Source organism: Streptomyces sp. NPDC020958, from assembly GCF_055562175.1.
The window spans coordinates 861,976-918,637 of record NZ_JBVHFU010000001.1; the positions used below are offsets into that span (position 1 = coordinate 861,976).

The 56,662-nt window shown below is 72.9% G+C and carries 48 protein-coding genes (2 of these 48 running past the window's edge); 22 read left to right on the plus strand and 26 right to left on the minus strand.

What is annotated here, in order from left to right; translation table 11 throughout:
• Positions 1-68: the end of an MBL fold metallo-hydrolase gene (locus tag ACZ3KP_RS03950; RefSeq protein ID WP_366894806.1), read on the plus strand. The gene continues 562 nt to the left of window position 1, outside the view; only the last 68 of its 630 coding nucleotides appear in the window; its start codon lies off the left edge, out of view; it ends in the stop codon at positions 66-68.
• Positions 69-108: 40 nt separating this feature from the next.
• Here ACZ3KP_RS03950 and ACZ3KP_RS03955 read toward each other — a convergent pair whose 3' ends face one another.
• Entirely contained in the window at positions 109-642 is a 534-nt protein-coding gene (locus ACZ3KP_RS03955) for a hypothetical protein (RefSeq protein ID WP_467496082.1), read from the minus strand.
• A 50-nt stretch (positions 643-692) separates the two neighbouring features.
• Between ACZ3KP_RS03955 and ACZ3KP_RS03960 the strand changes: the two genes are divergently transcribed.
• Entirely contained in the window at positions 693-1,523 is an 831-nt protein-coding gene (locus ACZ3KP_RS03960; RefSeq protein WP_467496084.1) for an SDR family NAD(P)-dependent oxidoreductase, read from the plus strand.
• Positions 1,524-1,663: 140 nt separating this feature from the next.
• On the plus strand, positions 1,664-2,359 hold the full coding sequence (locus tag ACZ3KP_RS03965; RefSeq protein ID WP_467496086.1) for a L,D-transpeptidase: 696 nt from the start codon (positions 1,664-1,666) through the stop codon (positions 2,357-2,359).
• Between the two features lie 25 nt (positions 2,360-2,384).
• On the opposite strand, the gene ACZ3KP_RS03970 is transcribed toward ACZ3KP_RS03965, so the two are convergent.
• The gene (locus ACZ3KP_RS03970) at positions 2,385-3,584 is read right to left on the minus strand and encodes a Gfo/Idh/MocA family protein (protein ID WP_467496088.1); all 1,200 of its coding nucleotides are present in this window, start codon (positions 3,582-3,584) and stop codon (positions 2,385-2,387) included.
• A 141-nt stretch (positions 3,585-3,725) separates the two neighbouring features.
• Here ACZ3KP_RS03970 and ACZ3KP_RS03975 point away from each other — a divergent pair, with 141 nt between their 5' ends.
• Together ACZ3KP_RS03975 and ACZ3KP_RS03980 are read left to right on the plus strand one after the other, a co-directional pair.
• On the plus strand, positions 3,726-4,871 hold the full coding sequence (locus tag ACZ3KP_RS03975) for an ROK family protein (RefSeq protein WP_467496090.1): 1,146 nt from the start codon (positions 3,726-3,728) through the stop codon (positions 4,869-4,871).
• 99 nt (positions 4,872-4,970) lie between these two features.
• Complete coding sequence (locus ACZ3KP_RS03980; protein WP_358979229.1) at positions 4,971-5,159, plus strand: hypothetical protein; 189 nt, start codon at positions 4,971-4,973, stop codon at positions 5,157-5,159.
• Between the two features lie 61 nt (positions 5,160-5,220).
• On the opposite strand, the gene ACZ3KP_RS03985 is transcribed toward ACZ3KP_RS03980, so the two are convergent.
• The gene (locus ACZ3KP_RS03985; protein ID WP_467496092.1) at positions 5,221-6,597 is read right to left on the minus strand and encodes a S1 family peptidase; all 1,377 of its coding nucleotides are present in this window, start codon (positions 6,595-6,597) and stop codon (positions 5,221-5,223) included.
• Positions 6,598-6,785: 188 nt separating this feature from the next.
• Between ACZ3KP_RS03985 and ACZ3KP_RS03990 the strand changes: the two genes are divergently transcribed.
• Both ACZ3KP_RS03990 and ACZ3KP_RS03995 read left to right on the plus strand, forming a co-directional pair.
• Positions 6,786-7,982: a MalY/PatB family protein gene (locus ACZ3KP_RS03990; RefSeq protein ID WP_467496094.1), complete on the plus strand. Its 1,197-nt coding sequence runs from the start codon at positions 6,786-6,788 to the stop codon at positions 7,980-7,982.
• A gap of 62 nt (positions 7,983-8,044) precedes the next feature.
• Positions 8,045-8,440, plus strand: a complete 396-nt coding sequence (locus ACZ3KP_RS03995) for a PPOX class F420-dependent oxidoreductase (RefSeq protein WP_467496096.1) — start codon at positions 8,045-8,047, stop codon at positions 8,438-8,440.
• 34 nt (positions 8,441-8,474) lie between these two features.
• On the opposite strand, the gene ACZ3KP_RS04000 is transcribed toward ACZ3KP_RS03995, so the two are convergent.
• Both ACZ3KP_RS04000 and ACZ3KP_RS04005 read right to left on the minus strand, forming a co-directional pair.
• Positions 8,475-8,897 carry a Zn-ribbon domain-containing OB-fold protein gene (locus ACZ3KP_RS04000; RefSeq protein ID WP_358979221.1) on the minus strand — a complete coding sequence of 141 codons (423 nt, stop codon included), beginning with the start codon at positions 8,895-8,897 and terminating at the stop codon, positions 8,475-8,477.
• 184 nt (positions 8,898-9,081) lie between these two features.
• Positions 9,082-9,825, minus strand: a complete 744-nt coding sequence (locus ACZ3KP_RS04005) for a TetR family transcriptional regulator (RefSeq protein WP_467496098.1) — start codon at positions 9,823-9,825, stop codon at positions 9,082-9,084.
• A 163-nt stretch (positions 9,826-9,988) separates the two neighbouring features.
• On the opposite strand from ACZ3KP_RS04005, the gene ACZ3KP_RS04010 reads away from it, so the two are divergent.
• The gene (locus ACZ3KP_RS04010; protein ID WP_467496100.1) at positions 9,989-10,717 is read left to right on the plus strand and encodes a peptidoglycan-binding domain-containing protein; all 729 of its coding nucleotides are present in this window, start codon (positions 9,989-9,991) and stop codon (positions 10,715-10,717) included.
• Between the two features lie 47 nt (positions 10,718-10,764).
• On the opposite strand, the gene ACZ3KP_RS04015 is transcribed toward ACZ3KP_RS04010, so the two are convergent.
• The 6 genes from ACZ3KP_RS04015 to ACZ3KP_RS04040 form a co-directional block, all read right to left on the minus strand.
• Positions 10,765-13,128 (minus strand): SpoIIE family protein phosphatase, encoded by a 2,364-nt coding sequence (locus tag ACZ3KP_RS04015; protein WP_467496102.1) that lies wholly within the window; start codon positions 13,126-13,128, stop codon positions 10,765-10,767.
• Positions 13,129-13,212: 84 nt separating this feature from the next.
• The gene (locus ACZ3KP_RS04020; RefSeq protein ID WP_132893405.1) at positions 13,213-13,596 is read right to left on the minus strand and encodes a hypothetical protein; all 384 of its coding nucleotides are present in this window, start codon (positions 13,594-13,596) and stop codon (positions 13,213-13,215) included.
• Between the two features lie 410 nt (positions 13,597-14,006).
• Positions 14,007-14,930 carry a MurR/RpiR family transcriptional regulator gene (locus ACZ3KP_RS04025; RefSeq protein WP_132893403.1) on the minus strand — a complete coding sequence of 308 codons (924 nt, stop codon included), beginning with the start codon at positions 14,928-14,930 and terminating at the stop codon, positions 14,007-14,009.
• Between the two features lie 132 nt (positions 14,931-15,062).
• Positions 15,063-16,805: a phospholipid carrier-dependent glycosyltransferase gene (locus ACZ3KP_RS04030; protein WP_467496105.1), complete on the minus strand. Its 1,743-nt coding sequence runs from the start codon at positions 16,803-16,805 to the stop codon at positions 15,063-15,065.
• Between the two features lie 36 nt (positions 16,806-16,841).
• On the minus strand, positions 16,842-18,773 hold the full coding sequence (locus tag ACZ3KP_RS04035; protein WP_467496107.1) for a phosphatase PAP2 family protein: 1,932 nt from the start codon (positions 18,771-18,773) through the stop codon (positions 16,842-16,844).
• 274 nt (positions 18,774-19,047) lie between these two features.
• Positions 19,048-19,995, minus strand: a complete 948-nt coding sequence (locus ACZ3KP_RS04040; protein WP_467496109.1) for a BadF/BadG/BcrA/BcrD ATPase family protein — start codon at positions 19,993-19,995, stop codon at positions 19,048-19,050.
• Between the two features lie 327 nt (positions 19,996-20,322).
• Between ACZ3KP_RS04040 and ACZ3KP_RS04045 the strand changes: the two genes are divergently transcribed.
• The 6 genes from ACZ3KP_RS04045 (at position 20,323) to ACZ3KP_RS04070 (ending at position 28,529) form a co-directional block, all read left to right on the plus strand.
• A complete protein-coding gene (locus tag ACZ3KP_RS04045; protein WP_467496111.1) occupies positions 20,323-21,456 on the plus strand; it encodes an ROK family transcriptional regulator in 1,134 nt (377 codons plus the stop codon).
• A 274-nt stretch (positions 21,457-21,730) separates the two neighbouring features.
• The gene (locus ACZ3KP_RS04050) at positions 21,731-23,053 is read left to right on the plus strand and encodes an extracellular solute-binding protein (RefSeq protein WP_467496113.1); all 1,323 of its coding nucleotides are present in this window, start codon (positions 21,731-21,733) and stop codon (positions 23,051-23,053) included.
• A gap of 124 nt (positions 23,054-23,177) precedes the next feature.
• Positions 23,178-24,092, plus strand: a complete 915-nt coding sequence (locus tag ACZ3KP_RS04055; RefSeq protein WP_358979204.1) for a carbohydrate ABC transporter permease — start codon at positions 23,178-23,180, stop codon at positions 24,090-24,092.
• On the plus strand, positions 24,089-24,991 hold the full coding sequence (locus ACZ3KP_RS04060; protein WP_366890664.1) for a carbohydrate ABC transporter permease: 903 nt from the start codon (positions 24,089-24,091) through the stop codon (positions 24,989-24,991). Before ACZ3KP_RS04055 ends, ACZ3KP_RS04060 begins: the two co-directional genes overlap by 4 nt.
• A 2-nt stretch (positions 24,992-24,993) precedes the next feature.
• Positions 24,994-26,706: a hypothetical protein gene (locus tag ACZ3KP_RS04065; protein ID WP_467496116.1), complete on the plus strand. Its 1,713-nt coding sequence runs from the start codon at positions 24,994-24,996 to the stop codon at positions 26,704-26,706.
• A gap of 5 nt (positions 26,707-26,711) precedes the next feature.
• Positions 26,712-28,529, plus strand: a complete 1,818-nt coding sequence (locus ACZ3KP_RS04070; protein WP_467496118.1) for a hypothetical protein — start codon at positions 26,712-26,714, stop codon at positions 28,527-28,529.
• A gap of 13 nt (positions 28,530-28,542) precedes the next feature.
• Here the strand turns inward: ACZ3KP_RS04070 and ACZ3KP_RS04075 are convergent, their stop codons facing one another.
• Together ACZ3KP_RS04075 and ACZ3KP_RS04080 are read right to left on the minus strand one after the other, a co-directional pair.
• Positions 28,543-28,896 carry an antibiotic biosynthesis monooxygenase family protein gene (locus tag ACZ3KP_RS04075; RefSeq protein ID WP_467496120.1) on the minus strand — a complete coding sequence of 118 codons (354 nt, stop codon included), beginning with the start codon at positions 28,894-28,896 and terminating at the stop codon, positions 28,543-28,545.
• A gap of 73 nt (positions 28,897-28,969) precedes the next feature.
• Positions 28,970-29,620 (minus strand): nucleoside/nucleotide kinase family protein, encoded by a 651-nt coding sequence (locus tag ACZ3KP_RS04080; RefSeq protein WP_467496122.1) that lies wholly within the window; start codon positions 29,618-29,620, stop codon positions 28,970-28,972.
• Positions 29,621-29,696: 76 nt separating this feature from the next.
• Here ACZ3KP_RS04080 and ACZ3KP_RS04085 point away from each other — a divergent pair, with 76 nt between their 5' ends.
• Complete coding sequence (locus ACZ3KP_RS04085) at positions 29,697-30,431, plus strand: beta-phosphoglucomutase family hydrolase (protein ID WP_358979192.1); 735 nt, start codon at positions 29,697-29,699, stop codon at positions 30,429-30,431.
• Entirely contained in the window at positions 30,428-32,773 is a 2,346-nt protein-coding gene (locus tag ACZ3KP_RS04090) for a glycoside hydrolase family 65 protein (RefSeq protein ID WP_467496124.1), read from the plus strand. The genes ACZ3KP_RS04085 and ACZ3KP_RS04090 overlap by 4 nt, the downstream gene beginning before the upstream one ends.
• 26 nt (positions 32,774-32,799) lie before the next feature.
• Here the strand turns inward: ACZ3KP_RS04090 and ACZ3KP_RS04095 are convergent, their stop codons facing one another.
• On the minus strand, positions 32,800-33,693 hold the full coding sequence (locus ACZ3KP_RS04095; RefSeq protein WP_467496126.1) for a M48 family metalloprotease: 894 nt from the start codon (positions 33,691-33,693) through the stop codon (positions 32,800-32,802).
• Positions 33,690-34,073, minus strand: a complete 384-nt coding sequence (locus tag ACZ3KP_RS04100) for a BlaI/MecI/CopY family transcriptional regulator (protein ID WP_358979187.1) — start codon at positions 34,071-34,073, stop codon at positions 33,690-33,692. The genes ACZ3KP_RS04095 and ACZ3KP_RS04100 overlap by 4 nt, the downstream gene beginning before the upstream one ends.
• A 283-nt stretch (positions 34,074-34,356) precedes the next feature.
• Between ACZ3KP_RS04100 and ACZ3KP_RS04105 the strand changes: the two genes are divergently transcribed.
• Complete coding sequence (locus ACZ3KP_RS04105) at positions 34,357-35,310, plus strand: lysylphosphatidylglycerol synthase transmembrane domain-containing protein (protein ID WP_467496128.1); 954 nt, start codon at positions 34,357-34,359, stop codon at positions 35,308-35,310.
• A gap of 46 nt (positions 35,311-35,356) precedes the next feature.
• Here the strand turns inward: ACZ3KP_RS04105 and ACZ3KP_RS04110 are convergent, their stop codons facing one another.
• Together ACZ3KP_RS04110 and ACZ3KP_RS04115 are read right to left on the minus strand one after the other, a co-directional pair.
• On the minus strand, positions 35,357-36,058 hold the full coding sequence (locus tag ACZ3KP_RS04110; protein ID WP_467496130.1) for a phosphatase PAP2 family protein: 702 nt from the start codon (positions 36,056-36,058) through the stop codon (positions 35,357-35,359).
• A complete protein-coding gene (locus tag ACZ3KP_RS04115) occupies positions 36,055-36,714 on the minus strand; it encodes a DedA family protein (RefSeq protein ID WP_467496132.1) in 660 nt (219 codons plus the stop codon). The genes ACZ3KP_RS04110 and ACZ3KP_RS04115 overlap by 4 nt, the downstream gene beginning before the upstream one ends.
• 266 nt (positions 36,715-36,980) lie before the next feature.
• Between ACZ3KP_RS04115 and efeU the strand changes: the two genes are divergently transcribed.
• From efeU to nicT, 3 genes are all read left to right on the plus strand, one after another.
• The gene (gene efeU / locus ACZ3KP_RS04120) at positions 36,981-39,149 is read left to right on the plus strand and encodes an iron uptake transporter permease EfeU (RefSeq protein WP_467496134.1); all 2,169 of its coding nucleotides are present in this window, start codon (positions 36,981-36,983) and stop codon (positions 39,147-39,149) included.
• Between the two features lie 47 nt (positions 39,150-39,196).
• A complete protein-coding gene (efeB, locus tag ACZ3KP_RS04125; protein WP_467496136.1) occupies positions 39,197-40,468 on the plus strand; it encodes an iron uptake transporter deferrochelatase/peroxidase subunit in 1,272 nt (423 codons plus the stop codon).
• Between the two features lie 139 nt (positions 40,469-40,607).
• Entirely contained in the window at positions 40,608-41,768 is a 1,161-nt protein-coding gene (gene nicT, locus ACZ3KP_RS04130) for a Nickel transporter NicT (protein ID WP_467496138.1), read from the plus strand.
• A 77-nt stretch (positions 41,769-41,845) separates the two neighbouring features.
• On the opposite strand, the gene sthA is transcribed toward nicT, so the two are convergent.
• The gene (gene sthA / locus ACZ3KP_RS04135) at positions 41,846-43,249 is read right to left on the minus strand and encodes a Si-specific NAD(P)(+) transhydrogenase (RefSeq protein ID WP_467496140.1); all 1,404 of its coding nucleotides are present in this window, start codon (positions 43,247-43,249) and stop codon (positions 41,846-41,848) included.
• 93 nt (positions 43,250-43,342) lie between these two features.
• Complete coding sequence (locus ACZ3KP_RS04140; protein WP_467496142.1) at positions 43,343-43,549, minus strand: hypothetical protein; 207 nt, start codon at positions 43,547-43,549, stop codon at positions 43,343-43,345.
• A gap of 169 nt (positions 43,550-43,718) precedes the next feature.
• Between ACZ3KP_RS04140 and ACZ3KP_RS04145 the strand changes: the two genes are divergently transcribed.
• Complete coding sequence (locus ACZ3KP_RS04145; RefSeq protein WP_467496144.1) at positions 43,719-45,563, plus strand: glycoside hydrolase family 15 protein; 1,845 nt, start codon at positions 43,719-43,721, stop codon at positions 45,561-45,563.
• 2 nt (positions 45,564-45,565) lie between these two features.
• Here the strand turns inward: ACZ3KP_RS04145 and ACZ3KP_RS04150 are convergent, their stop codons facing one another.
• Together ACZ3KP_RS04150 and ACZ3KP_RS04155 are read right to left on the minus strand one after the other, a co-directional pair.
• Complete coding sequence (locus ACZ3KP_RS04150; protein WP_467496146.1) at positions 45,566-48,289, minus strand: SpoIIE family protein phosphatase; 2,724 nt, start codon at positions 48,287-48,289, stop codon at positions 45,566-45,568.
• Between the two features lie 102 nt (positions 48,290-48,391).
• Complete coding sequence (locus tag ACZ3KP_RS04155; RefSeq protein ID WP_467496148.1) at positions 48,392-50,950, minus strand: SpoIIE family protein phosphatase; 2,559 nt, start codon at positions 50,948-50,950, stop codon at positions 48,392-48,394.
• Between the two features lie 229 nt (positions 50,951-51,179).
• On the opposite strand from ACZ3KP_RS04155, the gene ACZ3KP_RS04160 reads away from it, so the two are divergent.
• Complete coding sequence (locus ACZ3KP_RS04160; RefSeq protein ID WP_467496150.1) at positions 51,180-52,655, plus strand: hypothetical protein; 1,476 nt, start codon at positions 51,180-51,182, stop codon at positions 52,653-52,655.
• On the opposite strand, the gene ACZ3KP_RS04165 is transcribed toward ACZ3KP_RS04160, so the two are convergent.
• The 5 genes from ACZ3KP_RS04165 to ACZ3KP_RS04185 all read right to left on the minus strand — a co-directional run.
• The gene (locus ACZ3KP_RS04165) at positions 52,622-53,308 is read right to left on the minus strand and encodes a 2-phosphosulfolactate phosphatase (protein WP_467496152.1); all 687 of its coding nucleotides are present in this window, start codon (positions 53,306-53,308) and stop codon (positions 52,622-52,624) included. The two genes, ACZ3KP_RS04160 and ACZ3KP_RS04165, sit on opposite strands and share 34 nt — an antisense overlap.
• A 22-nt stretch (positions 53,309-53,330) precedes the next feature.
• Positions 53,331-53,612, minus strand: a complete 282-nt coding sequence (locus ACZ3KP_RS04170; protein ID WP_358979163.1) for a YkvA family protein — start codon at positions 53,610-53,612, stop codon at positions 53,331-53,333.
• Between the two features lie 61 nt (positions 53,613-53,673).
• A complete protein-coding gene (locus ACZ3KP_RS04175; protein ID WP_467496154.1) occupies positions 53,674-54,834 on the minus strand; it encodes a hypothetical protein in 1,161 nt (386 codons plus the stop codon).
• A gap of 244 nt (positions 54,835-55,078) precedes the next feature.
• Complete coding sequence (locus ACZ3KP_RS04180; protein ID WP_467496156.1) at positions 55,079-55,465, minus strand: VOC family protein; 387 nt, start codon at positions 55,463-55,465, stop codon at positions 55,079-55,081.
• A gap of 167 nt (positions 55,466-55,632) precedes the next feature.
• Positions 55,633-56,662 carry the 3' portion of an FAD-dependent oxidoreductase gene (locus tag ACZ3KP_RS04185; RefSeq protein WP_366890640.1) on the minus strand. It continues 335 nt past the right edge of the window, so only the last 1,030 of its 1,365 coding nucleotides appear in the window; its start codon lies off the right edge, out of view; its stop codon occupies positions 55,633-55,635.

Here is a 56,662-nt window from a genome sequence, read left to right on the forward strand (position 1 = left end):
ACGGCGACCCCACCACCATCGGTGCCGAGGCGCCCCACCTGGAGGAGTGGATCGCCCGGGGGCACTGAGCGGGACGCGGCGCGGACGGAAGGCGCGCGGGCGGCCCGGTCAGGTGGTCGTCGTCCGGGTCGGCCAGCGCGCCGGGTGCCCGGGCGGCAGCGCGAGGTCCTTCCGTACCGCGCTGTAGTACCCCTCGCGGCCGGCCCGCTGACGCTCCAGCAGGTGCTGCCAGGCGTCCGGGTCGACCGTCCCCGACCGCATGAACCTCTCCATCTCCATCACCGTGGTCACCCACTCCCGGGCCCGCTCCACCACGGCCGGGCTGCCCAGCATGATCAGCGCCTCACCGGCCGGGTCGCGCCCGTCGGTCGCCTCCGCCAGCAGCGGCTCGGCCTCGGCCGGGGACATCGGGTGCGGATGGGGGTCGTTGCCGAGGTGGGAGGCGACGCGGTACGTGAGATTCACCGACCTCTTGAGCGCCCGCGCGTATTCGCTGTACACGGTCAGCCGGCGCTCGTCCCAACGCGCCGCCTGCTCCCGTCGAAACCGTGCCCGGTCACCCCGGACCACGGCGAGATACGAACCGAGCGCGCCGATCACGACGCCTATGAGAGCCGGGAGTTGCTGCAAGAAGGCGGACATGTGCGCACGCTATCTGTCCTGTTGATCCTCGCGCCCGTACCGTCGTTGCCATGACCGGACTCCCTCGCTTCGCCGGACACCGGATCCTCGTCACGGGCGCGGCCCGCGGCGTCGGCGCCGCCGCCGCCCGGCGACTGGCCGAGGAGGGCGGCCGGGTGCTGCTGACCGACCGGGACCTGCCCGAGGCGGAGCGGACGGCGGCCGGGCTGCGGGACCGGGGGCTCGCGGCGTCGGCGTGCGCCTGCGACGTGGCCGACCGGGACTCGGTGGAAGCGGCCGTCGAGCGGGCCGTCACCTCCTTCGGCGGACTCGACGTCCTGGTGAACGGCGCCGCGCACTGCACCCCCGACGTCCCGCTCTTCGAGGACCAGCCGGACGACGCGTGGGACCTCGACCTCGACATCACCCTCACCGGCGTCCACCGCTGCTGCCGCGCCGCCCTCCCGCACCTCGCCGTCTCCGGCCGGGGCGCGATCGTGAGCATCGGCTCCGTCAACGCCGAGGCCGACTTCGGCAACCACGCCTACAGCGCCGCCAAGGCGGCCCTCGTCTCACTGACCCGCACCCTCGCCGGTCACGCGGCCGCCCGCGGGGTCCGGGTCAACCTGGTGGAGCCGGGCACGGTCCGCACCTCCGCCTGGGCGGGACGGGACGACGAACTCGACGCCGTCACAGCGCTCTACCCGTTGGGCCGGGTCGGCGAACCGGCGGACATCGCCGCAGCCGTCGCCTTCCTGGCCTCCCGGGACGCCGCCTGGATCACCGGCACGACCCTGCGCGTCGACGGCGGTCTCACCGCGGTGCACACGGGCTTCCACGCGGCCCTGCGACCGCACCGCACCGGGGGATCCGCCGTGCCCCGTCGCGGTGGAGCGCAGTAGCGTGGCCCGGCCGAGCCGGCGGGACCCCGGTACCGAAGTTCACCGTTTCGTCACAGACAGGCCTGGGCTACAACCAATGCCGTGGATCGGACGGTCTAGGGCGACGAGGCAGCAGGACACAGGAAGGAGACGTACTTCATATGGGGGACATACGCAGAAGGAGCGCCGTCGCGGTCGGGCTCACCGGGCTCGTCGCGCCGCTCGCGCTCGCCTTCTCCGCCGCACCGGCGCAGGCCGCGAGCTGCACCACGCAGGCGGGGCCTTACCAGAAGCAGGTGGAGAAGTTCCTCGGCCGGCCGGTCGACGGCAGGCAGTCCACCGCCGACTGCAAGGCGATCCAGGCATTCCAGAACAAACACGGCATCACGCCTGCCGTGGGCTACGCGGGTTCCGTCACCTGGGGAGTGATGGACCTGATGAACAAGCAGAAGGCCGTGGGGAACAACCCCAACAGGGACGGCAAGTGCCCGACGAACAAGGGCCGCATCGCCTGTGTCAATCTCAGCCTCCAGCTGAGCTGGATCCAGGACGGCGGCAAGCTGGTCTACGGTCCCGTCCCGGTCCGCACCGGCCGCAAGGGCTTCGTGACCCGCACCGGCCTGAAGAAGATCTACTGGCGTGACATCGACCACGTCTCGTCCGTCTACAACGTGCCGATGCCTTACAGCCAGTTCTTCGACGGCGGCCAGGCCTTCCACTCGGTGAACCTCAGCATGTGGAACCCGCCGGGCTCGCACGGCTGCGTCAACATGACCCCCACCGTCGCCAAGAAGTACTGGTCGCTGCTGAAGACCGGCGACGACGTCTTCGTCTACGGCCGCAAGCCGGGCACCTGACGGCACCCGGCCCGTCCCGGGGGGCTCAGCTCTCCGGGGCGTCCCCGAAGTCCGGGATGTCCAGCCTGGCCCCGCCCTGCCGCGCGGACTCGTGCGCGATGATGCCCGGCAGGGTGTAGCGGGCGGCCACCCACGCGTTGACCGACGGCAGTGTGCGCGAGTTCACAGCCGTCACGAAGTCGTCGACCAGGAAGTGGTGGCTGCCCTCGTGCCCGTTGTGCAGCGCGTCGAACTCGCGCGGCAGCCGCGACCGGTCGTGCACCGGAGCCGACCCCGAGGTGAAGGCCGCCCGCAGCTCCGGCGCGATGTGCTGGAGCGAGGGGTCGTCCGGGGACATGGTCGGCTTGGGCTCGAGGAGCTCGCTGATGTCCTGCACGCCCTTCTTGTCCTGCCACAGGGCGACCGTCGCCAGCTGCTCCATGCTGGCCTCGGTCCCGAAGAAGCGGAAGCGCGATTCACGGATGTGGGACGGGTAGCCCACCCGCCGGAACTCGTTCGTGCGGAACGACCCGCCGCCCGCGACCTCGAACAGCGCGGTGGCGTTGGACACGTCGTTGCCGAACTGACTGACGTCCTTGTCGAAGACGCCGTCCCCGCGCTCGTCCACCACGCCGATCGCGGACACGCTCACCGCGTGCGTCTGCCAGGCGCCCAGCACCCCGCCCACCGCGTGCGTCGGGTACAGCAGCGGGGGATAGCTGGCGGTCGCCTTCCAGTTCTCGCCGCCGCTGTAGCGGTACGCGTCGTAGAAGCCGAGGTCCATGTCGTGGACGTAGTCGCCCTCGGCGTAGAACAGCCGCCCGAAGGCGCCCTGGGCGATCTGGTTGCGGGCGTGCACGGTCGCCGGGTTGTACTGGCTGGTCTCGCCCATCATGTACGTCAGGCCGGTGGCCTTGACCGCGTCGATGATCGCCGCGATCTCCTCCGTCGTGACGGCCATCGGGACCGCCGAGTACACGTGCTTGCCCGCGTTCAGGCCCTGCAGCACCAGCGGGCCGTGCGTCCAGCGCTGGGTGAAGATCGCGACCGCGTCGACGCCGGACTCCAGCATGGCGTCGTACGAGGGGAAGGTGCCGGCCAGGTTCTGGGCGGCGGCGAGCTGTTCCGCCCGCTCGGGCAGCAGGTCGGTGACGTACACGTCGCCGACGCCGGGATGGGCCTGGAACAGCGTGGCGAACTGGCCGGAGAACTGGCCTGCACCGACTATGCCGAGTGAGAAAGTCATGGTGGTTACTTTTGCTGCGAAAGAATATCGTCGTCAAGGGGCGGAGGGAAGTAGGAAAGGTGGCAGGCGGGCGCTTCTCCGGCGCACCCGGCGCACAGTAGGGTGGCCCGATTACTTCAGTGCCGGAAGAAAAGGGGTGCCGTGACCGACTGGCTGCCGCTGAGCTCCGCGGAGCGTTCCGTGGCGATCGAGGTGCTCGTCCACGGGCCGCTGTCGCGCACCGAACTGGCCCGCCGGCTGAACCTGTCCCAGGGCAGCCTCACCCGTCTCACCAAGCCGCTCATCGAGTCCGGTCTGCTCGTCGAGGCCCCCTGGGCGGGTGCCCCGGAGGCCCGCCAGGGCCGCCCCTCGCAGCCGCTCGACGTGGTCGCCGAGTCCCGCTCGTTCCTCGGCTTCAAGATCACCGAGGAGATGGTCTACGGAGTCGTCACCGACCTCAGGAGCGACATCGTCGCCCGCCTCGACCGGCCCCTCACCAGCCGCGATCCCGAGTACGTCGCCGACCTGGTGGCCGCGATGACCGCCGAGCTGGCCGGTCGGCACCCCGCCGTGGCCGGCCTCGGTATCGGCGTCGGCGGATTCGTGCGGGCGCACGCGGTGGTCGGTGAGTCGCCGTACCTGCGGTGGCGTGACGTCCCGCTCGCCGAGCTGGTGCGGCGGCGCACCGGGCTGCCGGTCGTCGTGGAGAACGACGTGGCCGCCCTGGTCGAGGCCGAGACCTGGTTCGGCGCCGGCCGCGGACTCGACCGTTTCGTCGTTCTGACCATCGGCGCCGGGATCGGCTACGGCCTGGTGCTCGGCGGCAGGCGGGTCCCGTACGCCGAGGAGGACCGCGGCTTCGGCCTGCACTGGATCATCGACCCGCGGGGCCCGCTCACCCCGCAGGGCGAGCGCGGCAGCGCCGTGTCCCTGCTCACCGTCCCCAGCATCCGCTACCAGGTGCGGGCCGCCACCGGCCGTGACGCCTCGTACGAGGAGATCCTGGCCGGCGCCGCCGCGGGGGAGCCGATGGCTGCACGGGTGATCGGTGAGGCCGGCCGGGCGCTGGGCACCCTGCTCGCCCAGATCTCCAACTTCGCGATGCCGCAGAAGATCCTGCTCGCCGGGGAGGGGGTCGGCCTGATGGATGTGGCCGGGGACGCGGTGTGGGACGCCGTGCGCGCCCACCGGCACCCCCTGGCGGCCCCGATCCGCCTGGAGACCAAGGTCTCCGACTTCCACGACTGGGCGCGGGGCGCCGCCGTGCTGGCCATCCAGGTACTGGTTCTCGGCCGGACCGGGGGCTGAACTGCTGCGTCTCCTTTACACGTTGACGTGATGAGCAACACGGTCCGATATGTCCGTATCGGTCGTACTTACTCACGGCGCCTTCACGCGGAGCGGCATATGCTTCACACCATGTCCACCACTGTTGAAGCCGTCACCGAGCGATCGGCCGACGAGGTCAACGAGGAGATCCGGGCCCTGTGGCTCCGGTCGGGCGGGACACTGAGCACCGAGCAGCGCGCGGAGTACCAGCGGCTCGTCCTCGAATGGGCGGCGGCGGCCCCGCACCAGCCGGATCAGGCGGCCTGACCGACGCTCCCGGGCACCCGCACCGACCGGGTGCCCTTCTCGCGGTCCCCTCCGGCCTCCGTCAGCCCCACGTCGCCGAGTAGTAGCGCTGGTACGCCTTGCGTTCCTGCTCCGCGCGGAAGAAGCGGGTCCCCACCAGGGCGATCAGACTGCCCCCGATCACCAGCAGTCCAGGACCGACGTTGCGGGTGTCGGTGAGCCGGGCGGCCAGGCTGGTGTCCTGCGAGGTGCCGACCGGCGCGGTCGAGCCGGGCGAGGCCGCGCTCGGCGCGATCGTGCTGTGGGTGGCCGACGTGGACGGCGCGGCCGAGGCGCCCTGTGCGCCGGCGGCGGCCTGCTTGGAGACGATCAGCTGGACGTTCAGCGCGGCCATCGCCCGCGTCACCGGCTGGAAGAAGGTCACCCCGCCCGTCGTGCAGTCGCCGCTGCCGCCCGAGGTCATCCCCAGCGCGATCCCGTCGGAGAACAACGGCCCGCCGCTGTCGCCCGGTTCGGCGCACACATTGGTCTGGATGAGCCCGGTGACGGTGCCCTCCGGGTAGTTGACGGTCGCGTTGAGCGCGGTCACCGTGCCGTCGTGCAGACCGCTGGTGCTGCCGCTGCGGAACACCTTCTGCCCGACCGTCGCATCGGCGGCCCCGGTGATGTGCACCCCCTGGCCGTTGCCGATCGCGACCACGTCGGCGTTGCCGCCGGCCTTCCCGTTCGCGTACTGGATCAGCGAGAAGTCGTTGCCCGGGAACTGCGTGTTGATCGTGGTGCCCAGCTGCTCGTTGCCGCCCTGGCCCTCGTCGAACCAGACGGTGTTGGCCGGGCCGCAGTGCCCGGCGGTGAGGATGAAGTCGGTGGTCCCGTTGGTGACGTTGAACCCCGCCGAACACCGGCCGCCCGTCGACAGGATCGGCTGCGCCCCGTTGAGCCGGGGGGTGAACGTGCCCGGAGAGCGCTGCATCTGCACATAACTGCCGATGCCCGCCGCGACCCGGCTCAGGTCCGACCAGGCGGAGGCGGAGACCGTGCTGTCGGCCTCCACCATCACCCGGTTGGTCCGGTAGTCCACCGCCCACGCGGTCCCGGCCACCCGGGGTGCGGCACGCAGCGTGGCGGTGGCGGCCTTCAGCTCGTTCATGCTGTGCGCGACCATCTTGGGTTTGGCGCCCGCCCGCTTCACCGCGGCCGCGGCCCGCTCGTCGGTGACCGCGACCACCGGCTTGCCGTCGGCGCCGATCCAGCTGCCGGCCGTGCGGGCCGTGCCGAGCTTCGCCACCAGCGCGGCACCGGTGTCACCGGCCTGCGTGGCCGAACTGAACGGGACGGCGGACGTGCCGGGAGTCTCGCTCGCCATGGCCGTCGTGACCATCGCGCCTCCCAGAAGGAGTCCGCCGACCGCCGCCAGCTGTGTACCCCGCCGGACGACCCGTCGTCGTGCGTGCCTCATCCATGGCTCCCGAACCCCGAACGCGCGGTGCCAACACCGCGGGGCCCTCCGGTCGTCGAGCGCCCGGCTCTTCATACGAGTCCCGCCGCACGGGCGTTCACGAGGATGGTGATCTTTACCATCCGGTGGGGTGCGATGAGGCTGTCCGCCTCGTTCCGGGGTCGGCCGCGGCCGCCTATCGTGATCTCATGACCAGCACACCGCAGGAGAATCCGGGCGAACCGAACCCCTTGCGCGCCCTCACCCTCGACCGGTTGCGATGTCGTACCAGCATGAAATGGCGCACCTACCCGAGGGACGTGCTCCCGGTGTGGGTGGCCGAGATGGACGTGCCGCTCGCCGAAGCGGTGGTCCGCGCGGTCAACGACGCGATGGACATCGGGGACACCGGCTATCCCGCGGGCACCGCCTACGCCGAGGCGCTCGCCGCGTTCGCCGCGGAGCGCTGGGGCTTCGACGGGCTCGACGTGACCCGCACCGCGATCGTCCCCGACGTGATGCTCGGGGTCGTCGAGATGCTCAAGCTGGTGACCGGGCCCGGTGACCCGGTCGTGGTCAACTCGCCCGTCTACCCGCCGTTCTACCAGTTCGTCGGGCACCTGGACCGGCGGGTGGTGGAGGCCCCGCTCGGGCCCGACGGGCGCATCGAGACGGACGTCCTGCGGGCCGTGTTCCAGGGGCTCGGCGACGGCCGGGCCGCCTATCTGCTGTGCAGCCCCCACAACCCGACCGGCACCGTGCACACCGCCGAGGAGCTCACCGCCGTCACCGCCCTCGCCGAGCGGTACGGGGTGCGGGTCGTCGCCGACGAGATCCACGCCCCGCTGACCGCCCCGGGCGTCGGCTTCGTGCCGTACCTGAGCGTGCCGGGCGCGGAGCGCGGGCTGTCGCTGATGTCGGCGTCCAAGGCCTGGAACCTGGCGGGACTCAAGGCCGCGCTCGCCGTGGCGGGCCCCGGGGCCGCCGCCGACCTGGCCCGGCTGCCGGAGGAGGTGAGCCACGGCCCGAGCCATGTCGGCGTCCTCGCCCACACGGCCGCGCTGACCGACGGCACCGCCTGGCTGGACGCGCTGCTCGCGGGTCTCGACGAGAACCGGCGACTGCTGACCGCACTGCTGGAGCGGCACATCCCGGAGATCCGGTACCGGCCCGCCGAGGCCACCTACCTGGCCTGGCTCGACTGCCGCGCCCTCGGGCTGGGCGACGACCCGGCCGAGACGTTCCTGGAGCGCGGCAGGGTCGCCGTCAACTCCGGGATCCCCTTCGGGACGGGCGGCGCCGGACACGTACGGCTCAACCTGGCCACCTCGCCGGAGGTGCTCACGGAGGCGGTGCACCGCATGGCCGCGGCCCTCGGCCGGCCCCCGGCGCCGTCACCGCCCTGACGCCGCCGTCCCACGCGACCGCCGGCCAGCGGAGGCCTCGTGCGGGCCCCTAGACTTCCGGCATGGACGACACCACCGGGACGGCCCTCGACCGGCTCGGCGCCGGGAAGTACCTGCTGGTCACCAGCTACCGCAAGGACGGCACACCCGTCCCCACCCCGGTGTGGGTGGTGCGGGACGGGGACACCCTCGGTGTCTGGACGGCCGCCGACAGCTGGAAGGTCAAGCGGATCCGCCGCCGCCCCGACGTCCGGGTCGGCCCCTGTGACGTGCGGGGCCGCCCGACCGGCGACCCGGTCGCGGCCACCGCCGAGCTCGCCGACCCGGCCACCACCGCCCGCTACCGCGACCTCGTCGCCCGCAAGTACGGCATCACCGGCCGTCTCACGCTCCTCGGCAGCAGACTGCGGCGCGGCCGGGACGGCACCGTCGGCATCCGGGTGACGCTGACGCCCTGAGCCGCCGGGCAGCGGATCCGGCCGGAGTTCCCGGTCAGCTCCAGGCGCCCCGGTACTGCTCGTCGAGGAGCTGGAAGACCGGCTCGCCCCGCACCGGGTCCCTGGTGGTGGAGAGCCTGACGCGGTCACCGCTGTGGATGCCGATCGGATGCCCCATGACCCGGCCGCGTACGACGAAGCCCTCGGCCATCTCGATCAGCGAGACGTTGCGTGCGGCGGGCGTGTTGCGGTGCACCACCGTCGAGTGGCGAACGGTGCCGATGCCCTCGCTGCGCTCCGTGCGCAGGTCGCTGCCCTGACACACCGGACACAGCAGCCGGTGGTACATCGCGGTACCGCACCAGGTGCAGCGCTGGAAGACGATGGCGTCCTTGGAGTGGTCCGCGGGGGCGGGATCGAGAACGCTCGTCGCGAATCCGACCGCCGACTGTGCGGCGCTCGCCGAGTGGTGGTACACGCTGGTCAACTCCCTGCGCTCGCCCGGAATCCGGTGTCCCGCGCACCCGGCCCGGCCGGGCGCGCCTGTGCCCGGTTCGGAGTGCCACCGTGCACGCCGACAGCGTATGGCACTCAGTGCCAACGGTAAAGGTACTGGGTACCCCTAACTTGGGACGGGTCCGAACACAGGGGGCCGACCCGGGTCAGGCGCGGCCGAAGGCGGTCTCGATCTCCTGCACCACCCGCCACAGCGGGGCGTCGCGCCGGGAGACGAGGACGACCACGTCGTCCGGGTGCTCCCCGGGGCCGCCGAACAGCGCTCCCGCCGTCCCGCCGGGAGCGGGAGCGCCGTCCTCGGTGCCGAACGCGGCCTGCACGTACCCGAGGGCGTGGTCGACCGTCTCGCCCGCGTCGCCCTGTCCGTCCGAACGCAGCCACGAGCGGAGCGCGTTGTTGTGCGCCGCGACGACCGCCGCCGCCACGACGTCCGCCCGCAGCGTGCCGTCCGGCCGGCCCGCGTAGCGGGCACGCAGATACGCGGCCAGGGCGCGCTCGTAGCGCCACACCACCGACAACTCGTACGCGCGCAGCCCGGGGACCTGTTTGGTGAGCCGGTAGCGCTGCACGGAGAACGTGGGGTTCTCCGCGTACATCCGCAGCACCAGCCGGGCCGCGTCGCACACCCGCCGCACCGGCTCGGTCTCCGGGTCGCTCGCCGCCAGGAAGGCGGTCATGTCGGCCAGACACCCCTCGTGGTCGGGGAAGACCACGTCCTCCTTGGACGGGAAGTAGCGGAAGAACGAGCGGCGCCCGACCCCGGCGAGGGCAACGATGTCGTCGACGGTCGTCTGCTCGTAGCCGCGTTCCAGGAAGAGCCGGAAGGCCGCCGCGACCAGGGCGTCCCGCATGGGCGGCTTGGCGGGCGGTGCCACGCTGCTGGAGCTCATGGACGCGAACGTAGCATTCCGGCCGCCTCCGTGGCACTCAGTGCACGGCATTCGGGGAACTGAGTGCACTGCGCGCGTCGGCTGAACCGGTGAGCCGGTCGCCCCGTATGTGTTCTCGGGGATCGCGGACACCCGTGCGCACGGCACGTGGAAGGAGAGCAGTGTGTCGACACCGCCCGACCCTGAACAGGCGCAGCGCGGACCGGTGCTGGAACCGGTACGGGTGCTGCGCCCCCGCCGGCTGGACGCCCTCGCGGAACTGATGCGGGAGATCCGCGAGGAGGCGGAGGCCGACGAGAAGGCGCGGACGGCGCGGGGGGGCCAGGGCCCCGCGGGGTTCGAGGCCTTCGACTCCTCTCCCGGGCCCGGTCGCGAGGCGGAGGCCGAGACCCAGGAACTGCCGCCGGTCACCGACGGCCGCCGCCACGGCCGTGACGGCGGACCCTCCCGCGCCTTCGGCTTCGGACCGGGGCTGCGCAGGACCGCCGTGGTGGTCGCCGTCGGCGCGGCCGCCCTGGTCGGCTTCGGCTGCGCGCTCCTGCTGCCCGGCCGCGAGGGCACGGCGGCCGCCGCCCAGCCGTCCGCGCCCGCCCCGACGGCTCCGGCCACCACCGAGCCGGCCTCGCACACCACCGAAGACCCCGACGGCGCCGGCACCCTCCGCCAGGGCGACACCGGCCCCGAGGTCGTCGAACTGGAGCAGCGTCTGCTGCGCATCCCGGACGTCTACCGCGACGGCTCCACCGCCGGGAGCTACGACACCGCCCTCACCGCCGCCGTGGAGCGCTTCCAGATCTGGTACGGCATCAGCGGCGACGAGCGCGGCGTCTACGGAGACGACACCCGCCGTGCCCTGGAGTCCCGGACCACCCTCACCGGCACCGGCGGCTGACCCCGGTGCCCGGGCGCGAACCGCCGCCGGGACCGGGCCCGCTGCCGTTACTCCTCGTCCTTCAGCGGCACCCGGATGTCCAGCACGCAGACGTCGTCCCGTCGTTCTTCCTGCAGCATCTCGGCGAGCAGGGCGGACAGGGAGTCGGGTGCCGCGGTGCGGACGGCCTCGGCCAGCCGGTTCAGGCCCGCGTCGATGTCCTCGCCGGGCCGCTCCACCAGGCCGTCCGTGTACATCAGCAGCCGGTCGCCGGGCTCCAGCCGGAACTCGGCGGAGTCGTAGAACGGCTCCGCGCAGGCCCCCAGCAGCATGCCGTTCGGGCGGTCGAGCCGGTGCACCTCGCCCCCGCGCACCAGCAGGGGTGGGAGGTGTCCCGCCTGCGCCCAGACGAGACGGCGGTCGGCGGGCTCGTACCGGGCCAGGATCAGGGTGGCGGTGGACTGGCTGTCGCGCGAGTGCAGGAGGAGGAAGTTGAGGCGGGCGAGCGCACCGGTCAGCGAGGAGCCGGTGGACACCATGCCCTTGGCGGTGAACCGGAGCTGGGCCATCGTCGCGACCGCGTCCACGCCGTGACCCGCCACGTCACCGACGACGAACAGCGCGGCGTCGTCGGGCAGTTCGATGGCGCTGAACCAGTCGCCGCCGACGTGGACGCCCGCCTGGGCGGGCAGGTAGGCAACCTCGACGCGCAGCCCGCACAACCGCACCGGCTTGCTGGGCAGTGGCAGCAGCGCGTGCTGGAGCCGTGCGGCCAGCGCCCGTTCGGCGTCCAGGACACCGCGCTGCACGAGGATCGCCCGCTCGCTGTCCACCAGGGCGAGTTCGGCGCTGCGCTGCGCGGTGAGGTCCTGTACGAACCCGTGCACCTCGACGACGGTGCCGTCCGGGGAGGTCACCGCCTCGGCGACGGCGCGCAGATGCCGTACCGCGTTGCCGGTCCTGATGCGGAACGGGACGTCCAGTCGGGCGCCGCTGCGGGTGAGTGCGGAGACGGCCCGGGCCAGCGCGTGGGCGTCCTCGGGCAGCACCAGGTCGGGCAGCAGGTCCAACGGGACCGCCCCGCGCCCCGGGGCACGGCCCAGAATGGTGTACACCTGCGAGGACCAGGTGACCTGCCGGGTGACCAGGTTCCAGTTCGCCCACCCGAGGTTGCCCAGCCGCTGCATGTCCGCCAGCCGCTGCTCCTGCCGCTCCTCGGTGTCGTGCCGCAGCCAGGTCACCAGCAGCCCGTCGCCCAGGCGTGCGGCGCGCACCGAGTAGGTGGCCATCAACGGCACCCCGGCGACGATCTCCTCGTAGACGAACGGCTCGCCCTCGTACGGCTCCCCGCCGAGTGCCTTCAGGTAGCCCTGCCACAGCGACTCGCCCGCGACGGACGGGTAGCTCTCCAGGATGCGCGCGCCGATCATCTCCCGGCCGGAGCGGCCGAGGATGTCGACGGCGTTGGGGGCGGCCGCGTCGATGCGGTAGTCCTCCACCTCCCCGGTGGCCGAGCGCAGCGGGGTCAGCAGGACCACCGCGCCGGGCAGGGCGTCCAGGACGGTCTGCACCGTCCGGGAGAACGCCGGGACGGCCGGCTCGGACGGGGTGCCGAGGGCGGTGAGCCGGCCCGCGCACAGCCGGACGGCGGCCAGCAGCAGTTCGCGCTCGGCAGGCTCGAAGACGGCGTCGCGGGCGCGCAGCACACCGATGGCCGTACCGGTCCCGCCGCCGTCCGTCAGCGGCAGCCAGGCCCGGGTCCGCCAGCGCGCGTGCGGTTCGCCGATGAGGTGGAACTCCTCGCGGTCCTTCGTGAAGTGCTCCAGCCAGACCGGCTCACCGGTCTTGATCGCCTCCAGCGGGGCGATCCCGCTCACCGGGGGCACCTGGTGCCACAGCTCGGCCAGCGCCGGGTCGACCCCGGCGTGGGCGGCGAGTTCGAGGCCGTGGGTCGGCAGTCGCCGGTACAGCAGCACCGCGTCGGCGCCGAGCCCCGGTGCCAGGTGTTCGAGCAGCGCCGCGACCAGCTCCTGTGGGGAACGGACGTGCACGAGAGCCTTGCCGATCCGGCCGAGCGTCTCGGCGGTGCCGGGCCCGGCGAGCGGCTCCCGGGGGGCCGGGGCCGTCGGTTCGGGGGCGGGGACCAGTGTGGTGGGCAGAGGGGGCACCAGGGCGCCGAGGGTGAGCCAGCACTCCTCGAGCAGCGTGCGGTGGCCGACCTCGGCCCGCTGCACCAGCGCCTCGTGGGCGGCGTCGGGGGAGCAGCCCGTGGTGGCCATGAGCGCGCCCTTCGCCCGCTCCAGCACGGCGGAGGTGGCCACCGAGTCCCGCAGCCGGTCCAGCTCGGCACGCTGCCTGGACACGACCTTGGCCAGGGCCGCCAGCTCGCCGACGGCACCGGTGTCCACAGCAGGGGCGTGCTCGCTCGTCACGGATCGAGCATCGCACAGGACGGCACCTACGATCACACTCGTGTGGGATTCGTGAAGCATGTGCACGTCCCTGGTCCGAAATGGTCAGCGGCCGGTGCTGTGTCCGACCAGTGCCTCGGTGACCGCCCGCACGCTGCGCGCGATGTGCTGGAGTTGCATGACCTCCGCCGCGTACAGCTTGATGGTGTGCTCGATGACCGACTCGGGCAGGCCCAGCAGGGGCAGTTCGGCCCGGGCCGTCTGCAGCGCCGTGCGCGCCACCCGGACCTCGTGCTGGACCTGGATCTGCGCGTGCCGGGCGAGCAGCACCGGGTGGCGGATCAGGGCCGGGTAGCTGGCGTAGCGGGCCGGGACCAGTTCCCGCAGCCACTTGGCGGCGGAGCGCTCCCAGTCGTAGCTGCCCGGCGCCTTGACCTGGCAGGGCCAGTCGGGGCTGAGGCGCGTGGTCGTCGTCAGAGTCATGATCATCGCTTCCGGGTGTGCGGCGTCGTCGTGGGGGGTCTTCGACGGAGTTCTCGGCGGCTCCGGCCTAGGGGATGACCGGAGCCGCCGCGGGCGAATCGCGCAGGCGATGCCCGTTCGAACACCCCGGGCGCCGACGCGGGTAGGAGACGGCGGCTTGGGATGTCCGTGCGAGGGCCCCGGACGCCGGCCGCCGGCGCTGCGGATGGTGCTGCGTGCGCATGGGCGGTCCGTCGGCTTTCTCGGGGCGGGTGCGAGCGGTGCGTCCTCGGTGCGGAACGGGCCCGGAGGGTGCCGGGTGATCCGTGAGCAGTATTTATATATGCGATCCGGTTTGCAAGACGTATGAAAACATTCATGCGCGATATGCCGTGAATAGTCCCCTTGGCGCGTCATGTGACCGGATGGGGGAGAACTCAGTCCTTGAGGAAGAACTGATGCTCATCGGCGACCCGCTCGTACTCCTCCAGGCGCGCCTGGGTGCGCTCGGGGTCGGCGTCGGTCATGGCCTGCAGCAGCGCCGCGGCCATCAGGCCGGGCGCCGCATAGGTGTCGAACACCAGGCGGGAGCCGATACCGGTGCTGAAGGTGACGTCGGCCTCGTCGGCCAGCGCGCCGAGCGCGAGGTCCGTCACCAGGGCGACCCGCAGCCCCGCGGTGCGCGCCACCCGGATCGCGGTGAGCGTCTCCTGCGCGTGCCGCGGCATGCCGAACGCCAGCACCCAGGTGCCGCCCGCCTCGCGCGACTGCAGCAGCGCGTCGTAGGCCACGCTGCCGCCCCTGGTCACCAGCCGCACGTCGGGATGGATACGGCGCGCGGCGTAGGCGAAGTACTCCGCCAGGGAGACGGAGATGCGCAGGCCGAGCACGGTCAGCGGAGACGACCGGGACAGCTCGCGGCCGATCCAGATCACCCGGTCCGGGTCGGCGAAGTCCCGGCGCAGGTTCTCCAGGTTCTCGATCTCGGCGTCCACGGCCGCCTGGAGTTCGTTGCTGCGGTGCTCGGTGGTGGGCCCGGTCCCGCCCGCCAGGGTGCGCAGCGCGATCGACTGGAGCCGCTCGCGCAGCGCAGGATAGCCGTTGAAGCCGACCGCGCCCGCGAACCGCGTCACCGACGGCTGGCTGACCCCGGCCCGCTCGGCGAGGTCGGTGATCGACAGAAAGGCCGCCTCGGTGATGTGGTCGATCAGGTACTGGGCGATGCGCCGCTGCCCCGGGGAGAGCCGGGGGCCGTCGAAGAGTTCCCGGAGCTGGGACGTGGGTGCGGCCTCCGCCTCCGGCACGGTCTTGCCCGACGTGATCGCGGATGCCTGGGCGCGTGCCTGCTGCGGCGATGGCACCGAAGCGCCTCCTTTGTCTCCCACGAGGATTCAACATAGCTCACGGTCCGTGGTGACCAGGGGTTGTGCGCCGTCGCGAACCGCCCCGGCTGCCGAGCGCGCCCGCTGCGCACGCGACACCCGCAGCGGGGCTCACCGCCGGTAGACGGTGATGGAGTGGCCGACCTCGTCGACCGCCCGGCTGCTGTGGACCAACTCGGCCAGCCGGCCCCGCGCCTTGGCGACCGACGAGTCCGAGACGACCAGCAGCCCGTGCACCTCGCCCGGCGGCACCTCGCGGGGATCGGCGGCGTGGATGCCGTAGTACGCCGGGACGCCGCTGCCCTTGTAGACCAGCCAGACGCGCTGCCCCCGATAGCGTTCCCGCAGCCGGTCGGCGAGCCTGCCCAGGTCCTGGCCCCAGTCCACGTTCGAGTCGTGCAGCCGCAGATGCGTCTTCGCCGGGCCGCCGAACGCCTCGTTGGAGTACGGCAGGTAGAACGGGAACGTCCGCAGCGAACTCACCGCGACGAACAGCACCAGCGCCCCGGCCGCCGGCCGCGACCAGCGCCACCGCACCGCGACCACCGCGGCCCCGGCCACCGCCAGGAACATCGGCATGAACAGCGCGTACCGCGTCCCGAAGTCACGCGACCCGGTCATCGCCGAGCCCAGCAGCACCGCAGGCGGCAGCAGCAGGTACGGTGCGGCCGGCCGCAGCCGCCGTACCGCCACCACCGCGACGGCACCGGCCGCCCACAGCGCGAGCATGCCGAGCGGGGTCTTCACCAGCAGGGCGGCCGGCAGGTAGTACCAGCGGGAGCCGGTGTAGAGGTGCCCGAAGAGAAAGCCCTGCCAGGGCTGGTCCTCCAGGGCGAACTGGACCCGCATCCCCGCCCGGTAGGCCGCCGGGAAGGGCATCAGGTCCACCAGGGCGCCCCGCAGTCCGGGCACCGCCGGCACGGGCGCGGCCGGCAGGAAACGCAGCCGGGGGTCGACCGCCAGATAGGACAGCCACACCACGGCGACCGCCGTCACCGTCGTGACCGCCGCGGCCGTCAGGGCCCGCCGCGCACGTCCGGGACGCGGACCCCACACCGAGAACACCGCCAGCGCCGCCAGGACCGGGACCGCGGGCAGCGCGCTCATCTTCGTCGCCACCGCGGCGCCCAGCGCGGCCCCGGCGAGCGGCAGGTACCGCCGGGGCCGGTGTCGCGCCCGCCGCACCAGCCAGGCCGACGTCAGCACGAACCCGGCCGCGGGCACGTCCAGGGTGGCCAGCGAGCCCTGGGCGATCAGGTCGGGGGAGAAGCAGTACAGCGCGAGGGCCAGCAGTCCGGCCGCGGTACCGAGGAGCTCGCGGGCGAAGGCGAGGACCACGAGACCGAACAGCAGCGTCAGCGCGATCACGGGCAGCCGGGCCCAGAGCATCACCCGCCAGGGGTCGTTGCCCGACGAGTACAGCAGGTGCCGTCCCACCTGCCCCTGGTCGCCCCGGTAGGCGGGGTCGTAGTGCGGGTTCGCGACCGCGACGCCGGCCATGATGACGAGCTTGCCGAGCGGCGGGTGCTCCGGGTTGTAGCGCAGCCGGTGCTCGTGCAGGTAGTCGGCGGCGGTGGCCACGTAGACCGGTTCGTCGATGGTGGGCGTCTGCTGGACGGCGGTGGTCACCATCGCCGCCGCCATCTGGGCGAGCAACAGCACCACCAGGACCGGCACCAGCAGGCGGCGGCGGCCGCGCAGGGCGGCGGTGAGCCGGGCCGCCGCGGCGGGACGCGGGCCGGACCCGGGGTCCACGGGGAGGTCGGGGTCGAGCACCGACTGCTGTTCGCTTGCCATCATCCGCCCCGCGGGGACACCGGGCCCGAGGTGACGGGAGCGGTCAGGGGCCGTCATGGCCCTACTGTCGCACCGCTCCCGCCACCGGGCGTGTCACCGCTTCACGAGTCGTACCGACAGACCGTCCGCCGTGTACACGGGTACGGCCCGCAGGGCGCTGGAGTTCAGCCGCACCTCGTCGAACTGACCGCGCAGGCGCGGCGCGTCGATCACCGGGAGGGTGCTGCCCGCGGCCGGCGGGCGCTCGGTGTCGAGGTTCAGGGTGAGGGTGGCGCCCCGGCCGAGGACCGCCAGGTGCTTCACCGTCAGCGGCGCCTTGCAGCCCCGTCCCAGGGTGACCTCCAGGGCGCCCCCGTCCTGGGTGTACGCACCGCGCACGAACACGCGCCCGGTCACCCGCAGGGTGCCCGCGGGGACCCGCACGTCGCCATGGCCCAGCGCGTCGTCCGAACCGGCGACCAGGGTGCCCGCCGCCAGCACGGTGCCGCCCGTGTAGCGGTTGCGGCCGGTCAGCGTCAGCGCCCCGGTGCCCGTCTTGGTGAGTCCGCCCCGGCCGTCGATGTCGTTGCGCCAGCTGTCCGCCGCCGCGAAGCCGCCCGCCGCCGCGTCCAGGGCGACCGTGACGTCCGAGTCGAAGGCGCCGTAGCCGTCCGCCGCCGCGAACAGGTTGAGACGGCCCCACTGCTCCGGACCGTCCAGGAGCACGTACCCGGAGGGCAGGCCGGTGGTGCGCAGCACCTCGCGGCGCTGGTCGGCGGAGAGGTACGGCTGGCGGGTCTCCAGGAGCACCTCGGCGCCCTTGGGCACGGTGAGCGGCAGGTCGCGACCCTGCCGTCGCAGCACGTACGTCAGCCGCGGCGTGACGGCGCGCTCGTTGGCCTCGCGGTCGGCGTACGGGTCGGTGGCGGTGCACGCCGAGTGGGCGTAGGCGTACAGGGTGTCGGCGGTGCTGCCGGTCTCCGCCTCGAAGTAGGCGAGGGCCTGGGCGCGGGCCGCCTTCTTGAGATCGGCGTTGGCCGGGTCGGCGAGGGTGGCGGCGGCCAGCGCGGTGGCCATGATCCGGCCGCCGAGCACGTCGACCGTGTTGTGCATACCGGCCACGATGCGGGTGTCGCTCAGCTCCAGGGCGCGGGTGACCAGCTCCTGGAAGCGCTCCGGCACCGCGTACGCGTAGGCCAGGCCGGCCAGGTGGAAGGCGTTGGTGTGGCCCGAGGGGAAGCCGCCGTCGTCGGTGGGGGAGGTGCTGCGCTGGCGCAGCAGCTGCGGGGCGACGACCACGTTCGACTCGTAGACCGGGTAGCCGAAGGCGTCGGTCCTGCCGGTGTCGACGACCTCGCTGTCCTCGTTCATCCGCCAGGGGCGGGGGTACTGGTAGGCGTACTTGGACGGGTTGCCGGAGGCGTAGTTGCCGCGCACCGTGTCGACCAGTTCGGCCACCTTGCCGAGCGCCGAGTCGTGCGAGCCCGCACCGAGCGCCGACCCCGCCGGGGCGCCGGCCGGCACGGCGTCGCTGATCGTGGTGGCGGGCGTGGTGTCGGGCGCGCTGGTGATCGAGGTGACCGCGAGGGAACCGGCCTTGTAGAGGTCGGCGAGCGGACCGAGGCCGGCGATCATCGCGTAGCTCTGGTGCTGGCGGTCGTAGAGGAACGCCTTCTTCGCCTCGGCGTCGGTGCGCCGGGCGGTGACGTCGGCGCAGTACCGCATGTTGGCGCGCAGGACGTCGGCCCGCAGCACGCTGCCGGTGTTCCAGGCGGAACCGGTCTTCCATATCCGTGCGAAGCCGCCGAGGATGCGGACCACCGCGTTGGTGTCGGCGGTGAGGTTGGTGCTGATGTTCGTCTTGTAGTCGTCGACGAACGCGAGGGCGGTCGCGGCCTTCGCGTCGGCGGCGGCGAGCCAGCTGACGAGGGTCGGGGCGGCCACCATGCCCGCCGACGCGCCGAGCGAGGTCTTCAGGAATCCCCGTCGGCCGACGACGAGTCCACGGGCCGGAGAGGTGGAGTGGTGCCCGGCAGTTGACGGCATGGAGGTGCCTCTCTTGAGTTCTACTGGGAGTTCACTGCGGATCGGTGCGCTCGCCGCGGGTGCGCCTGCGGGGTCGCGTGGGGAATGCGGGGAACGAGCGCAGTTCTAGGACCGGCCGATGTCCCGGCGGTCATGGTCCGACGACCGCCGGATGGCCCGGAGTTGAACGGCAGTGCGGTGGTTCACCGGAAGCAGGGCCGGGACCTGCGCGTTCGCGGTGTCGAACGGCCCGTGGTCCGTGCGAGCGGATGCGCACGGGCCGTGGACGCCGTCCTCACAGGACCGAACGCGCGAGGGCCACCGCGCCCGCCACGGGCGGACTGCGCAGCGGCTGCGGCCGGGCTCCGGGCACGGCCTCGGCGAGTGCGGCGGCGAAGGCCTCGTACAGGCGCGGCTGGGAGAGGATGGTGCCGCCGGCCACCACGACGTCGTCCACGGCGAGACCGCGGGCGGCCAGCCGGGCCACCAGGGCGGCGAGCGCACGGCCGCCGTCGGCTATCACGTCCCGGGCGATCAGGGAGCCCGCGTCGGCCGCCGCGAACAGCGCCGGGGCGTGCCGGCCCCACTGGGCCGAGACCTCGGTGGCACCCTCCAGGGCGGCGCCCAGCGCGGGCACCTCGGCCACCTCGAAGGCGGCGACCAGGCCGGTCGCGAGCGCGTCGGGTGCCTCACCGCGGTCGTGCGCGGCCCAGACGGCGCGGGCGGCCTCCCGGACCAGGCCGGCCGCGCCGCCCTCGTCGCCGAGCACCGCGCCCCAGCCGCCCACCTGTACGGGGCTGCCGTCGGCGCCCCGGCCGACCGCCACCGACCCGGTGCCGGCGACCAGACCGACGCCCTTGTCCAGGCCGGCGGCGGGGACGAGGAGTTCGGCGTCGCCCACCACCCGGACCGGTACGCCCAGCAGGTCCCGCAGCTCGGCGGCGATCGAGGCGCACTGACGGGGGGTCTCACAGGCGTGCCCGCCGACCGCCAGTGCGGCGGGGCGGGCATGGACGGGCAGGGCGTCCCGGACCAGCGCGGTCAGCCACCGGGCGGCCGCTGCCGGGTCGTGCGGCCGCCAGCCGCTGCTCGGACGGACGTGGTCGGCGACCTGCTCCGCGCCGGCGAGCGCACGGAGATGGGTCTTGGTGCCGCCGACGTCGACACCGACCACGAGCGGGGAGGAGGGAGCGTCCGGCACGGATCCTCTTTCGTCGTCTGGGTACAGAGCGCCGAAGACCATGGCAGGCACCGGCGCCGCTGTTCAACGGGCAACCGCCACCCGCCGCGGCCCAGGCTGCGACGGTGGGCGAACCGCGCCTGGACGAACGGGAGTTGAGCGAATCGGGAAGCCCCGGGACGGACTTCTTTCGGAGCACGGCAGGCGAGTACCGTGTAGTTCGTTAGGAAGTTAACTAACGAAGTACAGTGCGTCAAGAGTTGTCGCGCGCTCGATCGACGGGACGTCGTCGAGGGGCACCGCCGCGCGGCACGAGGGCACCGCATCGCCGCATCCCGTGCACACCAGGGAGCGCGGCCCCTGACCCATGGGGGAACTGTGGAACACGTCGTGGCTGAGGCCCCCCGTCTCACCGAGAGCGCCGGGGCGGTGTTCGCCGTCCTGGCCCAGGCCGGCAGCGCCACCCGGCCGCAGCTGGCGAGCCTCGCGGGCCTGTCCAAGCCGACGGTCTCCGCCGCCGTCGCGGAGTTGGAGGGGGCCAGGCTGGCCACCCACTCCGGCACCGCATCCAGCGGCACCGGCCGCTCCGCCGCCGTCTACAACCTCGGCCCCGCCTCCGGCTCGGTGCTCGCCGTCGACCTCGGCCCGGCCCGCACCCGGGTGCGCGGCTGCGCCCTGGACGGCACCCTGCTCGCCGAGGCCGACACCCCGCGGGCCAGGGCCGCCGACGCCGTCCGCCAGGCGCTGGAGGCGCTGCCGGCCGGCGCCCCGCTGCGGGCCATCGTGGTCGCCGTCGGTGACGTGACCGAGCCCGACCGGTCCGGGGGCGGCATGCGCCCGGCCACCGCCAAGGCCGGGCCCGTCTTCGACGCGGTGTCGGTCGCGCTGCCGCCGGGCGTACCCGTCCACCTGGAGAACAACGTGAACTGCGCGGCCCTCGCCGAACTGCACGAGGGCGCGGCCCGGGGCCGGCGCACCTTCGGCTACCTGCGGATCGGGGTCGGTATCGGTCTGGGCATCGTGATCGGCGGCCAGGTGCTGCGCGGCGCCAACGGCGCCGCCGGTGAGCTCGCCCGGCTGCCCTACCCCTGGGACGACGACCGGGAGCCCCGCCGGGAGGCCCTGGAGGCCTACGTGGGCTCGGGGGCCCTGCTGCGCCGGGCCGCGCAGGCCTGGCGGGCCGACGACGGCCCGCGCCCGCGCACCGCCGAGCGGCTCTTCGCGCTGGCCGCCGAGGGCCGGGAGCCCGCCCGCTCGCTGGTCGCCCGGCACGCCGCCGACGTGGGGCGGCTGGCCGCCGCCGTGACCGCCGTGCTGGACCCCGGGCTCCTCGTGCTGGGCGGCAGCACCGGCGCGGATCCGCGGCTGCTGCCCGGCGTGCGGGCCGAGCTGGGACGGCTGAGCTGGCCCACCGAGGTCGTCAGCAGCCAGATCGGCGATCTCGGTACTGTCGTAGGGGCTGCCCGGCTCGCCGTGGCCAAGGGAGTCCAAACCGTGACCGAAGGCGTGCAGGTGAAGGATTGACGGCCTCCGACTTCGTCTGCCAATGTCCGGACAAGCGCTTTCTAAGTCGGCCGGGACGCCGGCTTGGGGTGAGCCTCCCAGTCCGTGCACCACGTACGGCAACCGCACGAGGGCGTGTCCGTGCGGTGACGGCCAGGACGGCCGGGGAGTTCGCCCCGCGCGGACGATGCGGCCGGGCGAGGCCGCGCCCCGGAAAGTGACTTTCTCCTCAAAATGCACCAGTGCCGCCTCAGCCGGCGCCGTGCTCCGTCCCTCCGAAGAAATGGGATCGAAGATGACCACTGTGGGTGTGCGGCGCTCTCGCCGACTCGGCCGCGGCGGTATGCGCCGCCTGGTTCCCCTCGCTGCCGCGACCGCGGCAGGAGCCCTGCTGCTCTCCGCCTGCGGCTCGGGCTCCGGCTCCGGCGGGACCTCCAAGTCGCTGACCTTCTGGATCTCCACCGTTCCGGGGCAGGACGCGGGCTGGAAGAAGCTGGTGGCGCAGTACAAGAAGGAAACCGGCGTCAACGTCAAGCTCGTCAACATCCCCTACGACGGCTACACGACGAAGCTGCACAACTCCGCGCAGGCGAATGCGCTGCCCGACGTGGCCGCCGTACCGGCGCTGGACCCCATCTGGTCGAACAAGCTGATCGACCTGAGCTCCATCGCCGGCAACAAGAGCTACAACATCAACGCCAACTTCCTGGCGAAGGACTCGTCCGGCAAGGTGCTGGCCATCCCCTCGGACGTCACCGCGTCCGGCCTGTTCATCAACAAGACGCTCTTCGAGAAGGCCGGCGTCTCCTTCCCCGCCTCGCCCTCGAAGACCTGGAGCTGGACCGACTTCATCGCGGCCGCGAACAAGGTCCGGGAGAAGACCGGCGCCAAGTACTCCCTGACCTTCGACCAGTCGCCGTCGCGACTGCGCGCCATGGTGTACGAGATGGGCGGGAAGTACGTCCACGCGGATTCCTCCGGCAAATTCTCGGTGGACGACGCGACCAAGAAGGCCGTGAAGACCTTCGTCGGATGGAACGACGACAAGACCATGCCGAAGTCGGTGTGGACCAGCGGCGCCGACCCGTCCGCGATGTTCCAGAGCGGTGACGTGGTCGCCTACTGGTCCGGCGTGTGGCAGGTCGCCGCGTTCGCGGACAGCATCAAGAAGTTCGACTGGGCCAGCGTCCCGACCCCCGCCCAGCCCGTGCAGGCCAGCGACGTCAACAGCGGCGGCCTGATGGTGGGCTTCAACAACAACGGCGCCGCGGCCACCGCCGCGAAGAAGTTCATGACCTGGGTGTACGACCCGAAGCAGTACACCGAACTGGTCGAGAGCTCCGGATTCCTCCCGGTCGAGAGCGGTCTGAACCCGAGCTACCCCTTCAAGTCCGACGCGGCGCAGTCGGCGTTCAAGCTGTACAACGAGGAGATCCCGCTCTACGCCCCGATCTCCGGCTACTTCAACGGTGCGCAGACGGCCTGGGTGCTGAAGGGCAAGAGCCTCACCACCGACCCGACCAAGACGGAGCTCGGCAAGGCGATCAACGGCCAGCAGTCGTCCGACAAGGCGCTGGAGAACATCGTGGCCGGCTACAACCAGCAGGTCGGCGGCTGATCACGGAACCCGGGGGCGGGGCGGCGGAGCCGAGACGCCGCCGCCCCGCCCCGGCCACCCGCGTGATTCCCTGGCTCACGGTGTGAGCCCCAGCAATCCATCCCCACAGCACGGAGTCAGGAAGATGACCAAACGCGCCTCGGACGTGTCCGGGAGCCCGCCCAGGCGACGCCGCAGCAAGTACACCCTGGCGCCGCTCGTCCTCATCGCGGCCAACGTCGTGCTCTTCGCACTGTTCTTCGTCTGGCCGGCGGTGATCGGGCTCGTCTACTCCTTCACGAACTACACGGGCGTGGGGGCGTTCCAGTTCATCGGGCTGGAGAACTACCACAACCTGTTCGGGGACTCCACCTTCTACGACGCGCTGACGCGGTCCCTGCTCTACACCGTGCTCTTCGTCCCGCTGAACTTCGCGCTCTCGCTGCTCATCGCCAACGTGCTGGTGAGCAAGCACGCCAAGGGCGCGTCGGTGGCTCGCGTCCTCTTCTTCATCCCCTGGCTGCTGTCGCCCATCGTCGTGGGCGTCCTGTGGCGGTGGCTGTTCGGCGAGAACTTCGGCCTGGTCAACTACATCATCGAGAAGCTCGGCGGCGCGGCCGTGCCGTGGCAGTCGAACGCGGACCTGTCGCTGCTCGTGGTGGTGATGGCGGCCTCCTGGGCCTGGACGGGCTTCTCGATGCTGCTGTTCATCGCGGCGATCAAGAACGTGCCGGTGTCGTACTACGAGGCGGCCTCGCTCGACGGCGCCGGTCCGTGGCGCCAGTTCATCAGCATCACACTGCCGAGCATCGCGCCCACCTCGTTCATCGTGATCCTGCTCAACACGATCAACGCGATGAAGGAGTACCCGATCTTCGTCTCGCTCAACAACGGCGGGCCCGGGACGTCCAACAACCTGCTGGTCCAGTACATCTACCAGACCGGCTTCCAACGGGGCCAGATCGGCTACGCGAGCGCGGCGTCGTTCGTGCTCATGCTCATCCTGATGGCCGTCGCGGTCATCCAGCTGATCGTCAACCGGCGCGTGGAGAACCGATGACAACGACAGACATCCCGCGCCCGGTCGACGCGGACTCCCCGCGGCCCGTGACCGGCAAGCGGCCCCGCGGCGCGAGCAGTGGCGGGCTCCGGCGGGCGGTGTCCGCGACGACCCTGCTGTGGGTCCTGGCCTGCCTGTACGGGCTGCCCGTGCTGTGGTTCATCCTCAGCTCCCTCAAGCCCGCCAGCGACCTGTTCTCGTACCCGCTGACGCTGGTCCCGCACCACCCCACCCTGTCCGGATACCTGACGGCGTGGCGTAGCGCCAACTTCTCGCAGTACTTCATCAACACGACCATCGTGTGCGTGATCACGACGATCCTCACGGTGGGCGTCAGCTGCTGCACCGGGTACGCGCTGGCCAAGTACGACAACAAGTGGCTCAAGGTGTTCTTCGTCTGCATCCTGGCCACCACGATGCTGCCGGGCGAGGTCATGCTCGCCCCCGAGTTCCTGGTCGTCCGCAACCTCGGCCTCTACAACTCCTTCGCCGGCATCATCCTCCCGGCCGTGCTCACCGCGACCGGATGCTTCATGTTCCGCCAGTTCTTCCTGACGGTCCCCGACGAACTGGTCGAAGCCGCACGCATCGACGGCGCCCGCGAACTGTCGATCTTCCTGCGGATCATGGTGCCGCTCTCCCGGCCCATCATGCTGACCCTCGCCATCCTGTCCTTCCAGTGGCGGTGGAACGACTACATCTGGCCGCTGCTGATGCTCAACGACCCCAACAAGTTCACCGTGCAGATCGGCATCCAGAGCATCGTCGGCGCGCAGAACATCAACTGGTCGGTCCTGCTCGGCGCCTCGGTCATCTCCATGATCCCGCTGATCGTGATCTTCCTGGTCTTCCAGCGCTACGTCATGGGCGCCGACATCAACGCCGGACTGAAGGACTGATCTTGCACACCCCGCTCGACCATGACTTCGTCCGCGCGGTGGCACTCGCCGCCGACGGGTCGGCCGCCCCGCTCGCGGCCGACCCGGACGAGGAACCCACCGGGCCGCACCGCACCCTGGCCCGCAGCGTGAAGACCCTGGTCGCGGCATACCGTTCCCCGGACTCGGCACTGCACGGCAGCGGACAGGCGGTCGCCGCCGCGATGACCCACCTCCGCGCCCTGCGGGCCGCGCAGACGCCCTCCGGCCTCTTCGCGGGCGGCGACAACGTCCAGTCACCGCCCGACTCCGCGTTCACCGTCAACGACGTGTGCGATGCGTACGTCCTTGCCGCCGACGCGGGACCGGAACTGGACGAGGTGACGGCCGCGCTCGCCGAGATCGCCGGCGCCGCCACCCCGAGCCTCCTGGCCGGTGGCGTGCACACCCCGAACCACCGCTGGGAGCTGTCCGCGGCGCTGGCCCGGCTGCACCGCTCGTTCCCGGACGCCCGACTGCTCGCTCGCGCCGAGGAGTGGCTCGCCGAGGGAGTCGACATCGACGCGGAGGGCCTGTATTCGGAACGCAGTGCCGTCTACGCGTCCATCGTCACCAATCCGTCGCTGCTGCTCCTCGCCGACGTGCTCGACCGCGCCGACCTGCGGGACGCCGTCGAACGCAACCTCACCGCGACCCTGGACCTGATCAGGCCGGACGGCACGGTGGAGACCGTCCACTCGCGCCGCCAGGACCAGAGGCAGTCGTTCGCGCTGTGGCCCTACCTGCCGCAGTACCGGCTGCTCGCGATCCGGACCGGTCGGGGCGACTTCGCCCGCGCGGCCCACTCGGCGGCCGCCGACGGCATCGACGACCCCGACCTGCTCGCCCAGACCCTCCTCACCCCGGATCTGTGCCGCCCCCTGCCGGCCCCGGACGCGGAGCAGCTCCCGCGCGACCGGTACCTCCCCACCGCACGCCTCGCCGCACACGTCTCGGCCACCGCGCACACCGTGGTGTACGGCGGCTCCGACGTGCCCGAGCACCGGCGCGTCCGCTCGGGCCTCGCCTGCAACCCCACCTTCCTGCGCCTGTTCGCCGGTGCCGCCGTCCTCGACGCGGTCCGCCTCTCGCGCGGGTTCTTCGACCTGGGCCCGTTCCGCGCCGCCGACGTGGAACGGCTCGCCGACAACCGGTACCGGCTCACCCAGACCCTCACGGCGGCCTACTACCAGCCGCTCCCGAAGGACCGAAGGCGTCACGACGGTGCCTACCGTCTGGTGGACGAGGGTCGCTTCTCCGCAGCGATGGCCTTCCCCGACCGCCCTCAGGACGAGGTCTCCCACACGACCCGGGTCGAGGTCGACCTGCGGGAGGACGGGGCCGACCTGCGGATCGACATCAGCGGCCCGTCGGTGCCCTGGGCCCTCGAACTGACCTTCCGGCCGGGCGGCGAGCCGCAGGGTGCCGTACCGCTCGGCGACGGACGCTGGTGCCTGACGACCGGGCCGTTGACCTACCGCGTCGGCGACGACGAGATCCGGGTCGAGGCCGCCGTGGAGACGGGCGAACCGCTCGCCGGACCGGACCGGAGCGAGGTACTGCGCTACGACCCGGGGCAGGACTACACCGTGGTCGGCGGCACGGACGCGACCACCGGGATCCGCGTCTACCTCGGCGGACACGGACCGCAGACACTGACCCTCGCACTGCGCGCCGTCTCAGGCCTGAAGGGCTGATCTCCTTGCACCTCCCACGCCAGCTCGGCCCGCTGCACGACCTGCCGTCCACCCCCGAGGCGTACGACGCGGTCCTCGCCGACGTCACCGAACAGGCCCTGGCCCGCCTCACCGCCGAGGGCAGCCTCGAACACCCCGACGCCGACGACGACATCGGCGACACCTCCCTCGGCGTCACCTCCCTGCTGGCCCTCGCCTGGCACCGCTCGAGGGACCCCCGGCTGCCCGAGGCGGTGCACCGCAGCCTCGCCTTCCACCTGCGCGAGCGGGTCTACACCGGGGACAACCCCGGCTACCCGAACCTCACCGTCCGCGACTCCGGTCTCCCGTACGCCCGTTACGTCCTGGAGGCGGGCGCGCACCCGATCGGGGACTGGCCGAGCACCGTGTGGGCGCTGCTCCAGACCGTGAACCTCCTCGACCTCGCGGACGGACTGGTCGCCGACGGCCTGCGCTCCGCGCTGCTCGACCTGGGCCGCGGCTACTGGCGCTGGCTGACCGAGGCCACCTTCTTCAACCCCCAGGAGGCCGGCAACCAGGCCATCGGGTGCGTGGTCGGCGGGCTGATGCTGGCCCGGCACCTGCCGCGGGAGGAGGCGGAGCCGGTCCGCGAGCGGGCCCTGGCGCTGTACACCGAGAAGATCAGGGCCCACCGGGTCCTCGACCGGGGCGCGCTGCTGCCGCCCGAGCACGGCGGCGCCTACGACAACAACTACGGCCCCATCTCGCTGTCCTTCCTCGCCCAGGCGCACCGGGTCAGCGGGGAGGAGATGTTCGCCGAGGACGGCGACGCGCTCGCCCGCTACATCGACGCCCGCCTGCCGAACGGCGGCTTCGACAACGGCGGACCCCGCTACAGCGAACAGCACTCCGGCTTCGAGTCGGTGCTCGGACTGCGCTACTTCGGCGCCCGGATCGGTGCCGACCTGGGCCGCTACCGGGGCGACACCAACTGGGGCCGGCACGCGGTCAAGCCGGACGGCGGGGTCGACGGGCACTTCGCCTGGATGCTGGTCTGGCAGATCCAGGACACCACCCCCTGGCACCGCGAACCCTCCACCGCCCCGGCCCGCCACCAACTCCGCGCGGGCACCGTCTCGGTGGCCTTCGACAGCCGCATGACCCCGTCCCTGGTCGAGGCCGGCGGCACCTACTGCCTCCCGGCGGCGGTGAACCGGCAGCACGGCTTCGGCCCCGTCCTGGACGGCTTCCTGTACTGCCGGCCGATGGGCGAGGTCCGGGTCCGGGACGTGCGCGCCGACGGCCTGACCGCCAAGCTGGTCACCAAGCCGGTCGTGGGCCGCGACCACGTCCTGCGCCACGTGCGCTCCCTGTACGTCACGGACGGCACGAGCCTGTGGGTGACGGTGGCCGTGGAGCGCCTCGACGGGACGCCGTACCTGCTGGCCGGGCTGCCGTACGCGGCGGACGACGGCGACCGGGTCCGCCGGATCGCCGAGGCCGAGGTCGCCTCCGCGGGCCCCCTGCGCCTGACCCATCCCGAACGGCAGGGCGCCGACCACTTCGACGCCCGCGCCGAACTCACCCAGGAACAGGCCGCGTTCGCCCTCGCCGCCGACCCGCGCGGGTACGGCAACCCGGACGAGGGCTGGCGCCACCTGGTCTCCTCCAGCGCCTACCAGGCCGAACCGGCGCCGGGTGCGCCGGAACACCTGCACGTCTTCGCCGTACGGTACGGACCCGGCGGGGACTTCACCCCGTCGTTCGAGGGCGACCTGACGGTCCGCACCGAGCGGTTCACGGCGGTCCTCGGACCCGACGACGGCCGTGGCGACCCACGACTGGCCCTCGCCGGGAGGTAGTTCCGGGTGGTGCCTAGGCCCGCGTGAAGCCGTGGCTGCGTTCCACCTTCGCCACGTGCAGCGTGTAGCTCCGGTACCACTCGGCCCGGCCGCGCTGCTGCGCCGCGCGGTGTTCGGCGTGGGTCCGCCACGCGGTGAGGGCGTCGGCGTCGCGGAAGTACCCGACGGTGATGCCCAGCCCGCCGGGGGTCTGCGCGTGGTCCATCCCCAGGTACCCGGGGATGTCCTTCACCAGGTCCTCCATGCGGGCGGCGGTCTCGCGGTAACCGCTCTGGTCCTCGGTCCGTACCGTGCTGAACACGGCCACGTAGTAGGGCGGTTCGAAGGCCTCGACGGGCGCGACAGGTGCTGGGGGGTGATCGCTCATGGCGTCACCGTAAGGTGCCCCGCTCCCCGCGGGCCAGCGTCCTGCGGGCGGGAAGCCGGAGGGACCGGCCCCGTCACCGGAGCGCCGGCAGCGCGGTCTCCGGCACCACCAGGTCCGCCCGGTCCCGGGTGGCCGCGACCAGGTCGGCGTTGAGCTGGTCGGTGCCCGCCACCCAGGCCACCGCCTCGGCGTGCCCCTTGCCGAACTCCTCGTGCCGGGCGACCAGCCGCCGTACCCGCTCGGCCTCGTCGATCTCGCAGAACCACACCTCGTCCAGCGCCTGCCGCACCCGAGTCCACGCACCGTTCGTCAGCAGCAGGTAGTTGCCCTCGGTCACCACCAGCCGGGCGGTCGGCGGGACCGGGATCGCGCCCGCGATCGGCTGTTCCAGCACCCGCTCGAAACCCGGCGCGTACACGACGTCGGCGGTGTCCTCGCGCAGCCGCCGCAGCAGCGCCGCGTACCCGGCCGCGTCGAAGGTCGAGGGCGCCCCCTTGCGGTCCCTGAGGCCCAGCCGGTCCAGTTCGGCGTCGGCCAGGTGGAAGCCGTCCATGGGCACCTGCGCCACCCACGGCTCACCCGTCCCGTTGAGCTCCCGCACCAGATGTTCGGCGAAGGTCGTCTTGCCGGCGCCGGGGCTGCCCGCGACACCGAGGACGGCACGCGGACCGCGAGCGGCGAGTGAACGGGCGCGGTCGAGGAGGTCGTCGAAAGTCAGCGGCACGCAAAAAGTGTGCCACCGCCCCGGGATGTGGCGCACGCCACCCTCTCGCCGCCGCCAGGTGGGGAAGATGCCGGACATGACTGCACTCGGTCTGCCCGACACCATTCAGGCCTGTCTCTTCGATCTCGACGGGGTCGTCACCAGAACCGCCGTCGTGCACGCGGCGGCCTGGAAGGAGATGTTCGACGCCTTCCTGCGCGACTACGAGGGCCAGCGCCCCTTCGACCCGGCCGCCGACTACGACGAGTACGTCGACGGCCGCCCGCGCGCCGACGGCGTCCGCGCCTTCCTCGACTCCCGCGGCATCCACCTGCCCGAGGGCACCCCGGACGACCCGCCGGACGCGCGCACCGTGCACGGCCTCGGCAACCGCAAGAACGAACTGCTCCTGGCCCGGATCCGCACCGACGGCGTCGAGGCCTACGACGGCACCCTGCGCTACCTGGAGGCGGTTCGGGCACAGGGGCTGCGCACGGCGATCGTCTCCTCCAGCGCCAACTGCCGTGACGTACTGCGCTCGATCGGCGCCGAGCACTTCTTCGACGTCCGCATCGACGGCGTCGTGGCCGCGGAACGGCACCTGCCCGGCAAACCCCACCCGGACACCTTCCTCGCCGCTGCCCACGACCTCGGCGTCGAGCCGTCCCGGGCGGCCGTCTTCGAGGACGCCCTCGCCGGGATGGACGCGGGCCGCGCGGGCCGTTTCGGGTACGTCGTCGGCGTGGACCGCGTCGGGCAGACCGATGCCCTGTACGCACACGGCGCGGACACGGTCGTGAAAGACCTCGCCGAGCTGGGAGGCAAGGAGTGATCACCCACCGGTCGTACGCCGTGGAGCCGTGGGCGGTCCGCGAGACCGCGCTCAACCTCGACGTGCTCGCCCAGAGCGAGTCGGTGTTCGCGTTGTCCAACGGGCACGTCGGCTGGCGCGGCAACCTCGACGAGGGCGAACCGCACGGGCTGCCCGGCAGCTACCTCAACGGCGTCCACGAGGTGCACCCCCTGCCGTACGCCGAAGCCGGCTACGGCTACCCCGAGTCCGGGCAGACCGTCATCAACGTCACCAACGGCAAGATCCTGCGGCTGCTCGTCGACGACGAACCCTTCGACCTGCGCTACGGCCGGCTCGTGAGCCATGAGCGGGTACTGGACCTGCGCCGGGGCGTCCTGGAACGGACCTGCGAGTGGACCTCGCCTGCGGGATCGACCGTACGGGTGCGCTCGACCCGGCTGGTGTCCCTGACCCAGCGGGCGGTGGCCGCCGTCGCCTACGAGGTGGAGGCCGTCGACCGCCGCAGCCGGATCGTGGTGCAGTCCGAGCTGGTCGCCAACGAGCAGCTCCCCGGGGCGAACGGCGACCCCCGGGCGGCGCGGGCCCTGCAGTCGCCACTGGAGCAGGAGGACGACTTCGCCGACGGGTACCGGCTGCGTCTGGTGCACCGCACGAAACGCAGCGGACTGCGCGTCGCGGTCGCCGCCGACCACACCGTCTGCGGCCCCGAGCGGACCACGACCCGTTCCGAGAGCGGCGTGGACGTGGCCCGGCTGACCGTGACCTCCGTCCTGGAACCCGGTCAGCGGCTGCGGGTGGAGAAGTTCGTCGCGCACGGCTGGTCCGGGGTGCGTTCGCTGCCCGCGATGGCCGACCAGGTGGACGCGGCCCTCGCCGCCGCCGCGCACGAGGGCTGGCAGGGGCTCACCTACGAACAGCGCGACTGCCTCGACGACTACTGGTCCCGCGCCGACGTGGAGGTGGACGGCGACGAGGAGGTCCAGCAGGCCGTCCGCTTCGCCCTCTTCCACGTCCTGCAGGCCGGCGCCCGCGCCGAACAGCGGGCGATACCCGCCAAGGGCCTCACCGGCTCCGGCTACGACGGACACGCCTTCTGGGACACCGAGATGTTCGTCCTGCCCGTCCTCACGCACACCGCCCCGGACGCCGTCGCCGAGGCGCTGCGCTGGCGGCACAACACCCTGCCCGCCGCCCGCGAACGCGCCACCCAACTGGGCCTGGCCGGGGCCGCGTTCCCCTGGCGGACCATCGAGGGCTCGGAGGGCTCCGCGTACTGGCCGGCCGGCACCGCCGCCTTCCACGTCAATGCCGACGTCGCCGACGCGGTGGTCCGCTACGTCGCCGCCACCGGCGACACCGGCTTCGAACGCGACACCGGGGTCGAACTGCTCGTGGAGACCGCCCGGCTGTGGCGTTCGCTCGGCCACCACGACAGCCGCGGCGCGTTCCACATCGACGGCGTCACCGGACCCGACGAGTACAGCGCGGTCGCCGACGACAACACGTACACCAACCTGATGGCCCGGGCGAACCTGCTGGCCGCCGCCGACGCCGTGGAACGCCACCCCCGCGAGGCCGCCCGGCTCGGCGTCGACGCGGAGGAGTCCGCCGCCTGGCGGGACGCCGCGGAGGCCGTGCACATCCCCTACAACCACGAACTGGGCGTCCACGAACAGCACGCCGGGTTCACCCGCTACCAGCGCTGGGACTTCGAGAACACCCGCCCCGAGCAGTACCCGCTGCTGCTGAACTTCCCGTACTTCGACCTGTACCGCAAACAGGTCGTCAAACAGGCCGACCTGGTGCTGGCGATGTACACCTGCCAGGCCTACTTCGACGAGGAGCAGATCGCCCGCAACTTCGCCTACTACGAGCCGCTGACCGTGCGCGACTCCTCGCTGTCCGCGTGCTGCCAGGCGGTGGTCGCCGCCCAGGCCGGACACCTGACGCTCGCCCACGCGTACACGGCCGAGGCCGCCCTGATGGACCTGAACGACCTGGAGCACAACACCCGCGACGGACTGCACATCGCCTCCCTGGCCGGCACCTGGATGGCACTGGTGGCCGGCTTCGGCGGACTGCGGCACTACGACGACGGGGCGAGGTTCGCCCCCCGGCTGCCGGAGCGGCTGCGCAGGCTCGCCTTCAACCTGCAACTGCGGGGCAGCAGGCTGCGGGTGGAGATATTCGCGGACAAGGCGACGTACACCCTCCTCGACGGGCCCCCGCTCACGGTCCACCACCACGGTGAGCCGGTCACCGTCGACACGGACAGCCCAGCGGTGCGGGCGGTACCGCCGGTCCGCCCGGGCCCGACGCCGGGGCAGCCGCTGCACAGGGCGCCGAACCGGCCGGGGTGAGCGTCAGCGCCCCTTCGGGGCGCGCTTCACCTGAGGGCGTTGGAAAGGAGGGCCGCCAGGTCGCTCGTCGCGTCGGCGGCGAACAGCGCGGCCAGTGCGCCGAGCGCGAGGACGGCCGCCGCGGCCGGCCAGAGCCGGGGTGGCGGGGTCGTCTGGAGGGCCGCGATGCGGCGGGTCACCGCGCGGTCCGTGAAGTTCAGGGCGCAGGACGGGCGGGCGCGGCCCGCGCTGAGGGCGGCGCGGGCCAGGGCGCGGGCGGTGGTGGCCCGGTCGCCCACGGCGGTTGCCGCCTGCTCGTCGGCCCAGCGCTCCACCAGGAAGGTCACGGCCGAACGGACCGGCCCGAGCAGCGGGTTCGCGGCCACGGCCAGGGTCGCCGCCGTCACCAGGCTGCCGTGCCGGTGGGTCAGATGGGCCCTTTCGTGGGCCAGCAGCACCCGCCGCTCGGCCGGCGCCAGCGCGCCGAGCATCGCCGAGGTGACCAGGATCCGGCCCGGCCGGCCCGGGATCGCGAACGCCTGCGGCACCTTCGAGGCGGCCACCACCAGCTCCGTGTCCCGAGGCTGCCCCTCGCACAGCCGCCGCAGCGCCCGCCGGGTGGTGCGTTCGGCCCGTACCGCCCGCTGCACCCGCCACGCCACCGCGGCCAGCGTGAGGCAGGCGGCGACGCCGATCATCTCCGGTACCGGATCGGCCAGCCGGTGTCCGTCCTCGTGGGCCTCGCGGACCACCGGCGGCGCCTCGCCGAGCAGAGCGGTCGTCAGCAGGACCAGGGACCAGGTGGTGGCGGCGGCGGTCAGCACGGCGGCCGAGGTCAGCACCCGCGCCGCCAGCGCCGGTGCCACCCGTCGGCCGATCACCGGACAGAGCAGCGGCAGCACCACGGAGACCAGCAGCGGGGTGTAGACGTCGAACCTCATGCGCCGCCCCCGGCGAACAGGTTGCGCAGCGCCCGCTCCTCCTCCGGGCCCAGCCCGGACACGAACTGCTGGAGCGCGGCGATCGGGTCGGGCCCGCGGTCCAGGGCCTCGTGCATGGCCTCGGCGGTCAGCTCCGCCGCGTTCTTCGCCGGCCGGTAGGCACCGCGCCGCCCGTCCGCGTCCCGCAGCACCAGTCCCTTGTCGTACAGCCGCTTGAGGATCGTGTGGACCGTGTTGTAGGCGAGCCCGCCGCCGATCTCGGACTGGATCTCGGCCGGGGTCAACGGGCGTTCGGTCGCCCACAGGGCCGCCAGGACCTCGCTCTCCAGCTCCCCGGCGCTGCGCCGCTCCGCTCTGCCGGGGGACCCTGTGCCAGCCATGGCTCAACCTTACAGGGTGTAGGGCCGCAGTCCGGGTGGGCGTAGCGGCGCGGTGGGCACCGCGAAACCGGGTTAGTTTGGCAGTGTTTGCCCATGCGTGTTCCTGAGACCATGGTCAGCCCTACACGTTGTAGGGTTTTTGACCCTACGGTGTGTAGGGAAGAGGGGTGGATGGACCGATGGCCGTGAGCGCGCACGCCGTACTCGCCAGAACCCGCCGGCAGGGCTCGCGCGGCCCTGGAGGGCGTCGCCCGTGGTGCCGGGCCGCACCGCCGGCGGGGTCATGAGCGCGCCGCCGCAAGCCGGCCCCGTCGCGGCCCGCAGGCCGCTGCACTACTGGCAGAGCGGCCTGTGTCTCACCCTGTTGCTGGGCGGGCTCTACCTGGCCCGGCGGCACTGGCCCACCGTGCAGCACGGGGCCGGGCGGCTGGCCGTCGCCGACCAGGGCTGGCTCCTGGTGGCGGCCACGGCCGCGGTCGGGACCTGGGCCTCCTCGGCGCTCGCCCAGCAGGGGGCGGTCACCGAACGGCTGCCCGGACGGCGGCTGGTCGCCGCCCAGTTCGCCGCCTCGGCCGCCAACCACGTGCTGCCCGCCGGACTCGGCGCGGGCGCCGTCAACCTGCGCTTCCTGATGCGCTGCGGGCTGCCGGCCGGCCGTGGCGCGTCCGCCCTCGCCGTCAAGGCCACCGCCGGGGCCGTGGTCCGCCTCGTCCTCATCGCCGCGCTCGCCCCCGCCTGCCCGGGCCTGCTGCGTGTCCCGCACGTCCCGCCGGTCCTGTTCCTGGCCGGCTGCGGGGCCGTGGCCACCGTGGTCGGCGTTCTGCTGCGCACCCGGTGGTGGCCGCGCTGCCGGGCCGCGGTGACGACCGTGGCGGGCGACATCCGGGCGGTGCACGCCAACCCGGCCCGCGCGGCGGCCCTGTGGGGCGGCTCCCTGGTCTTCGCCGCACTGCACTCGCTGGTCCTGATCGCGGTCACCCAGGCGATCGAACTGCCGCTGTCCCCGGCGCGGGTGATGCTGCTCTACCTAGCCGCCAGCGGCGCCGCCGCGCTGCTGCCCACCCCGGGCGGCCTCGGCTCGCTGGACGCCGCCCTCGCTCTCGCCCTCACCGCATCGGGCACCCCGGCCGCCGCGGCCACCTCCGCCGTGCTCGGCTACCGGCTGCTGACGGTGTGGCTCCCGCTGGTGCCGGGGCTGCTGGTGCTCGGCGTGCTGATCCGACGCCGGGCGCTGTGACCCACGGGGGTTCCCCGGCGGCCCGCGTCCTCGGACGGGTGCGGCCTCAGCCGGTGGTGACCGGCCGGTCCGGAGCGTCGGCCCCGTCCCCGGGGCCCGGTGGCAGCCAGGCGGCCGGGAGCCACGTGGCCGCCGCGCACCCGCACACCCCGAGCCAGCCGACGGCGAACAGCCAGCCGCCGAGCACGTCGGTGAACCAGTGCACCCCCAGGAACACCCGGGTCAGTCCCACGGCGACCCCCCAGCAGGTGACGGCCGCCCGCCAGATCCACCCGCGGTGCGGGACCCGTACGGCCAGGGCCAGCAGGAGCAGGCCGGCGGTCATCGCGGAGGTGGTGCTGTGGCCGGACGGGAACGACCAGCCGGAGGCCAGGGTCTCCCAGTCCTGCTCCGGCGGCCGGGGGCGGGCGACCAGGTCCATCACGCCGTAGCGGAGCGCCTGCCCCACGGCGAGACACAGGACGCCCAGGAGCACGGCGCCCGCCCGCCCGCGCCGCCCGCGGCCCGCCAGCACTCCGGCCAGCACGACGAGGGCGTACGGGACGATGCCGGTGCCGGTCACGGTGATGCCCCGGGCCACGGCCACCGCCACGTCCGGACGGTGCCCGAGCGACCAGGCGTGCAGGGTCCGGTCCAGGGCGAGCGGGGCGCCGTGCCGGCCGCTCACGAGCAGCGCCAGCAACCCGAACGCCACCCAGGCGCCCAGCCCCGCGCTCCCGGCGAACTCCGCGACGCGCCTGCGGTTCATGACTCCCGCGCGGCCCTGCGGGACCGCAGTACCTCGGCCACGAGGGGGATCAGCGAAACGGCCACGATCACGGCGATGATCGGCAGCAGGTACCGGTCCACGTTCGGGATCGAGGAGCCCAGTGCGTACCCCGCGAGCGGCAGGCCGAGGCTCCAGACCAGGCCGCCGGCGGCCTGCCAGAGAGTGAAGGTGCGGACCGGCACCCCGAGGGCCCCGGCCAGCGGGTTCAGCACCGTGCGCACCACCGGCACGAAGCGTGCCAGCAGGATCGCCTTCGCGTGGCCGTAGCGCTCCAGCAGTTCCTCGGTGCGCCTGGCTCCCTCGTGCAGCCGTACCGAACTGCTTCTCGCCAGCAGCGCGCCGCCGGCTCTGCGGCCCAGCAGGTACCCGGTCTGCGAGCCCGCCAGCGCCCCCACCGCCGCCGCGACCAACAGGGCGGGCAGGGAGAGCTTCAGGCCCTGGCCGGAGGTGCCGGTGCAGAGCAGGCCCGCGGTGAACAGGAGCGAGTCGCCCGGCAGGAAGAAACCGATCAGCAGCCCCGTCTCGGCGAACATCACCACGCCGACACCCAGCACGCCGAACGCGGCCAGCAGCGAGTGCGCGTCCAGTACGTTGACGGCGAGCTGCAACGCCGGCTGGTGCGGGGGAGTGGTCATCGGCACGTGCCCTCTCATCGCTCGACTACACATCTGTAGACGTTCTGTCGAACTGTAGTCGATGGGCGGGCCCGCCGGGTTCGTCCGGGCGGCCGTGTCCCTGCTGCGTGATCTCGCGGCAGGTCCCGGCTTTTGCCGCACCATTGCCTTTTCGTGACCGATTGACTACATGGCTGTAGTCATCATGGTCGAGCGGAAGTAAGGCATGCCTTCACTAAGTTCGAGCCACAGGGCGGGGACGGGCCTGCCGGGGAGGGCTGCGGCGGATGTGGGACGACGCGTTTCCGAGTTTTCTGATCGGCCTGAGGGAAGGCCTTGAGGCCGGGCTGATCGTCTCCATCCTCGTCGCCACCCTGGTGCGGGCCGGGGCCAGGAACCGGCTGCTTCAGGTGTGGACCGGTGTCCTCGCCGCGATCGCGCTGGCGCTGAGCTTCGGCGCGGTGCTCACCTTCACCGCCGCGTCGCTGTCCGCGACCGCGCAGGAGGCCTTCGGCGGCACCCTCAGTGTGATCGCGGTCGCGTTCGTCACCGCGATGGTGTTCTGGATGCGCCGCTCCGCCCGGAGCCTCTCCGGGGAGATCAAGGAGAAGGTGACCGGGGCGCTCGCCATGGGGTCGGGCGTCCTGGTGGTCACCTCGTTCCTCGCGGTCGGCCGCGAGGGTCTGGAGACCGCGCTGTTCCTGTGGACCACCGCCCAGGCGGCCGGGGAGTCCGCGGGGCCGCTGGCCGGCGCCGGGATCGGCCTCGCCCTGGCGGCGGCCCTGTGCTGGGGCCTGTACCGGCGCGTCCTGCGGATCAACCTGACGAAGTTCTTCACCCGCACCGGCGCGGTCCTCATCGTCATCGCCGCCGGCGTCCTCGGCTACGGGCTGCGGGACCTCCAGGAGGGCGGGGTGTTCCCGGGCAGCACGGCGTACGCCCTCGACCTCGGCGGCAGCGTCGACGCGGGCTCCTGGTACAGCACCCTCCTCCAGGGCGTCCTCAACATCACGCCGACCATGACCTGGCTCCAGGCGGCCGGGTACGCCGGTTATCTCGCGGTCGTCATGACCCTGTTCGTACGCGGCGTACGCGCGACGGCCCCGAAGCCCGCCGCCGCACCGTCGACCGGTGCAGCGGCGCCGCGGCCCGCCGCGGAGAACCCCGAGGCGCAGGAGGCCCCGGCCGCCGCCCGGCCCGAGGCGCAGCCGCAGCCGCCGTCGGCCGGTGGCGCGCCCGAGGCGCGGCCCGGGGCCTCCGACGCGGGTCGGGCGCGGGCGGCGAAGGGGCCACGGCGGCGGCCCGCCTGGGTGGTGCCCGTCGCCGTGGTGGCCGTGCCCGCGGTGGTCGCCGGTCTCGTCGTCGCCCTCGCCCGGCCCAAGCCCGGCGGCGGCCAGACCGTCGCCGTCTCCGAGACCGAGTGCGGCAAGGGCTTCACGGCACCCGATCCCGGCCGCCGGACCTTCCAGATGCAGAACACCGGCGACAAGACCTCCGAGGTGTATCTGATCGACCCGAGCACCAACGCGGTGTACGGCGAGATCGAGGGCCTCGCCCCCGGCACCACCCGCGCCCTGGTCGCCACCGTCGCCGGCGGCACCTACGCCTGGCGCTGCGTCCCCTCCGGCGGCCGGGCCGTCACTTCCAGGCCGGTCACCGTGAGCGGCCACGGAAGCGGCGCCAAGGCGGTCGTACCGGTGTCCGAGAGCGACCTCGCCGCCCCGCTGAAGGCGTACAAGGCGTACGTCGAGCAGGGCCTCGCCACCCTCGTGGCGGGGACCCGTACGCTCGACGCCGACATCGAGGGCGACCACCTCGACCGGGCCCGCACCGACTGGCTCACCGCCCACCTCACCTATTCCTCCCTCGGCGCCGCCTACGGCACCTTCGAGGACTTCGACAAGAAGATCAACGGCCGCGCCGACGGCCTCGCGGGCGGCGTGGACGACCAGGGCTTCGCCGGGTTCCACCGGATCGAGTACGGGCTGTGGCACGGTCAGTCGGCGGCGCAGCTGAAGGCCCCCGCCCAGGCGCTCGCCGCGGCCGCCGCCGGACTCCAGAAGGCTTTCCCCACCCAGGACTTCGACCCGGGCGACCTGCCGCTGCGCGCCCACGAGATCCTGGAGAACACCCTCCAGTTCGAGCTGACCGCCGACACCGACGAGGGCAGCGGCACCAACCTCGCCACGGCGGACGCCAACCTGGCCGGCACCCGAGAGCTGCTCACCGTCCTGGAGCCGCTGCTGACCACCCGGGCACCGAAGCTGCTGCCGACCGTCGACGCGGACGTCGACCGGCTGCAGAAGCTCCTGGACGCCGAGCACCGGGGAACCGCCTGGACCCCGGTCGAGAAGCTCGACACCGTCACCCGGCAGCGGGTCAGCGGAGCCACCGGGCAGCTCCTGGAGGACCTCGCCCCGGTGCCGGACCTCCTGGAGATCAGGAAGTCCGCCTGATGAACCGCGCACAGCACCAGCACCCGTACGACGAAGGGAACCCTCCGATGTCCGCTGCCGACACCCCGTCCTGCCCGATGGGCGCGGGCCGCCGTTCCTTCGTGCGCACGGCGCTGGGCGCCGGGGCCGCGGGCGCGGTGCTGGCCGGCGGCGGCTTCGCGCTCGGTCAGGCCGGCGGCACGGCGCAGGCGCAGGCCGCCGACGCGACGAGCAGCACCAGGATCCCCTTCCACGGCGCCCACCAGGCCGGCATCCTCACCCCGGCCCCGGCCGCCGCCACCTTCGTCTCGTTCGACGTCATCGCCGACAGCCGGCAGGAACTCGCCGAGCTGCTGAAGACGATCACCGAGCGGGCCCGTTTCCTCACCTCCGGCGGCACCCCGGAGGACCTCGGCGTCGGCGCGCCGCCCTCCGACAACGGCATCCTCGGCCCGGACGTCCCCTCCGACGCGCTGACCGTCACCGTCGGTGTCGGCGCCTCCCTGTTCGACGACCGCTACGGCCTGGCGAAGGCGAAGCCGGCCCGGCTGACGCCGATGCGGACCTTCCCGAACGACAACCTGAACGCCGCCGAGTGCCACGGCGACCTCTCGTTGCAGATCTGCGCCGACAGCCAGGACACCGTCCTGCACGCCCTGCGGGACATCGCACGGCACACCCGTGGCGCCATGCAGATCAAGTGGCGCATCGACGGCTTCCAGAACGCCCCGCGGCCGACCGGCGCCCAGCGCAACCTGCTCGGCTTCAAGGACGGCATCGCCAACCCGGACGTGCGCTCCGCCCGCGAGACCGGCCGGCTGATCTGGGTCGGCGACGGCCAGGGCGAGCCCGCCTGGACCGCCGGTGGCAGCTACCAGGTGATCCGGATCATCCGGATGCTCGTGGAGTTCTGGGACCGGGTCTCGCTCAACGAGCAGGAGCTGATGTTCGGCCGCCGCAAGGACACCGGCGCCCCGCTCGACGGCGCCGAGGAGACCGACATCCCCAACTACGCCAAGGACCCCAAGGGCAACGCCATCCCGCTGGACGCCCACATACGGCTGGCCAACCCGCGCACCGCGGAGACCGACGGCACCCGCATCCTGCGCCGGGGCTACAACTACGACCGGGGGATCGACAGCGTCGGCAACCTCGACATGGGTCTGGTCTTCTGCTGCTACAACCAGGACGTCAGGCGCCAGTTCGAGGCCACCCAGACCCGGCTGATCGACGAGCCCCTCGTCGACTACATCTCCCCGACCGGCGGCGGCTACTTCTTCGCCCTGCCCGGTGTGCGCAACGCCGGGGACTGGCTGGGCCGCGGGCTGCTGTCCGCCTGAGCGCTTTACCGTTCTTTTGCTTTCTCATGGGGAAGGTCTGTAATTGCCTCTAGTGCGAACGATTTGCAAGTACGGGAAGATGGCATCAGGCTGCCGACAGCAGCTGCCCCGTACCCCGACCGAAGGATGCCACCCCCCGATGACGGCCGCCCCTGGATCCGCTCCGTCCCTCCCCGCCCAGGCCGAGACCAAGCCCTCGGCCTGGCGCCGTGTCCGCGGTTCCATGACACGACAGGAGTGGACCAGGGTCGGCGGGATGGCGGGGTTCGTGCTCGCGCTGCACGTCATCGGCTGGGGCACCCTGGTCGGGATCATCGCTCCTCAGCACTTCAGCGTCGGCAAGGAGTCCTTCGGGATCGGCATCGGCATCACCGCGTACACCCTCGGCATGCGGCACGCCTTCGACGCCGACCACATCGCGGCGATCGACAACACCACCCGCAAGCTGATGGGCGAGGGGCAGCGCCCGCTGTCCGTCGGCTTCTGGTTCTCCCTCGGCCACTCCAGCATCGTCTTCGGCCTGGCCCTGCTGCTCTCGCTCGGCATGAAGACCCTGGCCGGACCGGTCCGGGACGACGGCTCGCACCTCCACGAGGTGACCGGCCTGATCGGTACGACGGTCTCCGGCACCTTCCTCTACCTCATCGCCGGCATCAACCTCGTCATCCTCGCCGGCATCTGGAAGGTCTTCCGCCAGATGCGCTCCGGCGCCTACGACGAGGCCGCCCTGGAGACCCAGCTCAACAACCGCGGTCTCATGAACCGCTTCCTCGGCCGGGTCACCGGCTCGATCAGCAGGCCCTGGCAGATGTACCCGCTGGGTCTGCTCTTCGGCCTCGGCTTCGACACCGCCACCGAGATCGCCCTGCTGGTCCTGGCCGGCTCCGGGGCCGCGTCCGGGCTGCCCTGGTACGCCATCCTCACGCTGCCGGTGCTGTTCGCGGCCGGCATGTCGCTGCTCGACACCATCGACGGCTCGTTCATGAACTTCGCCTACGAGTGGGCGTTCTCCAAGCCGGTCCGCAAGGTCTACTACAACCTCACCATCACCGGTCTGTCCGTCGCCGTCGCCCTCATCATCGGCACCGTCGAACTCCTGGGCCTGCTCGCCGAGAAGCTGGACCTGCACGGCTTCTTCTGGGACTGGGTCGCCGGGCTCGACCTCAACACGGTGGGCTTCGTGATCGTCGGACTCTTCTTCGCCACCTGGGCGGTCGCCCTCCTGATCTGGAAGGCCGGCCGGATCGAGGAGAAGTGGACGACGGGCCTCGCCCGTCCCGCCGAGCAGCCCGAGGGCTGAACGCCCCCCCGCCCTGGCCGGCGCGCTCACCGGCGCCAGGTGAACCCGGACGCCGGGAGCAGCGGTTCCGGCGGCCCTCAGTCCTCCAGCCGGTCGAGCTGACGCAGCTTGTTGGTGGCGTCCAGGGCGGCGACCTTGTACGACTCCGCGAGCGTCGGATAGTTGAACACCGCGTCCACCAGGTAGTCGACCGTGCCGCCGCAGCCCATCACCGACTGACCGATGTGGATCAGTTCTGTCGCTCCGGTTCCGAAGCAGTGCACACCGAGCAGCCGCCGGTCCTCGGGGGAGACCAGCAGCTTGAGCATGCCGTGCGAATCGCCGATGATCTGCCCCCGGGCCAGTTCCCGGTAGCGGGCCACCCCGACCTCGAAGGGCACGCAGTCCTCGGTGAGCTGGTCCTCGGTGCGGCCCACGAAGCTGATCTCCGGGATGGTGTAGATCCCGATCGGCTGGAGGTGGTCCATCTCCCCGACCGGCTCCCCGAAGGCGTGGTAGGCGGCGACCCGGCCCTGTTCCATCGAGGTCGCGGCGAGCGCCGGGAAACCGATGACGTCGCCGACGGCGTAGATGTGGGGCACCTCGGTGCGGAAGTGCTCGTCGACCTTGATCCGGCCCCGCGGGTCCGCCGACAGCCCCGCCTTGCCCAGGTCGAGTTCATCGGTCAGGCCCTGCCGGCCCGCCGAGTACATCACCGTGTCCGCCGGTATCTTCTTGCCGCTCTCCAGCACGGTCAGCGTGCCCCGGGGGTGCCGCTCGACGGCGGCGACCGTCTCGCCGAAGCGGAAGGTCACGGCCAGGTCCCTGAGGTGGTACTTCAGCGACTCGACGACCTCGACGTCACACATGTCGAGCATGGCCGCACGCTTCTCGACCACGGTGACCTTGCTGCCGAGCGCCGCGAACATCGAGGCGTACTCCATGCCGATCACACCGGCGCCCACGATGACCATGGAGCGCGGCACCCGCTCCAGGGACAGCACGTTGTCCGAGTCCATGATGGTGCGGCCGTCGAACTCGACGCTGTCCGGGCGGGCCGGCCGGGTGCCGGTGGCGATGAGGATGTGCTCTGCCGTCAACAGCCGCTCCTCCCCGCCGGGTTCGCGCACGGCGACGGTGTGCGGGTCCCGGAACCGGCCGGTTCCGGAGCAGAGGGTGACGTGGTTGCGGGAGAGCTGGTTGCGGATGACGTCCACCTCGCGGCTGACCACGTGCTGGGTGCGCGCGGTCAGGTCGGCGACGGTGATCTCCTCCTTCAGCCGGTAGCTCTGGCCGTACAGGTCGCGCTGGGTGAGTCCGGTCAGGTAGAGGACCGCCTCGCGCAGGGTCTTGGAGGGGATGGTGCCGGTGTGGATGGACACACCGCCGACCATCTCGGGGCTGTCGACCACGGCCACCCGGCGGCCGAGCTTGGCCGCGGCGATGGCGGCCTTCTGACCGCCGGGACCGGATCCGATGACGAGCATGTCGAAGTCTGGCACCTTGCGGAGTCTGTCAGCAGGCGCCCCCGCTTCGAAAGGGTGAACCGGCAACCTCCGCATGAAGTCCCATGCGGACCAGGGCGGTTGCCGTACTCAGGGCAGCAGGCGCTCGATGCAGTTCGGGCCCTCGCGCTCCAGCTTCTTCCTGGCCCATTCGAGGGTGGCCGGAGTGACGTCCCGGCCCGACGCCAGTACCAGGTCCTCCGGTGCCACCCCGGTGACAGGGGCGCTGTGCAGCACGGAGTCCGGGGTCGCGCGGTCCTCGGACGACCAGGACGCTTCGGGTTCTGAGGTCGACATGATCCCTCCTTCACGGAGCGGGTGCACATTCTCACGATTGCCCGCGTGGCCGCGCCCCGCATCCCGAGCGGATCCGGGGGCCGGCCCGGCCGGGCAGCCGGTGCGGAACGGAACCCATCCCTTTTAAGCTGGTACGTGACCGTACACCCGTTTCGGGGAGGCCGCCACGATGGCCGAGCAGCCGTTCTACGAGAGTGCCCCCGGAAGCCCCCGCTACCTGCCGATCGCCGAACACGGACTGATCGGCGACCTGCGCAGCGTGGCCCTGGTCGGCAGCAACGGCACGATCGACTGGTACTGCAGCCCGTCCTTCGACTCACCGAGCGTCTTCGCCGCGATCCTGGACGCCGAGCGCGGCGGCTTCTTCGCGCTGACCGCGGCCGTACCCGCCCGGACCAAGCAGTTCTACTTCCCCGACACCAATGTGCTGATCACCCGCTTCTACACCGACGAGGGAGTGGGCGAGGTCCAGGACTTCATGCCGGTGACGGGCGACGGGGCCGAACCGGCGGAGCGCGCGCGGCACCGGCTGATCCGCCGCGTGGTGTGCGTGCGCGGCACCGTGCCCTTCCGGGTCCGGGTGGCGCCCCGCTTCGACTACGGCGCCCGGCCGCACACCCTGCGCATGCTCGGCGACACCGCCGTGTTCGAGTCCGCCGTGATGTCCCTGGCGCTCACCTCCACGGTGGCCCTGGAGAGCGACGGCCCCGACGCCCACGCCGACTTCAAGCTCTCCGAGGGCGAGACCGCCGTCTTCGCCCTCGACCAGGCCGGCGAGCACATCGCCCCGCGCGGCTGCGCCCGCACCGAGGCCCAGCGTCAGTTCGAGACCACCGTCCGCTACTGGCGGAGCTGGCTGCACCAGTCCCGCTACCGCGGCCGCTGGCGCGAGATGGTGCACCGCTCGGCCCTCACCCTGAAGCTGCTCACCTACGCCCCCACCGGCGCCATCGTCGCCGCCCCCACCACCAGCCTCCCCGAGCAGCTCGGCGGCGAACGCAACTGGGACTACCGCTACGTCTGGATCCGCGACGCCGCCTTCGCCGTGTACGCGCTGCTGCGGCTCGGTTTCAGCAGCGAGGCCGAGGCCTTCATGGGATTCGTCACCACCTACATCAGCCCGGGCGACGGCTTCGCCTCCGGCCCGCTGCAGATCATGTACGGCATCGACGGCCGCGCCGACCTGGGCGAACGCGAGCTGACGCACCTGGAGGGCCACTGCGGCTCCGCCCCCGTCCGGGTCGGCAACGCCGCGGCCGGCCAGCTCCAGCTGGACATCTACGGCGCCCTCATCGACTCGATCTACCTCTACGACAAGTGGGCGCAGCCCGTCTCCAGCGCCCAGTGGGACGACGTCACCCGCCTCGTCGACTGGGTCTGCGAGCACTGGGACCAACCCGACGAGGGCATCTGGGAGACCCGCGGCGGCCGCAAGAACTTCCTCTACTCGCGGCTGATGTGCTGGGTGGCCATCGAGCGGGCGATCCGCCTCGCCAACCGGCGGGGCCTGCCGGCCGACCTGCCCCGCTGGCTGCAGTCCCGCGACACGATCTACCGGCGGATCATGGACCGCGGCTGGTCCGAACGGCGCGGCGCCTTCGTCCAGCACGAGGGCGGGGAGGTGCTGGACGCCTCGCTGCTCATGATGCCCCTGGCCAAGTTCATCGCCCCGACCGACCCCAAGTGGCTGTCCACCCTCGACGCCCTCACCGAGGACCTGGTCTCCGACTCCCTCGTCTACCGCTACGACCCGCAGGCCAGCCCCGACGGCCTGCGCGGCGACGAGGGCACCTTCTCCATCTGCTCCTTCTGGTACGTCGAGGCCATGGTGCGCGCCGGGCGCGTGGACGAGGCCCGGCTCGCCTTCGAGAAGATGCTCACCTACGCCAACCATCTCGGCCTGTACGCCGAGGAGATCGGCCGCACCGGCGAGCAACAGGGCAACTTCCCACAGGCGTTCACCCACCTCGCCCTGATCAGCGCCGCCTTCAACCTCGACCGCGCCCTGGGCTGACGTCAGGGCACCGGCTGCTCGGCCCAGATGACCTTCCCGGCCGGCGTGTAGCGGGTGCCCCAGCGCTCGGCGATCTGCGCCACCAGGAACAGCCCCCGGCCGCCCTCGTCGGTGCTCGCCGCGTACCGCAGGTGCGGGGAGGTGGTGCTGGCGTCGGACACCTCGCAGATCAGTGTCCGGTCGCGCAGCAGCCGTACCCCGATGGGGGCGCGGCCGTAGCGGATGGCGTTGGTGACCAGCTCGCTGAGGATCAGCTCGGTGGTGAACGACAGCTCGTCCAGGCCCCACTGCGACAGGCGGCGGGTCACCTCGGACCGCACCTCGGAGACGGCCGCCGGATCCGAGGGCACCTGCCACTCGGCGATCTGGTCCGGGCCGAGCGCCCGGGTCCGGGCCACGAGCAGCGCCACGTCGTCGCTGGGGCGGGCCGGCAGCCGCTCCAGAACGGCGGCACAGGTCTCCTCGGGCGTGCCGTCGGCCGCCGACTCCAGGGCGCCGGCGAGCAGGTCGAGCCCCTCGTCGATGTCCCGCTGCCGGTCCTCCACCAGTCCGTCGGTGTACAGCACCAGTCTGCTGCCCGGGGGCAGCTCCAGCTCGGCCGTCTCGAAGGGCAGGCCGCCGACCCCCAGCGGGGGACCGGCCGGCACGTCCGGGAACTCCACGCTGCCGTCGGGCCGCAGCAGCGCCGGCGGCGGATGGCCGGCCCGGGCCACCGTGCAGCGCCGGGAGACCGGGTCGTAGATCGCGTACAGGCAGGTCGCCCCGGTGATGGTGGCCGTACTCTCCGAGGGCGTCTCGTCCTGGTCGATACGGCTCACCAACTCGTCGAGCAGTCCGAGCAGTTCGTCCGGCTGGAGATCGAGGGCGGTGAAGTTGTGCACGGCGGTGCGCAGCCGCCCCATGGTCGCCGCCGCGTGCAGCCCGTGTCCCACGACGTCCCCGACCACCAGCGCCACCCGGGCCCCCGACAGCGGGAGCACGTCGAACCAGTCGCCGCCCACACCCGCCTGCGCCGGCAGATAGCGGTAGGCGATGTCCAGGGCGCTCTGCTCCGGCAGGCTGCGCGGCAGCAGACTGCGCTGGAGGGTCACCGCCATGCTGTGCTCACGGGTGTACCGGCGGGCGTTGTCGATCGAGACGGCCGCGCGGGCCACCAGCTCCTCGGCGAGGGCCAGGTCCTCGTCGTCGAACGGCGCGGGCTTCTCCGAACGGCAGAAGATGGCCAGCCCCAGCACCAGGCTCCCGGCCCGCAGCGGCACGCTGATCAGCGAATGGATGCCGAACTCCAGGATCCGGCCGGTCAGCTCCTCGTCCTGGGCCCGCCAGCCGGGCGCCTCCCGCAGCCTCCGCTCGACCACCGAGTCGCCGGTCTGCAGACTGCGGGCCTGCGGTGAGGACGGCACGAACCGGAAGCGCTCGCCGACCGGGTACAGCGGGGCGTCCTTGCGGACGCCGGTGAGCGCCACCCGGCGCAGCGCGTCCCCCGGCTTCGGCTCCTCGCCCTTGAGCACCGCGTCGTAGAGGTCGACGATGGCGTAGTCCGCGAACCGCGGGACCGCCAGCTCCGCGAGCTCCTCCGCGGTCCGGGTGACGTCCAGGCTGGTGCCGATGCCCACTCCGGCGTCGTACAGCATGTTCAGGCGTTCCCGGGCCACCTCGGCGCGGCCGGACAGGGCGCGCAGCTCGGTGGAGTCGCGCAACGTGGTGACGCTGCCCGGCGGCCCGCCGCGCACCTCGATCGGGCGCTGGTTGACGGCCAGCAGCCGGTCCTTGACCAGGTGCACCTCGTCGGTGGCGACCCGCCCCGAGGCGATCAGCTCCGCCGTGTCGCCGTCCAGGCCGATGTCCACGACACGCCGCCGCTCGGCGTCCGGGGGCAGGTCCAGCAGGCGCTGCGCCTCGTCGTTGGCGAGCATCAGCCGGCCGTCGCCGCCGACGATCAGCACCCCCTCCCGCACCGAGTGCAGCACCGCGTCGTGGTGCTCGTACATGCGGGTCATCTCGTTCGGGCCGAGGCCGTGCGTCTGACGCAGCAGGCGTCGGCCGACCAGCGCCGTCCCCGCCAGCGCCAGCGCGAGGGCGACCCCGGCCGCGGTCAGCAGCAGCATCAGCTGCTGCTCGGCGGCGCCGCCGACGTGCGCGGTGGTGATGCCGGCCGACACCAGCCCCACCACCTTGCCGGCCGGGTCCTTGACCGGCACCACGGCCTGCACCAGCTCCCCGATGGTGCCGTGGACCTCCTGGGTGACGGTCCCGCCGGCCACCGCGGGTCCGATGTCCCCGACGAACTTCTTGCCGATCCGGTCCGGCTTGGGATGCGTGTACCGGATGCCGTCGGTGTTCATGACGACGATGAAGTCCACGCCCGTCGCCCTGCGGGCCGCCTCCGCCTTCGGCTGGAGCACGGTCGTGGGATGCGGCAGCCGCAGCGCCGCCGCCGTGCCCGGCGCGTTGGCGAAGGTCTGGGCGACGGCCAGCGACCGGTTGCGGGCCTCCGTGCTGCTGTCGTGCCGCACCTGGAGCACCTGGGCCACCACGGCCGCCGCGACCAGCAGCAGCACGATCACCACCTGGAGCACGAACACCTGTCCGGCGACACTGCGCGCGCTGAGCGCCGACCGGACCCGCCCCGGCTCCCTCACTCCCTGCTCCCCCTCGCTGAGCGGCGCACGCGGACTCCCGGAACGGGGCGGCCGAGTGTCGGACCGGCCGGGCAGACGGACCATGAGCCCATGTCTACACTGCCCGGCCGCCCGAGGCGAGAGGGTCTTGGGAGGCAACCGGGCCCGATGTCGTGGCGGCCCCCGGCCGGACCCGGTCCGCGCCGCTCAGTACGGGGCCCCGGGCTGGTCGGCGGCGCCTTGGTGCGGGGCCGGGGGTTGGTCGGTGGTGGCTGGGTGCGGGGGGCGGCGGGTGGCGAGGAGCAGTGCCACGTCGTCCGGTCGGTCGGTGGCGTGCCGGGCCGTGGCCGTGAGCCGGTCCGCCACTCCGGCGAGGTACCGCCCCTTCCGCCGCCCGGGCACCGCCCCGGCACTCCCCAGAGCGACCCGCAGCGCCGATATGCCGTCGTCGATGTCGGCGCCGGGCCGCTCCACCAACCCGTCCGTGTACAGGGCGAGGATCGTGCCGGGCGTCAGCTCCAACTCCGTCACCGGGTACCGGGCCCGCGGATCCACACCGAGGACGACACCCCCGGCGAGCTGCAGGACCTCGGTGCGGCCGTCCGGGGCACGCAGCAGGGGCGGCAGGTGCCCGGCCCTGGCGACCCGGGCGGACCCGGTGGCGGGGTCCAGACGCAGGTAGCAGCAGCTCGCGAACTGGCCCGGGTCGAGATCGATGAGCAGCCGGTTGGTGCCGCTCATCACCTCGTCGGGCGGCCGGTCGCCGAGCGCGAACGCCCGCACCGCGCTGCGCAGTTGCCCCATGGTCGCGGCGGCCTGCACGCCGTGCCCCTGGACGTCCCCGATGACCAGGGCCAGTCCGTCGCCGGCCTCCACCACGTCGTACCAGTCACCACCCACGTCCATGCCCTGGGTACCCGGCAGATACCGTCCCGCGGTCTCCACCCACGGGTGCGCCGACAGCCGGCGCGGCAGCAGCGCCTGCTGGAGGCCGCGGGCGAGGGCGGCCTCGGTGTCGTAGCGCTGGGCCTTCTCCATCGCGTGCGCGATCAGGCCCGCGAGCGCCATCAGGACGGTGCGTTCCTCGGTGCTGAAGCGGCGCTCGTCGTCGAAGCCGAGGATGCACGAGCCGACCGGGCGCCCGGAGGCGATCAGCGGCAGGAAGGCGCGGGCGCCCCGGTCGGCGTCCAGCGCGAGACCCGGGTAGGTGTCCGCCAGTTTCCGCATCGACTCGAAGAACAGCGGCCTGCCGGTGGTCAGGGTCTCGACCCCGGGGATCCGGGCGTCCAGGCCGACCCCGTCGAAGGGGGCGAGGAAGCCGGGCGGGAAGCCGTCCTCCCAGGCCAGGTAAAGGTGCCGGTCCTGGAGCAGGTAGATGGCGAGCCGCCGGCCGCCGAACGCGGGCAGCAGCTCCTGGGTCACCACCGCCGACACCTGACGGGCGGTCACCGCATCGGTCAGCGCGATGGCCAGGGCGATCGGCCGGTACAGCGGTGCCATCGAGGGCCCGCCGCCCCGGCCGGGCCCGCTTCCCGTGCCCGGTTCGGGCGGCCGGGGCAGGTGCACCGGCGGATCGAGCCGGTTGGCGGGGACGACCGTACACGTGACCAGGTCCGGGCCCGGATGCAGGGACAGGGCGAGCCACCCGCCCTCGCCCGCCCCCTCGTGACGGACCTGGAAGTGCACCGGGTCGGGGCCCAGCAGCGCACCGCGCCAGTGGTCGTCGTACGCCGGCCCGCTCAGCCACGGCATGGCCTCCCACACCGGCCGCCCCAGCAACTCGGCGACCGTACGGCCCGCGAGCCGCGCGGTGGCCCGGTTGGCGTACCGGACGAGCCCCGCGCGGTCCAGGCAGAACACGCCCTGCGGCAGCAGATCGGCCGCTCCGTCTCCGGGCGCGGCGGGCCCGAGGTCGACGACGGTGCCGGAGACCAGGGACAGGGGGCCCGCGCCGGGCGGCGGCCACAGCTCCACCAGGCGCGGGGCGCCGTCCCCGGCCCGCAGCCGCAGCGGCGCCTGCGGCGGCCTCCCGGCCGCGGTCTCGTGCAGGGCGGCCAGCACCTGCGGGGCGTCGGCCGGCGCCACCGCGTCGGCCAGCGCGGCTCCGGTGCCCGCGAAGTCCTCCGGTGCCACACCCAGCAGGGCGTGCAGCCGGTCGTCCGCGCGCACCGCGGAGGTGGCCGGATCCCAGGTGAAACGGCCCGTCCGGACCGCCTGCGGGCGCCGGGCGGGCGGCCGTACGCACACCGGCTCGCCCTCCCAGGCGACCGCCGCCGCGCCCGCCTCCGCCACCAGCTCGCGCAGCCCCGCCCCGAGCCGCCGGGCGATCTGGCACAGCAGGTCCGGGTCCGGCGGTTCGTCCACCGTGTCCGGGGTGGCCGGCCGCAGCACCGTGAGCACCCCGAAAGCCGGCGACGCACCGGGCACCGGCGTGTACAGCGAGCCGAACTGGAACGGCAGCCCGGCCGCGAACTGGGGGTAGCGGCGGACCGTCTCGGTGGCGTTCGGCAGCACCACCCGCACCCCGAGCCGGTAGGCGTCCGCCACCGGGAACGGCCGGTCCACGTGCAGCCGCCACCAGGGCCGGAACAGCGGGCCCGGCAGGCCCACCAGGGTGGCGAGGCGCAGCAGGCCCGGGGTGCCGGAGCGCAGGTACACACCGGCGACGTGGCCGTCCGCCGCGCCCAGGGCGCTGGTCGAGGCCTCGACCAGCAGCGCGGTCAGCCGCTCACGCGCCCGGACCACGTGCTCACCGGTCCCAGTCATCCGGTCCTACCTCGTCGTGCACCGCCGGGTGGGTGACACAGCAAGAATGCGCCACCCCGGCCTTCGCACGCACCTCCGTGACCGGAAACCGGCGAGCGGTCCCCGATGTCCTCACACCGATGCCCCACCCAGGTGGCGGGAGCCCGGGCGCGCCCCTGGTAATGGTCCCCATGACGCGCCGTGCCGTACGTGGGGTGCCAGGTACGGCCACACCCTCCTGGAGCCGAGCATGATCACCCGCTCTTCGCCCTGCAGCCCGTCCGACCCGGCGATACCCCGGATACTCGCCCCCGGCGTCGACACCCCACCCGACGACCCGGCGATCCCGCCCGCACCACCCCCGGCGGAAGTCCGCACCGACCCGCCCGAGCCCGCGGTCCGTCACGACGACCCGCTCGAAGGCCTGCTCCGTACGGTCGTCACCGACCGTCCGCTGGAGGACGTCGTCCAGCTGGTCACCCTCCTGGAGGGCGACCCCGCCCACGCCGAGCTCACCGGCGACGTGCTGCGCGCGGTCGGCCGCAACCGCTCGGTCGACGAGGTCACCCGGCTCGTCACCCTGCTCACCGGTGAGCCCCGGCTGGCCGACCGCGCCGAGGAGGCGATCCGGGCCGCCGCCGAATGCCGTCCCCTGGACGAGGTGTCCCGGCTGGTGGAACTCCTGCACCGCGGGCCGCTGGAGCCGCACTGCGGCCGGGCCGCCGTCCGGGCGGCCGGAGTCGGCCGCCCCGTGGAGGACGTGGCCCGGCTCATCGGCCGGCTGGCGACCGCACGCGCCGCACGGACCCCGGCCCCGCTCGGGTCGGCCGCGGGAACCGGTGCCGCGCCCACGGCGTCCTCGCTGACCTCACTGACCTCGTGGTGCGCGTCGGCCGAGCCGCCCGCGCGGACGGGGGCGCCCGAGTGGGGCGGGCTGTCGGAGGCGCCGGGTTCGGCCGGGGTGCCGGATCGCGTGGCGGCCGGGGCCGGTGTGGGGGCCGGGGCGGGCGGGAGAGACGGGTGGTCCGCGCCGACTGCGTCGCTCACGGGCGCGCCGGAGGGTTACGCGGCGGCCGGGGCGGGTGCGGCGGCCGGGGCGCCCGAGCGCGGCGGGGTGTCCGAGCGCGGCGGGGTGTCCGAGCGCGGCGGGGTGTCCGAGGCCGGCGCGACGACCGGGGCCGGCGAACGGGCCGGGTCGGCCGGCGGTGCCGGGTCGACCGAACGTGCCGCCTCGTCGGCCTCGTCGGCCTCGTCGGCGGCGTCGGCGGCGTCCGAGGGGGCCGGGCGTTCGGGAGCCGTCGCCCCGTCCGTCGCGGGTGGCCGCACCGCGTGGGCCGCCGCGCTGGTGTTCGTGCTGTGCGGGGTGGCGCATGCCCCGCGCCAGTGGGGCGGGGCGCCACCGCTCGCGTCGGCCGTGCCCGCGCTGTGCCTGCTCCTCGCGTTCGCGCTGACGCTCCCCGCCTCTCGGCCGGCCGCGGCCTCGGCCGGGTTCGTCGGCGCCGCCGTGCTCGCCGCCGGACCGGTGCTGGACCCCCGGTTCGGGGTCCGGCTGGGGATCCGGCGGCTGTCGGGGACGCTGTACGGCACACCGGTCCCGTCGTGGCTCCCGGGCACGGTCGCGGCGGCGGCCGCGCTCGCCGCTCTGACCGTGCTGGTACTGGTGCTGGCGGGCACGCGTCGCACCGGACGGCGTCAGATCGGCGCCACCGGCCGCAGCACCAGCTGACCGTCCTCCCGGGCGGCGGCCATGGCGAACGGGTGGGCGTCCGCCTCCAGACACAGCGGTACGTCCTCGGGGTGGACGCCCTCCCAGCCGAGCCGCAGCCCCTCGGCGAGCCGCGCGGCCCCGTGGGAGTTCCGGGCCCGCGCCACGTAGGGGGCCGGCGCCAGACCGGCGTCGCTCACGCATCCGGCGATGTACTCGGCACAGGCCAGATCCTCGTCGGCCGTCCCGTCGTCTCCGGTGACGACGAAGGTGACCGTCCGGGGCCGGTCACGCCGGAGCACGGCGGCGGTGGCCCCGGCGACCACGAAACTCGCGCACAGCAGCAGCCGGGCGCCGGCCACCGCGAGTGCCCCGGTCGTCCCGGCGGTGGTCTTCTGGACGATCGTGCGGCCCGCGACGTCCAGTGAGCGCAGTTCGGCCGGGGAGTTGGCCAGGTCGAACCCCGGCACCACCGGTCCGTCCTGGAACGCCAGCCAGTCCGGGTGCCGTGCCTTCAACTCCAGCGCCTCGTCCAGGGTTTCGGCGAAGACGATCCGCTCCGCACCTTGCGCGAAGGCTCCGGCGGCCACCGTGAAGGCCCGCATCACGTCGACGACGACGGCCACCTCGGGCGTCGCGGAAAGACCGGGAATCCCGGTGAAGGTGCTTCTCATCACCCCATGATGCCGGGCGAGTTCAGAGCTCCGGGTGCTCCGTGGGCAGGGCCGCGCGCATGGATCGCAGGGCCAGCAGCAGGACGCCGATGTCGTCCAGGTAGATCGGGTCGGGCAGCAGGTCGGTCGGCAGCACCAGATACAGGACCGCGCCCCAGAACACCCAGCGCGAGCCGGTCGGCAGTCCGGCCCGGCGCAGCGCGCGCCGGGTGCGGACCAGCCGTACGAGTACGGCGATCGCCCCGGCGAGCAGGGCCGCGGCGACGATCGCGCAGATCACGAGCACGGTCGTGGTGGTGTCCATGGCTGTCCTGTCGTCCGGCCCCGGTCCGCCCCGGGGCCCCTCACTGGTCCGTCTGCCCGGTTTACCGGTCCGGCTGCTGCTCCGCCCTCCCGGATTCACCCTCGGCCACCGCGGCCGGCTCCGTGCTCTCCCGCGGCGGGAGCAGCCCCTTGAAGGCGCGGGTCAACTGCTGAAGGGGCGAAGCGGGTTGGGGCACCGGTGCGACGGGCACGGGGGTGTCGCGGAGGGCGGCCAGCGCCTCATGGGCCCGTTCGGCCGACTCCCGGTACAGGTCCCGTGACCTCGTCATGGCCTCCAGGGCCTGCGCGTACTGCGCGACGAGCTCCCGCTCCCGGTCGAGCTGCTCCTGGAGCGTCATCAGGGTCCAGTTGTCGCGCAGGTCGGCCAGCGCCTCCTCGGTGCCCTGCGGGGCGGGCCTGGGCAGTGCGGCGAACCGGCCCAGGAGGGCGATCAGTTCGGTCGGTTCCGAGCCGTCCAGGAAGACGCTGCGCACCGCGTACTCGTGCGGGTCGTAACCGGCCGGCGCGGGGTCCGGCGGCAGCAGCACGGCTCCGCCGCGCGGGACCTCGACCCCGAGGTCGCGCAGGGCCCAGTTGACGGCCCGGAACTGCTCGGGCGCGGCCCGGTGTTCCACGACCCGGTGGGCGAGGGCGGGCGGCAGGCGTCGCACCAGGGGGAGGCGGCCGAGTGTGTCGGGCGTCATCGCCTCGTGCACGACGAGGTTGACGCACCAGGCGTCCTTCGCGGCGTCGCGCAGTACCCGGCGCATCTCCTTGTCGTCGGCGGGCAGCGGGTTGACGGTGCGCAGCCGCAGGCCGGCCACCACCGGGTGGTAGTCCCAGGCGGCCTCGCCGCCGTCGCCGGCCTCGTCGCCGTCGGGCCAGAACATGGTCGCCGGGGAGGGCCAGGTGTCGTCCCAGGGCCGCTCTGCCTCGGCGACGAGCTGCCACTCCCGCCCGGCCTGCCGGCCCTCGTGCGCCACGAGCGTGAGCCGGGCGCGGACCGTGACCGTGCCGTCGTCGACCCGCCAGCGGGCTTCGAAGAGCCGCCGGTCGGAATCCTCGGGCACGGGGGGTTCGGCGAAGTCGTCGAGGGCGCCGGTCTCCTTGCGCAGGCGCAGGATCCGGCGGATCACCTCCTCGGAGTCCGGGCCCGTGTGGCGGCCACGGGCGGGCCAGACGGACTGCGGAAGGGCGGCGTGGTCGGTGGCGGAGTTCGACATGGGCCAATCTGCTGACGGGAGGGGAGTGCGCCTCCCAGTATCACCGCCGGGGAGCGTGTCAAACAGGGCGGGGCCCGCCCGCGCACGGGGTGTGCCCCCGGCAGCCGGGGTGCGCGCCGTGTGCGTCGTACGACGCACGTTCACCCGTGCCCGCGGGCCGCCCGGCCCCGCAGAATGGTGCGGCGAACGGGGCCCGCCCGTCCATCCGCTCAGGGGCGGGCCCCGTTCACCGAGCCGTCGCGGTCTACTCGTGGCTGCCGTAGGGCCGTGTGATGATCTCCATGCCGTGTCCGGCCGGATCCATGAAGTAGAGGCCCCGGCCCCCGTGGTGGTGGTTGATCTCTCCGGGCTGTTGCAGACGCGGGTCCGCGTAGTACGTGGTCCCGGCCCGCCGGAGACGCTCGAAGGCCGCGTCGAACTCCTGGTCGGAAACCAGGAACGCGTAGTGCTGCATGACGATCGACTCCGCCGGAACGGTGGCGAAGTCCAGGGTGACCCCGTTCCCGGTGGCCACGGGAACGAAAGGGCCCCACTCGGTCCCGACCTCGAGTCCCAGGACGTGTGCCAGGAACTCGGCGGACTCCCGGTTGTCCCGGGCGTGGACGATGGTGTGGTTCAACTCGACTGACATGGGTGGAATGCCTCCGCAAGGCACCTCACAGCACCTCCATGCCTCACCCGGCCGGTGACCGACACGCGATGCGTGCGCATGATCCTAGGACATTCCCGGTGCCCGCGAGAGAGGGCCGACGCGACGCCGTCGCCGGCGCATCGCCGCCGGCCCCCTCCGGCGGTGTGTCAGGCGCCGCTCTCGCGGAGCATGTCCTCGCGCTCGACGAGCTTGACGCGCTCACGGCCCTGCGGCTCGCCCAGCGCCTTCTCGGCGGCGTCCAGCCGGTACCAGCCCTCCCAGGTGGTGAAGCGGACGTTCCGCTCGGCGAGGAAGGCGTCCACGGCCTCCGGCGCGGGCGCCTGCGGGGTGTGCAGCCGGCCATCCGCGTAGTCCGCCAGCAGGTTGGCCACCGTCTCGTTGGCGTCGCCCTTGGTGTGGCCGATCAGACCGACCGGCCCGCGCCGGATCCAGCCGGTGACGTAGGTCGACTGGAGGTGGTTGCCGCTCTCCTCGATGACCCGGCCGCCCTCGTCCGGGACGGTGCCCGAGTCGATGTCCCAGGGGAGCTTCGGCAGCTTGTCGGAGAGGTAGCCGACGGCGCGGTAGACCGCGGTGACGTCCCAGTCCTTGAACTCGCCGGTGCCCTTCACGTTGCCGGTGCCGTCCAGGGCGGTGCGCTCGGTGCGCAGTCCGACGACCTTGCCGTCCGCGCCGAGGATCTCCACCGGGGACTCGAAGAAGTGCAGGAAGAGCTTGTGGGGGCGGTCGCCGACGTCGCGGATCGCCCAGTTCTCCAGGGTCTTGGCGACCATGTCGGCCTGCTTGTTGCCGCGCCGGGTCTCGATCGAACCGGCGTCGTAGTCGATGTCCTCGGGGTCGACGACGACCTCGATGGTGGGGGAGTGGTCCAGCTCCCGCAGCTCCATCGGGGAGAACTTCGCCTGCGCCGGACCCCGGCGGCCGAAGACGTGCACCTCAAGGGCCTTGTTGGCCTTCAGGCCGTCGTAGACGTTCGGCGGGATCTCGGTGGGGAGCAGCTCGTCGGCGGTCTTGGCGAGGACGCGGGCCACGTCCAGGGCGACGTTGCCGACGCCGAGCACCGCGACCTTCTCGGCCTCCAGCGGCCAGGTGCGCGGCACGTCCGGGTGGCCGTCGTACCAGGAGACGAAGTCGGCGGCGCCGTAGGAGCCGTCCAGCTCGATGCCGGGTATCCGC

What these genes read in the sequence shown, in the direction of transcription:
- ACZ3KP_RS03955 (WP_467496082.1), bottom strand. Translation starts at nt 642, where the DNA reads ATGTCCGCCTTCTTGCAGCAACTCCCGGCTCTCATAGGCGTCGTGATC.
- ACZ3KP_RS03960 (WP_467496084.1), top strand. Translation starts at nt 693, where the DNA reads ATGACCGGACTCCCTCGCTTCGCCGGACACCGGATCCTCGTCACGGGC.
- ACZ3KP_RS03965 (WP_467496086.1), top strand. Translation starts at nt 1,664, where the DNA reads ATGGGGGACATACGCAGAAGGAGCGCCGTCGCGGTCGGGCTCACCGGG.
- ACZ3KP_RS03970 (WP_467496088.1), bottom strand. Translation starts at nt 3,584, where the DNA reads ATGACTTTCTCACTCGGCATAGTCGGTGCAGGCCAGTTCTCCGGCCAG.
- ACZ3KP_RS03980 (WP_358979229.1), top strand. Translation starts at nt 4,971, where the DNA reads ATGCTTCACACCATGTCCACCACTGTTGAAGCCGTCACCGAGCGATCG.
- ACZ3KP_RS03985 (WP_467496092.1), bottom strand. Translation starts at nt 6,597, where the DNA reads ATGAGGCACGCACGACGACGGGTCGTCCGGCGGGGTACACAGCTGGCG.
- ACZ3KP_RS03990 (WP_467496094.1), top strand. Translation starts at nt 6,786, where the DNA reads ATGACCAGCACACCGCAGGAGAATCCGGGCGAACCGAACCCCTTGCGC.
- ACZ3KP_RS03995 (WP_467496096.1), top strand. Translation starts at nt 8,045, where the DNA reads ATGGACGACACCACCGGGACGGCCCTCGACCGGCTCGGCGCCGGGAAG.
- ACZ3KP_RS04005 (WP_467496098.1), bottom strand. Translation starts at nt 9,825, where the DNA reads ATGAGCTCCAGCAGCGTGGCACCGCCCGCCAAGCCGCCCATGCGGGAC.
- ACZ3KP_RS04020 (WP_132893405.1), bottom strand. Translation starts at nt 13,596, where the DNA reads ATGATCATGACTCTGACGACGACCACGCGCCTCAGCCCCGACTGGCCC.
- ACZ3KP_RS04030 (WP_467496105.1), bottom strand. Translation starts at nt 16,805, where the DNA reads ATGACGGCCCCTGACCGCTCCCGTCACCTCGGGCCCGGTGTCCCCGCG.
- ACZ3KP_RS04035 (WP_467496107.1), bottom strand. Translation starts at nt 18,773, where the DNA reads ATGCCGTCAACTGCCGGGCACCACTCCACCTCTCCGGCCCGTGGACTC.
- ACZ3KP_RS04040 (WP_467496109.1), bottom strand. Translation starts at nt 19,995, where the DNA reads ATGGTCTTCGGCGCTCTGTACCCAGACGACGAAAGAGGATCCGTGCCG.
- ACZ3KP_RS04050 (WP_467496113.1), top strand. Translation starts at nt 21,731, where the DNA reads ATGACCACTGTGGGTGTGCGGCGCTCTCGCCGACTCGGCCGCGGCGGT.
- ACZ3KP_RS04055 (WP_358979204.1), top strand. Translation starts at nt 23,178, where the DNA reads ATGACCAAACGCGCCTCGGACGTGTCCGGGAGCCCGCCCAGGCGACGC.
- ACZ3KP_RS04060 (WP_366890664.1), top strand. Translation starts at nt 24,089, where the DNA reads ATGACAACGACAGACATCCCGCGCCCGGTCGACGCGGACTCCCCGCGG.
- ACZ3KP_RS04075 (WP_467496120.1), bottom strand. Translation starts at nt 28,896, where the DNA reads ATGAGCGATCACCCCCCAGCACCTGTCGCGCCCGTCGAGGCCTTCGAA.
- ACZ3KP_RS04085 (WP_358979192.1), top strand. Translation starts at nt 29,697, where the DNA reads ATGACTGCACTCGGTCTGCCCGACACCATTCAGGCCTGTCTCTTCGAT.
- ACZ3KP_RS04095 (WP_467496126.1), bottom strand. Translation starts at nt 33,693, where the DNA reads ATGAGGTTCGACGTCTACACCCCGCTGCTGGTCTCCGTGGTGCTGCCG.
- ACZ3KP_RS04100 (WP_358979187.1), bottom strand. Translation starts at nt 34,073, where the DNA reads ATGGCTGGCACAGGGTCCCCCGGCAGAGCGGAGCGGCGCAGCGCCGGG.
- ACZ3KP_RS04105 (WP_467496128.1), top strand. Translation starts at nt 34,357, where the DNA reads ATGAGCGCGCCGCCGCAAGCCGGCCCCGTCGCGGCCCGCAGGCCGCTG.
- ACZ3KP_RS04110 (WP_467496130.1), bottom strand. Translation starts at nt 36,058, where the DNA reads ATGAACCGCAGGCGCGTCGCGGAGTTCGCCGGGAGCGCGGGGCTGGGC.
- ACZ3KP_RS04115 (WP_467496132.1), bottom strand. Translation starts at nt 36,714, where the DNA reads ATGACCACTCCCCCGCACCAGCCGGCGTTGCAGCTCGCCGTCAACGTA.
- efeU (WP_467496134.1), top strand. Translation starts at nt 36,981, where the DNA reads ATGTGGGACGACGCGTTTCCGAGTTTTCTGATCGGCCTGAGGGAAGGC.
- efeB (WP_467496136.1), top strand. Translation starts at nt 39,197, where the DNA reads ATGTCCGCTGCCGACACCCCGTCCTGCCCGATGGGCGCGGGCCGCCGT.
- nicT (WP_467496138.1), top strand. Translation starts at nt 40,608, where the DNA reads ATGACGGCCGCCCCTGGATCCGCTCCGTCCCTCCCCGCCCAGGCCGAG.
- ACZ3KP_RS04140 (WP_467496142.1), bottom strand. Translation starts at nt 43,549, where the DNA reads ATGTCGACCTCAGAACCCGAAGCGTCCTGGTCGTCCGAGGACCGCGCG.
- ACZ3KP_RS04145 (WP_467496144.1), top strand. Translation starts at nt 43,719, where the DNA reads ATGGCCGAGCAGCCGTTCTACGAGAGTGCCCCCGGAAGCCCCCGCTAC.
- ACZ3KP_RS04150 (WP_467496146.1), bottom strand. Translation starts at nt 48,289, where the DNA reads ATGGTCCGTCTGCCCGGCCGGTCCGACACTCGGCCGCCCCGTTCCGGG.
- ACZ3KP_RS04155 (WP_467496148.1), bottom strand. Translation starts at nt 50,950, where the DNA reads ATGACTGGGACCGGTGAGCACGTGGTCCGGGCGCGTGAGCGGCTGACC.
- ACZ3KP_RS04160 (WP_467496150.1), top strand. Translation starts at nt 51,180, where the DNA reads ATGATCACCCGCTCTTCGCCCTGCAGCCCGTCCGACCCGGCGATACCC.
- ACZ3KP_RS04165 (WP_467496152.1), bottom strand. Translation starts at nt 53,308, where the DNA reads ATGAGAAGCACCTTCACCGGGATTCCCGGTCTTTCCGCGACGCCCGAG.
- ACZ3KP_RS04170 (WP_358979163.1), bottom strand. Translation starts at nt 53,612, where the DNA reads ATGGACACCACCACGACCGTGCTCGTGATCTGCGCGATCGTCGCCGCG.
- ACZ3KP_RS04175 (WP_467496154.1), bottom strand. Translation starts at nt 54,834, where the DNA reads ATGTCGAACTCCGCCACCGACCACGCCGCCCTTCCGCAGTCCGTCTGG.
- ACZ3KP_RS04180 (WP_467496156.1), bottom strand. Translation starts at nt 55,465, where the DNA reads ATGTCAGTCGAGTTGAACCACACCATCGTCCACGCCCGGGACAACCGG.